This window comes from Aquimarina sp. (genome assembly GCF_977115655.1).
Genome location: NZ_CDSBKO010000027.1, coordinates 1 through 57,671, shown reverse-complemented (window position 1 = coordinate 57,671; position 57,671 = coordinate 1). Strand labels below are relative to the sequence as shown.

The 57,671-nt window shown below is 34.9% G+C and carries 29 protein-coding genes and 2 pseudogenes (1 of these 31 running past the window's edge); 16 read left to right on the top strand and 15 right to left on the bottom strand.

All coding sequences use genetic code 11. The features are described from left to right. The 12 genes and pseudogenes from ACZIYX_RS12710 to ACZIYX_RS12655 form a co-directional block, all read left to right on the top strand. A pseudogene (locus tag ACZIYX_RS12710) lies at window positions 1-4,274 on the top strand (amino acid adenylation domain-containing protein) (its annotated part extends 5,728 nt beyond the left edge of the window); the annotation flags it as partial. 66 nt (window positions 4,275-4,340) lie between these two features. Then, window positions 4,341-5,699 (top strand): annotated as a pseudogene (locus tag ACZIYX_RS12705) (amino acid adenylation domain-containing protein); the annotation flags it as partial. Continuing rightward, window positions 5,688-6,050, top strand: coding sequence for a phosphopantetheine-binding protein (locus tag ACZIYX_RS12700; protein ID WP_462682627.1), 363 nt, complete (start codon window positions 5,688-5,690; stop codon window positions 6,048-6,050). The pseudogene ACZIYX_RS12705 and the gene ACZIYX_RS12700, both read left to right, overlap by 12 nt. A gap of 14 nt (window positions 6,051-6,064) precedes the next feature. After that, entirely contained in the window at window positions 6,065-15,967 is a 9,903-nt protein-coding gene (locus ACZIYX_RS12695; protein ID WP_462682622.1) for an amino acid adenylation domain-containing protein, read from the top strand. 129 nt (window positions 15,968-16,096) lie between these two features. Beyond that, window positions 16,097-32,944, top strand: coding sequence for an amino acid adenylation domain-containing protein (locus ACZIYX_RS12690; RefSeq protein WP_462682621.1), 16,848 nt, complete (start codon window positions 16,097-16,099; stop codon window positions 32,942-32,944). A 194-nt stretch (window positions 32,945-33,138) separates the two neighbouring features. After that, on the top strand, window positions 33,139-34,458 hold the full coding sequence (locus tag ACZIYX_RS12685) for an MFS transporter (protein WP_462682620.1): 1,320 nt from the start codon (window positions 33,139-33,141) through the stop codon (window positions 34,456-34,458). A gap of 37 nt (window positions 34,459-34,495) precedes the next feature. Next, complete coding sequence (locus ACZIYX_RS12680) at window positions 34,496-35,410, top strand: cupin-like domain-containing protein (protein ID WP_462682619.1); 915 nt, start codon at window positions 34,496-34,498, stop codon at window positions 35,408-35,410. 17 nt (window positions 35,411-35,427) lie between these two features. Continuing rightward, entirely contained in the window at window positions 35,428-37,068 is a 1,641-nt protein-coding gene (locus ACZIYX_RS12675; RefSeq protein ID WP_462682618.1) for an MBL fold metallo-hydrolase, read from the top strand. A 284-nt stretch (window positions 37,069-37,352) separates the two neighbouring features. Then, window positions 37,353-38,108 (top strand): thioesterase II family protein, encoded by a 756-nt coding sequence (locus ACZIYX_RS12670; protein ID WP_462682617.1) that lies wholly within the window; start codon window positions 37,353-37,355, stop codon window positions 38,106-38,108. Window positions 38,109-38,364: 256 nt separating this feature from the next. Further along, the gene (locus tag ACZIYX_RS12665; RefSeq protein WP_462682616.1) at window positions 38,365-39,699 is read left to right on the top strand and encodes an aspartate kinase; all 1,335 of its coding nucleotides are present in this window, start codon (window positions 38,365-38,367) and stop codon (window positions 39,697-39,699) included. Window positions 39,700-39,873: 174 nt separating this feature from the next. Beyond that, entirely contained in the window at window positions 39,874-40,527 is a 654-nt protein-coding gene (locus tag ACZIYX_RS12660) for a 4'-phosphopantetheinyl transferase family protein (RefSeq protein WP_462682615.1), read from the top strand. Window positions 40,528-40,855: 328 nt separating this feature from the next. Next, window positions 40,856-41,548: a nitroreductase family protein gene (locus tag ACZIYX_RS12655; protein ID WP_462682614.1), complete on the top strand. Its 693-nt coding sequence runs from the start codon at window positions 40,856-40,858 to the stop codon at window positions 41,546-41,548. A 342-nt stretch (window positions 41,549-41,890) separates the two neighbouring features. On the opposite strand, the gene ACZIYX_RS12650 is transcribed toward ACZIYX_RS12655, so the two are convergent. From ACZIYX_RS12650 to ACZIYX_RS12640, 3 genes are all read right to left on the bottom strand, one after another. Next, entirely contained in the window at window positions 41,891-42,502 is a 612-nt protein-coding gene (locus ACZIYX_RS12650) for a DUF4230 domain-containing protein (RefSeq protein ID WP_462682613.1), read from the bottom strand. Between the two features lie 94 nt (window positions 42,503-42,596). Further along, window positions 42,597-43,127, bottom strand: a complete 531-nt coding sequence (locus tag ACZIYX_RS12645) for a DUF4136 domain-containing protein (RefSeq protein WP_462682612.1) — start codon at window positions 43,125-43,127, stop codon at window positions 42,597-42,599. An 86-nt stretch (window positions 43,128-43,213) separates the two neighbouring features. Continuing rightward, window positions 43,214-43,384: a DUF5522 domain-containing protein gene (locus tag ACZIYX_RS12640; RefSeq protein ID WP_462682611.1), complete on the bottom strand. Its 171-nt coding sequence runs from the start codon at window positions 43,382-43,384 to the stop codon at window positions 43,214-43,216. 28 nt (window positions 43,385-43,412) lie between these two features. Between ACZIYX_RS12640 and ACZIYX_RS12635 the strand changes: the two genes are divergently transcribed. Genes ACZIYX_RS12635 through hemL form a run of 4 tightly spaced genes read left to right on the top strand, consistent with a single transcriptional unit; the run spans window position 43,413 to window position 46,883 of the window. Continuing rightward, window positions 43,413-43,739 carry a hypothetical protein gene (locus tag ACZIYX_RS12635; protein ID WP_462682610.1) on the top strand — a complete coding sequence of 109 codons (327 nt, stop codon included), beginning with the start codon at window positions 43,413-43,415 and terminating at the stop codon, window positions 43,737-43,739. Further along, the gene (locus ACZIYX_RS12630; protein ID WP_462682609.1) at window positions 43,740-44,687 is read left to right on the top strand and encodes a 1-aminocyclopropane-1-carboxylate deaminase/D-cysteine desulfhydrase; all 948 of its coding nucleotides are present in this window, start codon (window positions 43,740-43,742) and stop codon (window positions 44,685-44,687) included. It begins immediately after the preceding gene. 2 nt (window positions 44,688-44,689) lie between these two features. Then, window positions 44,690-45,595 (top strand): glucosaminidase domain-containing protein, encoded by a 906-nt coding sequence (locus ACZIYX_RS12625; RefSeq protein WP_462682608.1) that lies wholly within the window; start codon window positions 44,690-44,692, stop codon window positions 45,593-45,595. A 1-nt stretch (window position 45,596) separates the two neighbouring features. Continuing rightward, window positions 45,597-46,883, top strand: coding sequence for a glutamate-1-semialdehyde 2,1-aminomutase (gene hemL, locus ACZIYX_RS12620; protein ID WP_462682607.1), 1,287 nt, complete (start codon window positions 45,597-45,599; stop codon window positions 46,881-46,883). A 189-nt stretch (window positions 46,884-47,072) separates the two neighbouring features. Here hemL and ACZIYX_RS12615 read toward each other — a convergent pair whose 3' ends face one another. From ACZIYX_RS12615 to ACZIYX_RS12560, 12 genes are all read right to left on the bottom strand, one after another. Then, a complete protein-coding gene (locus tag ACZIYX_RS12615; protein WP_462682606.1) occupies window positions 47,073-48,488 on the bottom strand; it encodes a COG3014 family protein in 1,416 nt (471 codons plus the stop codon). Window positions 48,489-48,558: 70 nt separating this feature from the next. After that, on the bottom strand, window positions 48,559-49,143 hold the full coding sequence (locus ACZIYX_RS12610) for a penicillin-binding protein activator LpoB (RefSeq protein ID WP_462682605.1): 585 nt from the start codon (window positions 49,141-49,143) through the stop codon (window positions 48,559-48,561). Window positions 49,144-49,193: 50 nt separating this feature from the next. Then, window positions 49,194-49,577 carry a hypothetical protein gene (locus tag ACZIYX_RS12605; RefSeq protein ID WP_462682604.1) on the bottom strand — a complete coding sequence of 128 codons (384 nt, stop codon included), beginning with the start codon at window positions 49,575-49,577 and terminating at the stop codon, window positions 49,194-49,196. 451 nt (window positions 49,578-50,028) lie between these two features. Then, entirely contained in the window at window positions 50,029-50,589 is a 561-nt protein-coding gene (locus ACZIYX_RS12600) for a TIR domain-containing protein (protein ID WP_462682603.1), read from the bottom strand. Between the two features lie 109 nt (window positions 50,590-50,698). Continuing rightward, window positions 50,699-51,187, bottom strand: a complete 489-nt coding sequence (locus ACZIYX_RS12595; protein WP_462682602.1) for a hypothetical protein — start codon at window positions 51,185-51,187, stop codon at window positions 50,699-50,701. A 90-nt stretch (window positions 51,188-51,277) separates the two neighbouring features. Continuing rightward, window positions 51,278-52,285 carry an SAM-dependent methyltransferase gene (locus ACZIYX_RS12590; RefSeq protein ID WP_462682601.1) on the bottom strand — a complete coding sequence of 336 codons (1,008 nt, stop codon included), beginning with the start codon at window positions 52,283-52,285 and terminating at the stop codon, window positions 51,278-51,280. Between the two features lie 106 nt (window positions 52,286-52,391). Then, complete coding sequence (locus ACZIYX_RS12585; protein WP_462682600.1) at window positions 52,392-53,270, bottom strand: hypothetical protein; 879 nt, start codon at window positions 53,268-53,270, stop codon at window positions 52,392-52,394. Between the two features lie 297 nt (window positions 53,271-53,567). Beyond that, window positions 53,568-54,365, bottom strand: coding sequence for a type 1 glutamine amidotransferase domain-containing protein (locus ACZIYX_RS12580; RefSeq protein ID WP_462682599.1), 798 nt, complete (start codon window positions 54,363-54,365; stop codon window positions 53,568-53,570). 65 nt (window positions 54,366-54,430) lie between these two features. Further along, complete coding sequence (locus ACZIYX_RS12575) at window positions 54,431-54,997, bottom strand: Crp/Fnr family transcriptional regulator (RefSeq protein WP_462682598.1); 567 nt, start codon at window positions 54,995-54,997, stop codon at window positions 54,431-54,433. A 9-nt stretch (window positions 54,998-55,006) separates the two neighbouring features. Then, on the bottom strand, window positions 55,007-55,645 hold the full coding sequence (locus tag ACZIYX_RS12570; protein ID WP_462682597.1) for an ACT domain-containing protein: 639 nt from the start codon (window positions 55,643-55,645) through the stop codon (window positions 55,007-55,009). Window positions 55,646-55,652: 7 nt separating this feature from the next. Continuing rightward, window positions 55,653-56,747: a DUF695 domain-containing protein gene (locus ACZIYX_RS12565; RefSeq protein ID WP_462682596.1), complete on the bottom strand. Its 1,095-nt coding sequence runs from the start codon at window positions 56,745-56,747 to the stop codon at window positions 55,653-55,655. A 251-nt stretch (window positions 56,748-56,998) separates the two neighbouring features. Further along, window positions 56,999-57,409 (bottom strand): DUF3052 domain-containing protein, encoded by a 411-nt coding sequence (locus ACZIYX_RS12560; protein ID WP_462682595.1) that lies wholly within the window; start codon window positions 57,407-57,409, stop codon window positions 56,999-57,001. Window positions 57,410-57,671 lie beyond the last annotated feature (262 nt).

Below are 57,671 nucleotides of genomic sequence, written 5' to 3'. Positions count from 1 at the left end.
CACCTTTTGACCTATCCAAAGATTATAAGTTTCGAGCTTGTATATATAATTTGGGAACAAAAGGATATTTATTAGCAGGGGTCTTACATCATATTGCCAGCGATGGTTGGTCAGAAGGGATATTTGTAAATGAGTTTAAAGAATTGTACAGTGCCATTTATAAAGGTCATACACCTGTTTTGACAGAGTTATCCTTACAATATTCAGATTATGCAATCTGGCAACGTGAGTATATAAAAGGAGAGGTTTTAGAAAATGAATTATCCTATTGGAACCAAAAGTTAAAAGGAGTAGCACCTTTGATATTACCTACAGATTATGCACGCCCCCCTGTACAAAGTACAAAAGGAGCTACAATAGATTTTAAACTGGATAAAAGGTTGGGAGAAGCTTTAGAAACGTTGTGCCAAAAAGAAGGTGTAACCATGTTCATGATGCTGCTATCCGCTTTTAAAGTTTTGTTGTATAAATATAGCAATCAGGAGGATATTTGTGTAGGAAGCCCTATAGCAAACAGAACCCAGGCCGAACTGGAAGGAATTATAGGTTTTTTTGTGAATACTTTGGCATTGCGAACCAATGTAAGCGGTAACCTTAGTTTTAAAGAACTATTACTTCAAGTTAAAAAAACAACGTTAGAAGGGTACGATCACCAATTAGCACCTTTTGAAAAGGTCGTGGATCGAGTGGCAGATATCAGGGATATGAGTATTACACCATTGTTTCAGGTATTATTTGTGTTACAAAATACCCCAGAGATTCATGACGAAATGCTAGAAATGGAAGACGTGTCGATAACCAATTACGGGTTTGATAATACGACCTCCAAGTTTGATTTAACCCTTAATGTATTAGAAAAGAAAACAGGGATTTTGTTAACAATGGAGTATTGTACCGCTTTGTTTGGCAGAACAACTATAGAGCAGATGTTAATACATTATCAGGAATTGCTGATTAATATCACAAAAAATATAGAAGCTCCTGTACATACTTTATCTATTATAACAAAACAAGAGCATGATAAGTTGCTATACGGATTCAATAATAGCACCTGTGGGTATCCTAAAAACAAAACCATAGTTGACCTGTTTACTGAACAAGCTCAAAAAACTCCTGAAGCAATCGCAGTAGTATGTGAAGGCAAGGAGATGACTTATAAAGATTTGGATGAACGATCCAATCAATTAGGGCATTATCTGGTTCATAAAGGAATACAGCCAGAAGAATTGACAGGGATTTGTATTCACCGGTCTTTGGATATGATTACAGGTATTTTGGGAATATTAAAGGCAGGAGGCGCTTATGTTCCTATTGATCCTGATTATCCTCAAAACCGAATCGATTACATGATAGAAGATTCCGGGATCAATTTAGTATTGAGCAGCTCTGATCTGGCTCATGTTTTTGAAGAAACAACAAATCGTAGTATTGTGCTTTTGGATGAAGAGTGGAAACATATAACTAGAGAGTCAATTCATCCCGTAAACAGAGTGTCAAACCCCAATGATTTGGCCTATGTAATTTATACTTCCGGAAGCACAGGAAAACCAAAAGGAGTTTTGATAACCAATATCAATGTAATACGATTATTTGAGCATGAATCCCTCCTGTACGATTTTAATTCTGATGATGTTTGGACATTATTTCATTCTTTTTGTTTTGACTTTTCGGTATGGGAAATGTATGGAGCATTGTTTTACGGAGGCCGTTTGGTTATCGTTCCTAAAACAGTGACCAAAGATACAATCTCTTTCAAAAAATTATTAATAGAAGAAGGAGTTACTGTATTAAATCAAACACCGGGAGCTTTTTACGTACTTCAGGAAGAATTGCTTCAAGAAGACATACAAACATCGTTGAGATATGTAATATTTGGAGGAGAGGCTCTGAATCCTAGTTATTTATATAGGTGGAAACAAACATACCCCACTTGTAAGTTAGTCAATATGTACGGGATTACTGAAACAACCGTACATGTTACTTATAAAGAGATTACAGAGGAAGATACACTTAGTTCAACAAGTACGATTGGTTCTGCAATTCCTACGTTGAGTTGCTATATACTGGACGAATACTTAAATCTGGTTCCTGTTGGAGTTGTAGGAGAACTTTGTATTGGAGGAGCAGGAGTAGCCAGAGGATATCTGAACAGGGAAGAACTAACATCAGAAAGATTCATTCCAGATCCTTTTAGTATAGAAAAAGGAGCCAGATTATACAAATCCGGAGATTTAGGAAAATGGCTGCCCAACGGAACGATTGAATATATTGGTAGAAAGGATGCCCAGGTAAAAATTAGAGGATATCGTATCGAGTTGGGAGAAATTGAAAATGTCTTGTCGCTATTAGAATCTGTAAAACAATGTTGTGTTCTGGTCAAAGAGGATATTAACAAAAATAAGCGCTTGGTTGCTTATGCTATTGTTGAAGGGGATTTTGATAAACAAAAGATACAAGACGAGTTAGGACAAAAACTACCCGATTATATGGTTCCCCAAATATGGGTTGTACTGGATGAAATGCCTTTGACAAATAACGGTAAGATTGATAAAAAAGCGTTGCCAGAACCAAATACCAATCAATTATCTGCACAACAATATGTTGCGCCAAGTACCAAAACCGAAAAACTGTTGGCTCAAATATGGAAAGAGTTGTTAGGGTTAGAAAAAGTTGGGATTTATGACAACTTCTTTGAAGTAGGTGGGGATTCTATCATTTCTATTCGATTGATTTCTAAAATAAATGAAAGTTTTAACCTGCAAACCCAAATACAGGATCTATTCAGGTATAGTACCATTAAAAGTTTTTCTGATGCAGTACTGTATGATGATCAGCATAATAAAACATTTCAATTGTTATATGAAACTGTTGAAACAGAAATATCCAAGTTGGGATCTGCCATAAAGAATGAAACCGAACCACTTTATGCAATCGAAGATGTGTATCCTATGAGTGATGTTCAACAAGGAATGGTTTTAGAATCTTTAATAGACCCTTCTCTTGCAGTTTTTCATGATCAGATGGTATTTCCTGTTAAAGACCTATCCTTTGATATTAACTTATTTAAGGATGCGATTGCCTTAATGGTAAAAAAGCACTCTATATTTAGGACCAGGTTTAATTTGTCTGATTATAGCCAGCCTGTTCAAATTGTGTATAAAATCCTTCCGGTTGAAGTATTGTTTGAAGATTTGAGCTCATTGGATCAACCAGAACAAGAAAAAACAATTGAAGACTACCTCGATTCAGAAAGAAAAATTCCTTTTGATATCAAAGAAGGTATGCTCTACCGTTTTAAAGTACTAACAATTGACAGCTCTAACCTATTATTTATATATCAATTTCATCATGCCATTATGGATGGATGGAGCGTTGCATCTTTCATTACAGAATTGTACAGAACTTATTTTGAGCTAAAAAAAGATGTGGGTTATGTTCCTTCCCCAATACTTTGTGGTCAGCGAGAATATATACTTAGAGAACTGGTTGCCAAAAAGGATATGGATGCCATTTCATTTTGGAAAGAAAAACTATCAGGATATAAATATTTAGATATTTTTTCAGATACCAACCAACCAACACAGTACTATAGTAAACAGTATGATTTACCTTACCTGAAAAGTATACAAACCCAATGTAAGAAGTATAGAATATCGTTAAAATCCTTGTTTTTTGGAGCGTATGTTTATGCTTTAAAAATGCTGACCCATGAAGAGGAGCTAACCGTTGGTTTGGTAGGTAATAACAGACCACAAATTCTGGATGGAGATAAAATGTTAGGGTGTTTTTTAAATACCTTACCCGTTAGATATAAAGCACAATCAGAAAAAAATTGGTTGTCTTATTTTGAAGGAATTACAAAAATCCTGAACGAAATAAACCTATACAGTCATTTAACTTTTTTTGAGATTAAACGCCATTTAGGATTACATAAAGAAGACCTTGTTTTTGATGCCTTGTTTAATTTTATTGATTTTCATGTATACAATGAGATTTTTGAAAAAGATGAGTCGCCAGATAGCTTACTAAGGGGTGAAGGAGATAAAAAAGCATTAAAAGTTGCTTCTTTTGAAAGGACAAATTCAAGTTTAAACCTTACCGTAAACTTAACGGGAGGTAGAGGAGCAGAATTTTCTTATGAATTGCACAATAGTTTTAAATCCGGAATTTCTTTAGAACATTTTCATACTTTTATAGACAACGTTCTGAACTGCTTTTTTAACAATGTTGAAGAACCAATAAACAATACAGCACTTTTTCCCCATTCAGAACAGCAAAAGCTGCTACAAGGCTTTAATGGCACCCAAGTAGATTACCCAAAAGATAAAACAGTAGTAGATTTGTTTAGAAAACAGGTAGAAGAAACACCTGATAATGTTGCTGTTGTTTTTGGAGAAAAAAGATTGACATATAAGGAGTTAGATGATTTTTCTAATCAATTGGCAAACTATTTGCTATCTAATCACAATCTTAATAAAGAAGATTTAATAGGAGTAATTCTGGATCGTAGTGCAGAGTTGATTATTTCGCTTTTGGCAATCCTGAAAACAGGATGCGCCTATGTGCCTGTTGATCCTGATTATCCCGAAGACAGACAAGAATACATAAAAAAAGACAGTGATTGCGCTATAGTTATTGATTTTTCATTTTTAGAGATTTTCAAAAAAAATAAAGCGAATGTTTCATGTGATTTTCCGGGAATTGATATAGAACCAAATAATTTGGCCTATGTTATTTATACTTCGGGTTCTACAGGTAAACCCAAAGGTGTTTTGGTAGAACACAATAGTTTGGTTCATTTATGTTTCTGGCATCGGGATGCATATAAAATTACCCCACAAAGTAAAAGTACACTCTTCTCAAGCGTAGGTTTTGATGCTTCAGTCTGGGAGATTTATCCATATTTACTTTTTGGAGGAAGTCTGTATCCTGTTTATGAAGAACTTAGGTATGATTTGGATCAATTGCCAAAATTTTTGAATGACCATAAAATTACCCATAGTTACATACCCACCGCATTATGTCATAGTTTTATAGATCAGGAAATGTCATTGCCATATACCACTGTTTTGACAGGCGGGGATGCCCTACATATAAGTAAACAAACAGATATTATTGTTTATAATAATTATGGACCTACAGAAACCACAGTAGTTGCAACTTATTATAAAGTATCTAATGTTGACCGAGGCAAAATTTGTATAGGATCCCCTATTGCCAATACAAATATTTACATATTAAATACTCAAAATGATCTCCTGCCAACAGGGGTTGTAGGAGAGTTATGTATTGGGGGGTCAGGTTTGACAAGAGGGTATTTAAACCAGGAAAAATTAACCAAAGAAAAATTTATAGCGCACCCGTTTATAAAAGGAGAACGCCTGTATAAAACAGGGGATTTGGCATGTTGGAAACCCAATGGTACTATAGAGTTTATTGGTAGAAAAGATAATCAGGTAAAGATTCGTGGCTATCGGATTGAGCTAGGTGAAATTGAAAATGTGTTGTCTGCTATACCCGGAGTTAAGAGCTGTTGTGTATTGGCAAGCGATAATGTAAAAGGAAACAAACGATTAGTAGGATATGTGGTTATCGAAGGCGGTTTGGATAAAGAAAAACTACAAAAAACCTTAAAATTGAGCTTGCCGGAGTATATGGTTCCTCAATTATGGATCGAGTTGGATGAGATGCCATTGACCAGTAATGGTAAAATTGATAAAAAATCCTTGCCAGAGCCAGATGATTCTCAATTGTCCACTCAGAAATATGTAGCACCCCGTAACGATATAGAAGAACAATTGGTTGTTATCTGGCAGGAATTACTGGGTATTGATAAGATAGGAGTACATGATAATTTCTTCGATCTCGGGGGACATTCTTTATTGGTAACCAGGTTAGTATCTATAATTAGGGACAGGATGAAAATAGAATTGCAGATTCGCAATGTTTTTGAGTTTCATACAATTGAAGAGTTATCCTCTTATATAGCATACAAGAAGCTTGGTCTGGATAAGGATAAAGAAAAATACAGTATAACTATCGAATTATAATTTTAATAAGAGGCATGGAGGTTTTAAGTTTTTTTCAAAGATTAAACAACAACGGAGTAAAATTGGTATTGAAAGATGGTTTGTTGAGTGTTAATTCCAATACAGAGATAGCACCTGATTTACTTAAAGAAATAAAAGACAATAAAGAGTCAATCATTCAATATCTGGAAAAATATCAGGATAAAAATTATACAGATGAGTCATTAGAAAAAATAAAGGTTTATGATAGAAACGTTATAAAAAATGTTCCATTATCTTTTAGTCAGGAGCGATTATGGTTTATAGACCAGTTAGAGGGCAGTATTGCATACCATATACCTGTTTTTTTACGATTGCAAGGAGCCGTGGATCTTGGCTTTTTAGAAAAATCATTACGTTGTATTATTTCTCGCCACGAGGTTTTACGCACAGTAATACGTTCAAATCGGGGTATAGGTTATCAGGATGTTATTTCTTCTGAAGATTGGCAATTAGATAAGGTGATCGTAAAAGAAGGTACATCTATAGAAAATTCTTTAGAAAAATATTTTAAACTTCCTTTTGATTTGTCATCCGACTATATGTTTAGGGCATGTTTGTATGATTTGGGTTCAGAAGGGTATATATTGGCAGGTGTTTTTCATCATATAGCCAGTGATGGATGGTCCCAGGGAATTTTGGTTAAAGAATTTACAGAATTGTACAATGCTCTGAAAGAAGGAAGAGAAGCAGTTTTACCTGATTTACCATTACAATATTCAGATTATTCGATTTGGCAGCGAGAGTATGTCGAAGGAGAATTTTTAGAAGGGCAGTTATCGTACTGGGAAGAAAAATTGCGAGGAGTTTCTCCACTATCATTACCAACAGATTATGCGCGTCCTTCCACTCAAAGTTATGAGGGTTCTAAAGTTTCTATTACTTTAAGTCAGGATTTGAGTGCTTCCATATCAGATCTTTGCCATAAGCAAGGAGCTACCATGTATATGGTTTTATTATCAGTATTTAAGGTTTTGTTATTTCGTTATAGTGGTCAGGAAGATATTTGCGTAGGTACTCCTATAGCCAACCGTACCCAGTCAGATTTAGAAGGTATGATTGGTTTCTTTGTTAATACCCTGGCACTTCGTAGTAATTTGAAGGGAACTTCTGGTTTTGAAGATGTATTAAGATTGGTAAAAGATACCACACTAGATGCTTATGATCATCAACTGGTCCCTTTTGAGCGGGTTGTGGATCGTATTGTATCAACTCGGGATATGAGTATGAGCTCGGTATTTCAGGTAATGTTTGTATTACAGAATACACCAGAGATAAGAGATTTCAAATGGAATGAAATGGATGTTTTTTCGTATGACTATGAGGAAACCACTTCTCAATTTGATTTAACATTAACAGCAACAGAGAGTCCTGAAGGTATCGCATTAAGTATAGGGTATTGCACAAATTTATTTGAGAGGTCTACTATTAAACGTATGCTGGGGCATTATAAGGAATTGTTAAATAGTGTGGTCAAAGATAGTACAGTACCTGTTAACCTATTGCCTATGGTAACAAATCAGGAGCAAGAAGAATTGTTGTGCAAATTTAATGATACCACCGCAGAATATCCACAAGATAAAAGCATAGTTGATTTGTTTGAAGAACAGGTTAAAAAAACGCCAGATGCTATAGCTATTGTTTTTGAAAACAACCAATTGACTTATAAAGAATTAGATGAGCGCTCAAACCAACTGGCACATTATCTTCTTCATCAAAAACCAAAATCAGAGCAATTGATAGGTATTTGTTTAGACCGTTCTCTGGAAATGATTGTAGGTATTTTGGGTATTTTAAAATCCGGAGGAGCTTATGTGCCCATAGATCCGGATTACCCATTTGATCGTATCTGCTATATTCTTGATAATGCTGCTATTGAGATTGTACTGACCAGTATTGACAGAAATTTCATTTTTACAAACACAGATGTGTCCAATACAATTTTATTAGATAAAGATTGGGATGTTATAAGCAAAGAATCCATTAAGAGTGCGGGTAAATTGGCACATTCGCAAAATCTGGCATACGTGATCTATACTTCAGGTAGCACAGGCAAACCAAAAGGAGTAATGAATGAGCACAGAGGTGTTGTTAACAGGTTGTTATGGACTCAATCTCACTATAAACTTAATGCAAAGGATTCTATTCTTCAAAAAACTTCTTTTTGTTTTGATGTATCGGTATGGGAATTATTATGGGCGATCACATGCGGAGCCAAATTAGTTTTTGCAAAACCAGAAGGACATAAAGATGCACGCTATCTAAAGGACTTAATAGAGTTACATAAAATTACTACAATTCATTTTGTTCCATCAATGTTGCGAGCCTTTTTGGGAGAAATAAATTTAGGGGATTGTAGTTGTTTAAAACGCGTTTTATGTAGTGGCGAGGCTTTGCTTGTCGATCAGGTAATGTTATTTAGAGAAAAATTCAATAATGTAAGATTAGACAATTTATACGGGCCAACAGAAGCCGCAATTGATGTAAGTTCATGGAAGGTTCCGTTACAAGAAAGTTTATCAAGGGTTTTAATAGGAAAACCAGTAGCCAATACAAATCTTTATGTGTTAGGTAAAGAGGGTCAAATATTGCCAATAGGTGTTGTAGGAGAGCTATGTATTGGGGGGATTCAGGTTGCCAGAGGGTATTTGAACCAGAAAGAATTAACAAACTCAAAGTTTATAGATAACCCTTTTGTTAAAGGAGAGCGCATGTATATGACTGGGGATTTGGCAAGATGGTTATCAGACGGTACAATAGAGTATATAGGCAGAAAAGATGACCAGGTTAAAATTAGGGGGTATCGTATAGAGCTAGGTGAGATAGAGAGTGTGTTGTCTACTATAAAAGGAATTACCGGTTGTTGTGTTTTGGCAAAAGAAGCCCCCGATGGAAACAAACGATTAGTGGGTTATATCTTAGGGGATTTTGATAAGGAAGTAGTTCAAAAAGAGTTAATGTTAAAACTGCCGGAGTATATGGTTCCCCAATTATGGGTAGAGTTGGATACGATGCCATTGACCAGTAATGGTAAGTTAGATAAGAAAGCACTTCCGGAGCCTGATACTTCTCAATTGTCAACACAACAGTATGTCGCACCTCGTAATAATATAGAAAAACAATTGGCTGGGGTTTGGCAGGAAATTTTGGGAATAGACGATATAGGGATCTATGATAATTTTTTTGAATTAGGAGGGCATTCACTATTGGTAGTCCAACTTATTTCACGCTTGCAGGATCATGATTTTCAAATAGGAGTAAAGGATATTTTTATGAACCCTACGATAGCAGGACTAGCTTCAAAGCCATCCTCTTTATCTCCTGCTTATGAAGTTCCTGTAAACAGAATTACTATTGGAGGTGATACCATTACACCCTCTATGGTGCCGTTGTTGGATTTTAATCAGGAAGATTTGGATAAGATCATCAAAGCTATTCCCAAAGGAGCTGCAGCAATTCAGGATATATATCCTTTATCACCTTTGCAGGAAGGGATGTATTTCCATCATTTAATGAGTGATCAAAATGGTGGAGATCCATACGTGACCCCAACATTACTTTCCTTTGATGATCCAGATAGGCGGTCAAAATTTATAGAAGCATTTCGTTATGTGGTTACTCGTCATGACGTACTTCGTACCTGTATTTTGAGCAAAGGATTACCTCATGCAGTTCAGGTAGTTTTAAGAAATGTTAGCGTAAGTATAAAAGAAATATCTTTTACAGCTTCACAAAACATACAGCAAGAATTAAAATCGATAATAGCTTCAGGTAAGCATTGGATAGATTTATCTCAAGCCCCATTATTGCAATTGCAAACAGCCAATGATATAAGCGGTGATTGTTACTATTTATTGTTTAAGTACCACCATGTGATAATGGATCATGTGGGCTTAGAAAAGATTATAGAAGAGATTAAGATATATTTGTCAGGCAACACAGCCAATCTTACTCCCCCTGTATTATATAGGAATTTTATTGCACATGTTCTTCATCAGCAGGCAACCAATGATAGCGAATCCTATTTCCGTTCACGTTTGGGTGTTATAGAAGAACCTACTTTTCCATTTGGTTTGACAGATACTCTGGGAGATGGTGGCGGTATACAGGAAGCAAGTAAAATGTTGCCATCAGATATATCTGCTCAACTTCGTTTGGTTTCCCGTAAACTACAAGTAAGTCCCGCAGTTCTTTTTCATGCCGCATGGGGATTGGTTATAGGCAGGTGCAGTAATAAAGAATACGCTGTTTTTGGATCCTTGTTTTCGGGGCGATTACAAGGTTCATTAGGAGCAGATCAATCTTTGGGGTTGTTTATTAATACATTACCTGTCGTATTACATATAGAAGGTAGCGTATCAGAGTACGTGAATCAGGTAAAACAAGAACTACAAGGTCTGTTGCCTTATGAGCAGACCCCTTTATCTAATATCCAGCACTGGAGTGGTGTCCCCAACGACACCCCTTTATTTAGTGCCTTATTAAATTACCGTCATTCCTCACCTTCTTCGGATACTATAGATACCGATTTAGGGATAACACTTTTGGGGGACAAAGAGCGTACAAACTACCCATTTGAAATAAGCGTAGATGATTTGGGCAAGGATTTTAGTATAACAGCTTATATAGATGGAGACGTTGCACCTTCACGTGTTATTATGTATATGGAAATGGCCTTACAGGGACTTGTAAGGGATTTTGTTAATGAAGATGCTGTTGAGGTTGGTAGTTTAAGTATTTTACCAGAAGCAGAATTAAAATTACTCAATAGTTTTAATGATACCAAAATATCCTATCCATTGGATCAAACGGTAGTTGATTTGTTTTCTGCTCAGGTTTCCCTTACACCATCGGCCACAGCTTTATTATATGAAGGTTTAGAGTTAAGTTATAAGGAGTTGGATGATCGATCCAACCAATTGGCTCGTTATCTAAAAGAAAAGGGAATTGAAAGTGAAGGATTGGTAGGTATCTGTATTACCCGTTCCTTTGAGATGGTTATCGGTGTTTTAGGGATTTTAAAATCCGGGGCAGCTTATGTTCCCATAAAACCTGATTTTCCATCCTCACGTATTTCTCATATTGTAGAAGAAACGAATTGTAGTATAGTTTTAACCGATAGCTTGAGTTTAGCCTCTCTGGATTTGTTGGATGTTACCAAGGTTATACTGGATGGGGATACCCCAGAGTATACAGAATACCCTGTTACATCCCCGGATATTACTATAGCTCCTGATTCTTTAAGCTATGTGATTTATACATCTGGTAGTACAGGGATTCCCAAAGGAGCTATGATCGAGCATCGCGGGTTGTTAAACCATCTTTTACTTATGATAGATGAGTTGGAGATGGATTCTGATAGTGTTGTTGCTTTTACAGCACCTTTTACCTTTGATATTTCGGTATGGCAATTATTGAGTGCTTTAGTATGTGGAGGTCGTGTTGCTATTTATAGCGAAGATATGATTTTAGACCCTCAACTCTTAGAGGGATCTTTATCAGAGGATGGGGTTTCGATACTTCAGTTAGTTCCATCGTATGTTTCAGAATTATTAGATGTTGAAACGCCCAAAGGTCTGTATGCTTTGAAATATTTTTTGGTTACTGGCGAGGCTGTTTCCCGGGGGGTATTATCCAAATGGTTTTCTCACTATCCTGCAATTCCTGTTGTTAATGCGTATGGTCCTGCTGAGGCGGCAGATGATGTTACCTTGCATAAAATGTACGAGGTGCCGGATAGTTCAATGATTTCTATCGGTAGACCTGTAGCCAATATGCAGGTTCATATTCTGGATGCTTCTATGGGTCTGTGCCCTATAGGGGTCATTGGTGAAATTTGTGTAAGTGGAGTAGGAGTTGGAAGAGGATATATCAATGATGCAGAAAAGACAGCCAGCAATTTTATCTCAAATCCATTTTTAGAGGGGGATCGTATGTACCTTACAGGAGATCTGGGTCGTTGGTTAGAAGATGGTAACATTGAGTTTGTTGGTCGAGCAGATGACCAGGTGAAGATCAGGGGATATCGTATAGAGCTAGGAGAAATAGAAAACGCATTATCCACTATAGAAGGGGTTGCTCAGTGTTGTGTTTTAGCTTTAGAAGATGATAAAGGCAACAAGCGTTTAGTGGGTTATGTAGTTAGTTTGGGAGTTTTTGATAAATTTAGTATTCAGGATTCCCTGTCATCACTATTACCATCTTATATGGTTCCTCAATTATGGATTGAATTGGATGAGATGCCATTAACAGGTAATGGCAAGATAGATAAAAAATCATTGCCTTCATTAGATACTTCAACATTGTCTAGGGAATCTTATGTAGCTCCCAGAACGGCTATTGAAGAGCAATTGGTTATGATTTGGCAGGATTTGCTGGGTATTGATAAAGTAGGAGTGTATGACAACTTTTTTGAGTTGGGCGGGCATTCCCTATTGGCTACCAGATTGGTATCCAGACTTCGAAAAGAGGCAGGTGTTGAGGTTTCGATCAGGGACGTATTCACGCATGCTCGATTAGAGGATTTTGGGGTTTACTTGATATCCCAAAAATCAGGAACAGTATTGCCAGCGTTAGGTGCTCAGCCACGCCCGGATCGTATTCCGTTATCGTTTAGCCAGGAACGCTTATGGTTTTTGGATCAGTTAGAAGGTAGCGTAGCCTATCATATTCCTGTAGTTTTACAGGTAAAAGGTAATTTGGATATTGATATATTGGAGACTTGCTTTAGAACTATTGTTTCCCGTCACGAGGTATTGCGCACCATGATCCATTCAGAAGATGGTATAGGTTATCAAGAAATAATTGAATCAGGCGATTGGAGGTTGGATCAGGTTACAGCTCCATCAAAAACATCACTGGAAACTTCAATAGCTTCTTATTTGTGTATTCCTTTTGATTTGGCGAAAGATTATAAATTCAGGGCATGTGTATATGATCTGGGATCAGAACACTATGTTTTGGCAGGGGTTTTTCACCATATTGCCAGCGATGCATGGTCAGAAAACATCTTGGTGGCAGAGTTTGCAGAGTTGTATAGTGCATATCAGGAAGGTCGTAAGGCGTGCTTGCCAGAGTTGTACTTACAATATTCAGATTATGCGATTTGGCAGCGTAAATATATAGAAGGGGAGGTATTAGAGCAGCAGTTGTCTTACTGGAAAGATAAGTTAGAGGGAGTCGCACCATTGGCATTACCCACAGATTATGCTCGCCCATCGGCCCAGGATTATCAAGGCGCTTGCGTTTCCCTTAATTTGGATCCGGATTTAAGCTCGGCACTAGGTTTATTATGCAAACAGGAAGGAGTTACCCTGTTTATGATGATGTTATCGGCATTCAAAGTTTTACTGTATAAATATAGTGGTCAGTCCGATATTTGTGTGGGAACTTCAATTGCCGGGAGAACCCAATCAGAACTGGAGGGAATGATCGGATTTTTTGTCAATACTCTGGCATTACGAAGTAATTTAGGGGATAACCCAAAGTTTAGTGAATTTTTATTAGAAGTCAAGGACACAACTTTACATGCCTATGATTATCAGTTAAGCCCATTCGAGAAAGTAGTGGATCGTGTTGTGGATACACGAGATATGAGCATCAATCCATTGTTTCAGGTAATGTTTGATTTGCAGAACACCTCGAATGAAAATTTAACCTTAAAAGGGATCACTCTGTCTCCTTATGAATATGAAGCAAGCACATCTCAATTTGATTTGAATTTGGTGGCAGAAGAAAGAGAATCGGGGATTTTATTAAGATTAGAATATTTTACCTCTTTGTTCAAGGAGTCAACAGTTAAACGTATGCTATTTCATTATAAAGAGTTGTTGAAAAATATCGTTAGCAATGTTTCCTCTCCTGTAGATTCGTTATCGATGCTACCAAAAGCAGAAGAGGATTTAATTTTAGGAAAAAGTGTTACCATCGAAGGGTTAAGTTTCAATCCGGGCGCAGTTGACTTGGGCAATGCAGTACCAATCAATGTTCGATTTGAATCTATAGCTGCTACAAACCCTGATGTTGAGGCATTGGTGCACAACGAAAAAAGTTGGAGCTATGGAGATCTTAACTCATATTCGAACCAGATAGCCCATAGTTTGTTGTCCTTAAACCTTTCAACCTCTTCAATAGTTGGGGTATATATGGATCGCAGTGTTGAGTTTGTAGGCTGCTTGTTGGGGATTTTAAAATCAGGTCACGTATATACGCCATTAGACACTAATAACCCACCATCCCGTATAAGTTATATGTTGTCAAATAACCCTTTTTCGGTATTGATAACCACAAGTTCTTTATTGTCTGAATTAGGGGGCGTAAAAGATATTGCCGTTTTGGTGATTGATGAGGTTCCGGTTTCATTATCGCAGGAAGAAGCTTTAAAAGACATAGTTGTTTACGATCGGGATATGATTGCAGGTAAACCTTCAAATAACCCTGAAAATCGTAACTCGATGGATAGTTGGGCTTACATTTTATATACATCAGGATCTACAGGTAACCCTAAGGGTGCTATTACCCGCCATGATGGGGCAATGAACCATATTTTGGCAGAATATGCAGTTATGGATTTACCAGAAGGTTTCCGCTTTTTACAGAGTGCGGGTATTGGTTCTGATATTTCTGTATGGCAGATTTTAGGTCCGTTACTAAAGGGAGGGGTTAGTGTTATAGTTGATAAATACGAGTTATTGGAGTATGGGAAATTGTTGAACACACTGATTCGCAGAAGAGTAACCCTTGTTGAGTTTGTTCCAACATATATGTGGGGTTTATTATCATACATAAAAGAGCAGGAAGAAGCGGTTGTTTTAGAAGATCTGTCAAGTATTATGCTGGTAGGGGAATCTATCCCGGTAGCAATGGTTAATGAGTTGAAACGATTATATCCGTCAGTTAGGTTATGGAACGCTTATGGTCCTTGCGAGGCATCAGATGATGTTGTTCAATACGAGATTAAAGATTATTTGGCAGAAACCCGTGTGAGAGTTCCAATTGGTCGTGTTATTCCCAATATGAACGCGGTTATTTTGGATAAATCAGGAGGTTTATGTCCAATAGGGGTTATTGGTGAGATTGGAGTTAGTGGAGTAGGAGTAGGAGCAGGATACTTAGGACTTCCGGATCGTACATCTCAGAGTTTTATAGAGAATCCTTTTAGAGATTTGTTAGGAGCTGTTTTGTATAAGACAGGAGATATGGGTCGTTGGTTAGAAGATGGAAATATCGAATTTATTGGTAGAGAAGACCATCAGGTCAAGATCCGAGGGCATAGGGTAGAGTTAGAAGACATTGCATCGACTTTACGTAAAGATGGGTATGTTGAGGATTGCCATGTGCTGGTTCATAGAGCAGGGGGAGAGGATTTGGTATTATGTTTTGTAGTGTTGAGTTCAAAAGGAATATTGTATGCTTGTGAATCTTCTATTACCGAAGCTTTGCATTTGCTGTGTAAAGAGGAACTACCAAGTTATATGCATCCTTCCCATTACCATATTGTAGAAGAGTTTCCATTGAATTTGAGCGATAAAGTAGATGGAAAAGCATTGTTACAGATTTTCTTATCAGATTATGATGGAGGAGCGAGTTTTTCTAAAAACGTTTATGAGGCACCAAGAAATACAATAGAAGAACATTTGGCAGATATCTGGCAAGAGTTGTTACATATAGACAACGTAGGTGTTTATGACAATTTCTTTGAGCTGGGAGGTCATTCATTGTTAGCAACACGACTGGTATCTATGATCCGTAAGCAATTACAAATAGAAGTAGCTATAAAAGATATATTCGAATTTAATACCATAGACGAATTGGCATCGCATATAGAATTTATTAATCTGGATCTGGGAGGGGATCAAAACGAAGATGCAGAACAATATAATGTATCCATCGAAATATAACTCTAGTTATAAAATGAACCGTGATAATTAATTTGATACAAATCTAATTAAAGGATTATGGGCAAATTCTATACTCGTGCTTAGCATAGCCGAAGTATGCCCCTTGAAAAACAATAAAATAAAAAACAGATGAAAAGAGAAGTTTTAAATATTTTAAAAGAAGCAAATAAAAACAACATAAAATTAACCGTAAACAAAGGAGCACTAACTGTTAAATCTCTTGAACCAATTGATACTGATTTACTTCAAAAAATTAAAGACAATAAGCAATCTATTATTCAGTATATAGAAAAGTATCAAGGGGAAAAAAAGGGAAATGCATTAAAAATTAATCCCTATGATCGAGATAGTATTAGCAAAATTCCTTTATCATTTAGTCAGGAACGTTTATGGTTTTTAGATCAGTTACAAAATAGTCAAGCCTACCATATCCCTGTAGTTTTAAAGTTACAAGGAAAATTGGATTTGGGTATTTTGGAGGATTCTTTGAAAACAATTATTTCTCGTCATGAAATATTACGAACAGTTATTTATTCTGAAGAAGGTGTAGGTTATCAAAAAGTGATTTCAGCAGATCATTGGATTTTAGAAAAAAACGTAATAGAAGAAAAAGATCTTGAAAAGGAAATAGCTTCATTTATAGAATTTCCTTTTGATCTGTCAAAGGATTACAAGTTTAGGTCTTCTGTATATAACTTGGGTGAAGGAAGTTATGTATTTGTAGGTGTTTTTCATCATATTGCCAGTGATGGTTGGTCAGAAGGAGTATTCATTAATGAATTTATAGAGCTATATAGTGCAATACAAGAAAACAGATCTCCTGTGTTGCCGGAATTATCCTTACAATATGCAGATTATGCAGTATGGCAACGCTCATCTGTTGTAAACAAGGCTATAGAAGAAGAACTATCTTATTGGGAAAAGAAGCTCAAAGATACAACCCCTTTGGCATTACCTGCCGATTATCTAAGACCATCCATTCAAAGCAACGAGGGATCAAGTATCACTACTACATTAAATGCCGATTTGTGCCGCTCTTTGCAGGTTTTTTGCAAAAAACAAGGAGTTACTTTATTCATGACCTTACTATCAGGCTTAAAAGTATTATTGTCCCGATATAGTGGTCAGGAAGATATTTGTATAGGCACTCCTATTGCAAATCGTATCCAATCTGAGCTAGAAGATATGATAGGTTTTTTTGTAAACACCTTACCATTGCGAAGCGATTTATCTGGTAACCCAGATTTTGAAGAAGTTGTTTCCAGGGTTAAGGAAACAACACTAGGTGCTTACGATCATCAATTGGTTTCTTTTGAGCGTATTGTGGACCGTGTTGTATCCACACGGGATATGAGTATAAGTCCTTTGTTTCAGGCATTATTTGTATTACAAAATACTCCCGAGCAAAAGGATTTATCATTAAAAGACGTTGCTATTTCATCGTATGAACACAAAGAAACCACTTCTCAGTATGATATTACTTTCAATGTTTTAGAAAATGATTCTGATATCTCATTGCAAGTAGAGTATTGTACAGCTTTATTCGATAAAGCTACAATAAAGCGTATGCTGATTCATTACCAGGAGTTGCTGCAAAAACTTGTCAATGACAGCAAAGTTCCTGTTCGTTCCATATCACCATTAACACCAGAAGAGCAAAAAACATTACTTTATGGTTTTAATGACACCAGGGTTGTATACCCGTCAGAGCATACATTGGTAACCCTGTTTGAAAATCAGGTAAAAAAGCAACCAGATAGTAAGGCAGTGTTTTTTGAAGGGAAATCTTTAACATATAAAGAGCTGGATGAACGGTCTAATCAATTAGCACACTATCTTTTGGATCAGGGAGTCAAACCAGAAAAAATGGTGGGGATTTGTTTATCACGCTCTCTGGATATGATAGTCGGTATTTTAGGAATAGTAAAGGCAGGTGCAGCCTATGTACCTGTTGATCCCGGATATCCGCTTAGCCGTATAGATTACATGCTGGATGATGCAGCTATTGATTTGGTAGTGACCACAAGCGATATTGCATCTGTTTTTGATAAAAATAACAAGATAAATAAGGTTTTATTGGATAAGGACCGGGATGTTATGTTGAATACTAACCCCATACCAAAAGGCCCTCATCCAAATCAATTAGCTTATGTTATTTATACTTCGGGTAGTACAGGTCTTCCTAAAGGGGTTATGATTGAGCACAAAAGCATAATAAATACTATTTGTTCACAGATTACAGCTTTTTCAATTACAAAAAAGGATCGATGCCTGCAATTTGCAAGTTCTTCTTTTGATGCCTCTGTGTGGGAAATATTTATTTCACTACTTGGAGGGGCTTCATTATACATCGTTCCTGAAGAAGATAAGACAGATGTAGCTTCTTTTGGAAATTTCATAAAAGAGCATTCCATTACAATTGCCACATTACCACCAGCATTTTTGCAAATATTGCCTGTTGATTATTTATCAGGTATACATACCCTTATTACAGCTGGTGAGTCAATATCCTTGGATTTAGCCAAAACATTTTCTGAAGGGCGTACATATATCAATGCATACGGTCCAACAGAAAGTAGTATTTGCGCTACTACATTTTCGGGAACAATAGAAAACCGTGTTCCAATAGGAGTTCCCATTGCAAATACCGAGGTTTATATTTTGAGCTCAGATAATGACCTTTTACCAGTAGGAGTAGTAGGAGAACTATGTATAAGTGGTTTAGGTTTAGCTCGTGGATATCTAAACCAAGAGGGTTTAACAAAAGAAAAATTTATTGCCCATCCGTTTAAAGAAGAGGGGCGTTTATATAAAACCGGGGATTTGGCTCGTTGGTTAGCAGACGGTACAATTGAGTTTATCGGCAGAAAAGATGACCAGGTAAAGATTAGGGGATATCGTATAGAATTGGGAGAAATAGAAAATGTTCTCTCTGGTGTTGAAGGAGTTCAGGGCTGCTGTGTGTTAGCTCAGGATGATGGTAATGGAAGTAAGCGTTTAGTAGGTTATGTTGTTGTAGAAGGAGAGTTGATCAAGGAACAGTTACAGCAAGATTTGCACTCTCGATTACCAGAGTATATGGTTCCTCAGTTATGGATTGAATTAAAGGAGATGCCATTGACCAGTAGTGGTAAGATAGACAGAAAAGGATTGCCCGTAGTTGATGCATCACAATTATCAGTAAAAGAGTATGTTGCTCCCCGTAATAATGTTGAAAAGCAACTGGTAGCTATTTGGCAAGAGTTATTAGGAGTAGATAAGATTGGGGTGTATGATAATTTCTTTGAGTTAGGGGGGCATTCGTTATTAGCAACACGATTGGTTGCTATGATCCGCAAAGAGTTATCTGTTGAGGTTTCTATTCGAGATATATTTGTATATCCTACGATATTGGGATTAGGACTTCATTTGTCAGGGACATCTGAGGGAGCGTTGCTACCAGCAATTATATCAGAGGATAAGCCAGATCATGTTCCATTATCTTTTAGTCAGGAGCGACTGTGGTTTATAGATAAACTAGAGGGTAGTATTGCGTATCATATTCCTGTAATTTTACAGTTAGAAGGTTCCTTGAATCTGGATATTTTAGAAGTATCATTAAAAAGTATTATTTCTCGTCATGAAGTATTACGAACGGTATTTTATGCCGAAGATGGAGTAGGCTACCAAAAAGTGATTCCATCAGATGATTGGATATTAAATAGAGAGCTAGTAAAAGATAAGACAATTATAGATGATAAGATCGCTGCTTTTGTAGAAGGCTCTTTTGATTTGTCATCGGATTATATGTTTAGGGCTTGTGTATATGATTTGGGGGACTCGACTTATATACTGGCAGGGGTTTTTCATCATATAGCCAGTGATGGTTGGTCACAGGGTATTTTGATAAGAGAGTTTCTTGAGACTTATAAGGCTCTTAAAGCAGGAGGTTCGACAACCTTGCCGGAATTATCTTTACAATATGCGGATTATTCGATTTGGCAACGAAAGTTTATCGAGGGTGATGTTTTGGAAGATCAACTATCCTATTGGGAAGATAAACTGGGAGGAGTTACTCCATTATCGTTACCTACAGATTATAAACGACCTTCAATACAGAGTTATGAAGGGAGCAACATTTCCCTTAGGTTGGATGCTGATTTGAGTAATTTGTTATCTGATCTTTGTTTTAAAGAGGGAGCTACCTTGTATATGGTTTTGCTATCAGCTTTCAAAGTGTTATTATCCCGTTATAGTGGTCAGAAAGATATTTGTGTAGGTACTCCTATCGCTAATCGTACACAATCTGAGTTAGAAGATATGATTGGTTTCTTTGTCAATACACTGGCACTTCGCAGTGATTTGGGAGGAAATCCTAGCTTTAAAGAAGTTTTAGACAGCGTAAAAGAAACAACATTGGATGCGTATGACCATCAATTAGCTCCTTTTGAGGAAGTGGTTGATAAAGTTATAGCTACTCGTGATATGAGTATGAGTCCTCTGTTTCAGGTAATGTTTACATTACAGAATACACCAGAGATAAGAGATTCCGACTTTGATGATATAAGAATTTCTTCTTACAACCTTAGAGAAACAACTTCTCAGTTTGATTTGATCTTGACTGCAATAGAAGAGCCGGGAGGTATTTCATTAAGTATGACGTATTGTACAGCTTTGTTTACTAAAGGGAGTATGGAGCGTATGTTGGTTCATTATAAAGAGTTACTGAATAGTCTTGTTAAAGATATTGCGCTACCAATCCATTCGTTGTCCATGATGACGAATCAGGAGAGAGAAGAGTTACTATATGGATTTAATGATACTATAGTAGAGTATTCTGAAGATAAGAGCATTATTGATTTGTTTAAGGAGCAGGTTGAAAGAACTCCGGATGCCGTTGCTATTATTGATGAAAATGTTAAGGTAACATACAAAGAACTAGACGAAAGATCTAATCAATTGGCACATTACTTACAATCAGAAGGAGTGAAGGAAAAATCCCGATTAGGACTTTTGTATGAGAGAGGAGTGGATATGGTGATAAGTATGATAGCTGTGTTAAAGTCAGGTTCTGCCTATATTCCTCTCGACACTTCTCTACCGCCAAATCGCTTGGATTTTATTTTGAAAGATGCTGAGATAAACTACATTGTTTATAGTAATTCTTCTTTATTAAAAGAATTATCCTCTGATGAATATACTTTTTTAAATATCCAAAAATCTTTAGAACATTCTATTGATACATATAATTCAAATAGAAGTATAGTATCTGATACCTATATAATGTACACCTCAGGAACAACCGGCACTCCCAAGGGTATAGTGATTAGTGACGAAAATGTGATAACACTTATCAGTGATAAAGAGAGTTCAATAGCTATCCATCCATCAGATCGGGTACTTCAATGGTCGAATTATGCTTTTGATGGTTCTACATACGAGATTTTTGGAAGTCTTTTAAATGGTGCATCATTGTATTTGATCCCTGGTTCTATAGTTTCTGATGTTGATGCTTTAACTCAGGTTATTAGTAAAAATCAATTAAGCGTAGTTTTTATAACTACCGCACTGTTTAATTCTTTTGCAGATTATGACTTGTCAAGATTATCCAGTTTAAGGATATTATTATTTGGAGGCGAAAAGGTTTCTGTTGGTCCAACAAGAAAAATAGCATCAGCTTTGGGCAAAGAAAGACTTCTTCACGTATATGGCCCGACCGAAACAACTGTATATGCAACTTGTTACCCAATTTGTGATATTCCTGATAATGCGGTAACCATTCCTATTGGAGGGCCGCTTACCAATACAAGCCTTTACGTTTTAGATACGAATATGGAATTAGCTCCAATGGGTGTAATTGGAGAGTTATGTATTGGAGGGAAAGGTTTAGCTAAAGGGTATTTGAACCGACAAGAATTAACAGCAGAGAAATTTGTTGCTCATCCTTTTATATCAGGAGAGCATTTATATAGGACAGGGGATTTAGCCCGGTGGTTACCTGGTGGGAATATAGAATTTATTGGTCGTAAGGATAATCAGGTTAAAATTAGGGGTTATCGCATAGAATTAGGAGAGATAGAAAGTGTCCTGTCTTCTGTAGAAGGGATTCAAGGTTGCTGTGTATTGGCGCAAGAAGATACTAATGGAAGCAAACGTTTAGTAGGATATGTGGTCGTAGAAGGTGAATTGGTTAAGGAAGAATTACAGCAGAAATTACGCTCTGGATTACCAGAGTATATGGTTCCTCAATTATGGGTTGAATTAGAAAAAATACCTTTAACCAGCAATGGTAAGATTGATAAGAAAAAACTACTTGTCCCTGATCTATCTTTGTTATCCTCAAAAGAATATGTTGCACCTCGTAGTGAGACAGAAGAACAATTAGCTGTGATCTGGGAAGACTTACTAGGGATTGACAAGATTGGAGTGTATGATAATTTCTTTGAGTTGGGAGGACATTCGTTACTCGTGGTAAAACTTATCTCCCGATTAAAAGATAAGGGACTTCAAGTAAGAGTTCGTGATATTTTTGCCAATCCTACAATTGGGACATTAGCGTTAAGTTTAGGAACTGTTACTTCGGATTATGAAATACCTGCCAATGGTATCACAGCAGATTGTGAGAAGATTACCCCCGATATGGTTCCGTTACTGGATTTTAGTCAGGAGGAGTTGGATACTGTTGTAGATCATATTGAAGAAGGCGTTGCTAACATTCAGGATATGTATCCGCTCTCTCCACTACAAGAAGGAATGTATTTTCATCATTTAATGAGTGATCAGAGTAATGGAGATCCTTATATATTATTTAATTTATTGTCTTTTGATAGTCTGGATAAACGTTCCCGATTTATAGAAGCACTCCGTTATGTGATTACGCGTCATGATGTACTTCGAACTTGTATTTTGAGTAATGGATTGCCTCATGCTGTTCAGGTAGTTCTAAGAGAAGTTACGCTTCAAGTATCAGAATTATCTTTTTCTTCATCACAAAACGTAAAAGAAGAGCTGGAATCCATAATTGATTCCGGGAAACATTGGATGGATTTGTCAAAAGGGCCATTATTACAGTTACAAACTGCTGATGATACAAGTAATGGTTGTTTCTTCTTACTATTTAAACAACATCATGTAATAATAGATCATGTTGGTTTGGAGAAGATAATAGAAGAGATTAAAATGTATTTGTCAGGAAACACTACTAATTATACCCAACCAGTTTTATATCGAGATTTTATAGCACATGTTTTGCATCAGCAAGCAACCAACGATAGCGAATCTTATTTCCGTTCACGTTTAGGACATATCACCGACCCTACTTTTCCTTTTGGTTTGTCTGATACGTTGGGAGATGGTAGTAGCATACAAGAAGCAAGTAAGATGCTTTCTTCAGATACATCTGCTCAGGTTCGTTTACTATCTCGTAAATTAAAGATAAGCCCAGCTGTAATTTTTCATGCTGCATGGGGTATTGTGATAGGTAGGTGTAGTAATAAAGAGTATGCCGTTTTTGGGACTTTGTTTTCAGGACGATTACAGGGATCACTGGGGGCAGATCAGTCTTTAGGATTGTTTATCAATACACTTCCGGTGATACTACATTTAGATCGTAATGTGTCAGAATATTTAGATCATGTAAAACAAGAGCTACAAGGTTTAATGCCTTACGAGCAAACACCGTTATCTAACATTCAACATTGGAGCGGTGTTTCTAATGATACTCCTCTGTTCAGCGCATTGTTAAATTACCGTCATTCAGAACCCCAATCTATATCAGATAACGTAGATATTGATTTAGGAATAACACTTCAGCTTGACAAAGAACGTACAAATTATCCATTTGATTTAAGTATTGATGATTACGGAGTTGATTTTGGTTTAACAGCTTGTATAGATGGGATTGAGCCAGATCGGGTTATCTCTTACATGGAGACAGCTTTGATAAAGCTTCTTGAGGAGATTGAATGTCCAAGTAATGTTGAGGTGAGTAGTTTGAGTATTTTGGCAGAAGAAGAACTACAGTTGTTAAATAGTTTTAATGCTACAGATATTGGTAATATTCAGAATGAAACTATTCTGGACATATTCGAAACACAAGCGCAACAGATTCCTGATGCAGTAGCAGTCGTTTACAAAAATGAAAAGATTACCTATAGAGAATTGAATGAAAAATCAAATCAATTAGCACATTATATATGTAATCAGAATGTTTCTGAAAATACTTTAATCGGAGTTTGTGTGTCTCGTTCTATAGAAATGATAGTTGGGGTATTAGGAGTTTTAAAATCAGGAAATGCCTATATCCCAATTGATCCGGAATATCCTTTGAATCGTATTTCTTATATAATTGAAGATGCTAAGCTTGATCTTATAATAAGTACTATTTCAGACATAAAACAATTAGACATTAATGAGGAGGTAAAATGCATATTGTTAGATAGAGACCATGAATTTATAACCAAAGAGGTTGCTACAATACCCGGGATAAAATTGACCCCTGAGCATTTGGCGTATGTAATTTATACATCAGGAACAACAGGTAAACCAAAAGGAGTTGCTATAACTCATTTTAGTTTGTACAATATATCTTTGAGTTGGCAAAAAGAGTACGATTTGGATGAGAATACTCGTTTATTACAAATGGCCAGCTTTTCTTTCGATGTATTTACAGGAGATCTTTGTCGTAGCTTATTGTATGGAGGACAGATGATTATTTGCCCAGGGACTATTCGCTTTGACCTTCAGGAACTGTATAAATTAATGTCTGACCATAAGATCAATATAATCGAGCTAACTCCATCGTTAGGAATCCCATTAATGGATCATATCTATGATAATAAATTAGACATCGAGTGGCTTAAACTCTTTATTTTAGGATCTGATGTCTGTACTTCTGTTGATTTTTGCCGATTAGAGAGTCGATTTGGAAAACAAGTAAGAATTATAAATAGTTATGGAGTTACAGAAGCTACCATTGATAGCTCCTATTATGAGGCCGAAGACCTAAATAGCCTGAGTAACTTGGCTAATGTTCCTATTGGTAAACCTATGAGGAATACTCATTTTTACATTTTAGATTCTTTTAAAAATGTATTACCAATAGGTGTTATCGGAGAACTATATATCGGAGGGTCAGGTCTGGCACAAGGATATTTACATAAAGAAGAACAGACAAAAGAGAAATTTGTAATTCATCCTTTTAAACCAGGAGAACGTTTATATAGAACAGGAGATTTAGCCCGATGGTTATCTGATGGAAATGTAGAATTTATTGGTAGAGGAGATACTCAGGTTAAAATTCGAGGATACCGAATCGAGTTAGGGGAGATTGAAAATGTATTAGCATCTTATGAAACTGTTATAAATTGTTGTGTTTTAGCTAAAACGGATGCGTATGGAAATAATCGCCTTGTAAGCTATGTTGTTTTAAAAGAGAGCCTGGATAAACAGGCTATAGAAGAATACTTAAAACAAAGTATACCAGAATATATGATTCCGCGTATTTGGGTGGAGTTAGATAAAATGCCTTTAACACCTAATAGTAAGATAGATAGAAAATCGCTGCCCGATCCTGATAATTTAGAATTATCAACCCAGGAATACACTGCTCCTGGTAATGAATTGGAAGAACAATTAGTTGGTATTTGGCAAGAACTTTTAGGAATAGAACGAATAGGGGTATATGACAATTTCTTTGAATTGGGAGGGCATTCTTTATTGGTAACAAGATTAGTTTCCGTAATTCGCAAGGAATTGAATGTAGAAGTTTCTATTCGTGATATTTTTAAGTATACCAATATACATGAATTAGCACTTCATTTAAAACAACAATCAATAGGTGTTTTACTACCCGAAATTGTTGTTCAACAACGTCAGGGTCGTATTCCTTTATCATTTAGTCAGGAACGTTTATGGTTTTTGGATCAGTTAGAAGGTAGTGTTGCATATCATATTCCTATAGTACTACGATTATCAGGTAGTCTGGACATTGATATATTAGAAACCTGTTTCAGAACCATTATATCTCGTCATGAGATATTACGAACAATGATTCGTTCTGAAGAGGGTATAGGCTACCAGGAGGTTGTTGATTCAAATACTTGGAAACTGGATCGGGATACGATTCAATCAGACGTTTCGTTAGAAAATTCTATAGAATCATATTTGACTATCCCATTTGATCTGTCCAAAGATTATAAATTCAGGGCTTGTGTATATGATCTGGGATCGGATCATTATGTTTTGGCAGGGGTTTTCCACCATATTGCCAGCGATGCGTGGTCAGAAGATATATTAATAGCAGAGTTTGCAGAGTTATATAGTGCATACCAAGAGAATCGTGAGGTGGTTTTACCAGAGTTGTCCTTACAATATTCAGATTATGCGATTTGGCAGCGTAAATATATAGAAGGAGAGATATTAGAGCAGCAGTTATCTTATTGGAAAGATAAATTACAAGGAGTTGCACCATTGGCATTGCCAACAGATTATGCTCGTCCCTCAGTTCAAAGTACAGAAGGAGCAACATTTAACTTTGAGCTGGATAAAACATTAAGTGATTCAATAATTGAATTATGCCAAGAAGAAGGAGTTACCTTATTTATGGTGATGTTATCGGCTTTCAAAGTTTTATTGTATAAATATAGTGGTCAGTCAGATATATGTGTAGGAACCCCTATTGCAAACAGAACCCAGTCAGAGTTGGAAAATATGATAGGGTTTTTTGTTAATACACTGGCACTGCGTAGTAATATAAAAGCTACCGCTGGCTTTAATGAATTGCTACAAGAGGTAAAGAATACAACACTAGAAGGATATGACCATCAATTAGCACCATTTGAGAAAGTGGTAGACCGGGTAATTAAAACCAGGGACATGAGTATGAATCCATTGTTTCAGGTTCTGTTTACATTAGAAAATATCCGTACTGAAGCTGATTTAGTAATGCATGGCGTAACTATGTCGCCTTTTGAGTATGAAGGAAATACTTCACAATTTGATGTAACATTTAATGTAACAGAAGAAATTACCGGTATTTCATTTAATATAGAGTATTGCACCGCTTTATTTAAAAAAGAGACTGTAGAGCGTATGCTGATACACTATCAAGAACTATTGCATAACATAGTAGTCAATCCATCAGAGAAAATAGGAAGCCTTTCTATACTAAGAAAAGAAGAGATATCTCAATTGGTAAACGTATTCAATACTACCAACGTTCCTCATGACCAGAACCAAACTATAGTAAGCCTGTTTGAAGAACAAGTTAATAAAACACCAAACGCTATAGCCCTTGTTTTTGAGGACAAACAATTAACCTATAAAGAGCTCAATGAGCGATCCAATCGTTTAGCATATCATTTAAGGAATATGTATAGCCTAAAAGCAGATGATATCGTTGGTATTTTATTAGATCGATCCGATTGGGCTGTGATTTCAATTTTAGGAGTATTAAAATCTGGAGCAGCCTATGTTCCTATTGATACCAGCTACCCAATATCTCGAAAATCATATATCGTAGAGGATAGTACTCCTAAGGTTTTGATTACCGACTCTGAACATCTTTTTGATAGTATAGAGTTTAATGTAAGCGTATTTTCGATAGATGTAGAATTAGAAGAGTTATTGGGAGATACTAATTTATTAAACAACCCGTCCTTTCTGTCCTCTCCAAAAGACTTAGCATACATTATTTATACCTCCGGAAGTACAGGCAAACCCAAAGGAGTAATGATAGAGCATTGTAACATAACTAATTATATGTTATATAGTTTATCTGCATACCAATCAGAAACAGGAAACCATAATTTTCCGTTATTTACCTCTTTGTCTTTTGATTTAACACAAACCAGTATTTTTCTTAGTTTACTAACTGGTGGTATTCTGTTTGTTTATGAAAAAGAAGCTATAGAATCTTTACCTTTAATTTTGAAGAATAAAGAAATTACTTCTATTAAATTAACACCGTCTCATTTATCCTTTTTTGAGGATACAGAACATTCTCATCTGAAACGGATAATTATAGGGGGCGAAGCATTAAAAAAATCACATCTTGATCTTCTGGGACCTCTGGATAGCTCGGTTCAGGTATTTAACGAATATGGACCAACAGAAGCTACTGTAGGTTGCGTTGTTATGGAGGTGAGTCAGTATCATACTTTATCATCAACCTCATCAATCTCTATTGGTAAACCTATAGATAATACCAATGTCTATATATTAGATGAAGCACAGCAGCTTTTGCCGATTGGAGTAGCAGGAGAATTGTGTATTGGAGGTAATGGACTGGCAAGAGGATATCTGAATAAAGAAGAGTTATCTCAGGAAAAATTCATATCCAATCCATTTAGCAAAGGAGAACGTTTGTACAAAACAGGGGATTTGGCCAAATGGTTGCCAAATGGAAACTTGGAGTATATCGGTAGAAAAGACGATCAGATCAAAATTAGGGGATACCGTGTCGAATTAGGAGAGATAGAAAATGTCTTAAGCCAGGAAATGGATATTCTTGAATGTTGTGTGTTATCAAAGCCAAATTCTGAAGGAAATCACCGTTTGGTAGGATATGTAGTTAGCGAAAATGATTTTGACAAGGACAGGTTACAAGCTTCATTGCTACAAAAATTACCGGCCTATATGATTCCGGGGCTTTGGGTAGTTCTTGAAACAATACCGCTTACAAGCAATGGTAAGATTGATAAAAAAGCATTACCCGATCCAGAGCTCATTGATATTGCCGCAGCTGGTTATATTGAACCTCGAAATGAAATGGAAATTAAGCTGGCAGAGATATGGAAAGAACTACTAGGAGTAGAACGAGTAGGAGTGCAGGATAACTTTTTCTCCTTAGGAGGACACTCCTTGTTGGCAACTCGTTTGGTATCTATGATTCGAAAAAAATTGAACATAGAGATAGCTATTATAGACGTTTTTGAGTATCCTTTATTATCAAACTTATCAGAATTTGTAGATTCCCAATCTCGTGGGGGCAGTATACTTCCCGAAATAGTTCCGAAAGACAGAAACAGAAAAATCCCATTATCATTCAGTCAGGAGCGTCTGTGGTTTTTGGATCAATTACAAGGTAGTGTAGAGTACCATATCCCATTTACCCTGCGTATTACAGGAAAATTGGATACGTTATTATTAGAAAACGCTATCAAAGAAGTAATTTCTCGTCACGAAGTTTTACACTCTGTTATTTATGCCGATAAAGGAATAGGATATCAAAAAATAGTGCCGGTGTCGGATTGGTCAATGGATATGGTTTTGGTAGAGAACGAAGACATGATCTTAAAAAATCTGGAATCTTTTATAGATACCCCGTTTGATATGGCAAAAGACTATATGTTCAAAGCCCGTCTGTACGAATTAAACAAAAATGATTATGTGTTCTGTGGAGTTCTGCATCATATAGTTAGTGATGGATGGTCTCAGGGTATTTTGATAAATGAATTTATACATATATATAGTGCTTTACAAGCAGGACGACCATTTGCCCTGCCAGAGCTGCCAATACAATATGCAGATTATGCAATCTGGCAACGGGAGTATATAGAAGGTGAAATATTAGAGCAGCAATTATCATTTTGGCAAACTAGGCTTCAGGGAGCTCCTCCTTTGTTGCTGCCTACAGACTATGATCGCCCGTCGATTCAAAGTATAGAAGGAGCCTCAGTTAACTTTGAATTAGATTCAAAAACAACCCAGGCAATAAAAAAGCTCTGTAAAGAAGAAGGAGTAACGCTATTCATGTTCTTATTAACAGTATTTAAAGTATTGCTATATAAATATAGCGGGCAAGATGATATATGTATAGGAACACCTGTTGCAAACCGAACACAAGCAGAACTAGAAGGATTGATAGGTTTCTTTATCAATACATTAGTGCTTAGAAGTGATCTAAGTGATAATCCAGAGTTTAGAGAACTATTAAAACAAGTAAAATCAACAACATTGGAAGGGTATGAGAATCAATTAGTACCTTTCGAAAAAGTTGTGGATCGAGTTGTAAAAACCCGGGACATGAGTATACCTCCGCTGTTTCAAGTAAAATTTATGCTGGAGAACACCCCCGAATCAGAAGATTTGCACCTTGAAAATTTAGAAATTAACTCATACGAGTATAATATTGAGTTTTCTCCGTTGGATATATCCTTAAATGCGGTAGAACTGGCAGATAGTATTTACTTTAATTTTGAGTACAGTATTTCTTTATTCTCCAAAGATACCGTACAAAGAATGGCATTGCATTACAAAGAGTTGATACAAAACATTCTCATATCTCCATCATCCAATATAGGAAACTTAACTATACTCACAAATGAAGAATCTTCCAAATTGTTGGATGTGTTTAGTATGTCCAATACAACTTCGGTTTCTTACGGTAAGGATAGCACACTCGTCTCCCTGTTCGAAAAACAAGCTTTTGATACCCCCGAAGCTATTGCTGTAGTGTTTGAGGACAGAAAGTTAACCTACAAAGAACTAAATGAAAAGTCAAACCGTTTGGCACGCCATTTTCGGGAACATTATGAGTTGAATCCTGGAGATTTGGCAGGAATCCAATTAAATCGTTCTGACTTGGCTATTATCTCAATGCTGGGAATTATGAAAGCAGGCGCAGCCTATGTTCCAATTGATGTAGAATACCCGGTGTCCCGAAAAACATTTATTATTGAAGACACCCGTTTGAAAGTGTTAATTGTAACTTCAGAAAAACTATTGGATAGTATAGAACTTAATGTCCCTGTTTTTTCAATAGATATAGAGTTGGATAGCCTCCCTCAGGATGCATTGTATTCGCAAAACCCGGGATACCCTGTGTTGGTTAATGATTTGGCATATTTGATTTATACTTCGGGTAGTACCGGAAAACCAAAAGGAGTGATGATCGAACACCAGGGGATTGTTAATACAATATGCTCTCAGGTTAAGGCATTCTCTATTACCACAGAGGATCGTTGTCTTCAGTTTGCAAATCCATTTTTTGATGCTTCTGTATGGGAAATATACATTTCTCTTTTGGGAGGAGCTGGTTTATATATACCATCAGAAGAAGAAAAAGCAGATATAGTTTCTTTTGTGAAATTTGTAAAAGAGCATCAGGTTACATTCGCCACTTTACCTCCTGCTTTTCTGAAATTATTACAAAGCGATAGTATTCCATCCATAAAAACCCTGGTAACAGCAGGGGAAACCATACCGTTAGAAGTCGCTAAGGATTTTTCTAAATCCCGTAAATACATAAATGCTTATGGTCCAACAGAAACCAGTATTTGCGCAACAACTTTTGAAGGAGATATTACAGGAAGTAGTGTTCCTGTTGGAAAACCTATAACAAACACTAATGTTTACATTTTAGATTCGGATATGAATTTAGTATCTATTGGTGTTCCGGGAGAGTTGTGCGTAGGAGGCCCCGGACTGGCAAGAGGATATCTTAACCGTGAAGAGCTAACAAAAGAGAAATTTGTAGACAACCCTTTTGTAGATGGAGAGCGATTGTATAAAACAGGGGATTTGGCTCGATGGTTAGCAGATGGTAATATCGAATTTATGGGAAGAAAAGATGACCAGGTAAAAATAAGAGGATACCGTATAGAGTTAAACGAAATCGAAAGAGTACTTATAGAAAAAGAAGATGTTGAGCATTGCTGCGTAGTGGTAAGAGAAGATTCAATAGGAACCCAAAGTCTGGTTGGTTATGTCGTAGTTAGCGAAAATTATGACGCTCAGCAAATACAAGGGTACTTAAAAGAAAGGTTGCCAGAATATATGATACCGGCATTATGGGTTTGTATAGATGAATTACCAATTAACCGAAATGGTAAAATTGATAAAAAAGCCCTGCCTGATCCTGAAATCTCTGATATGTCTAAAGCAGAATATGTAGCACCACGTAATGATATGGAGGTACAATTAGCAGCTATATGGGAAGAGTTATTAGGAATAAAAGGAATAAGCATACACGATAATTTCTTTGCCCTGGGGGGACACTCTATCATGGCAATTCAGTTGATATCCCGTATCAATGTAATGCTGGATATATCGTTAAATGTCTCTGTTATATTTGAAAATCCCACTATTTCGAAATTCGTTAAAAATATGTCCTCCAAAGACTTTTTTACTCATAAAACAATAATAGCCTTACAAGAAAAAGGAAATAAAAAGCCAATATTTTTTGCACCACCTGTATCAGGTACAGTAGGCTCTTATTTAGAATTGTCCAAAGCTCTGGGAGAAAATCAACCGGTATATGCATTTCAATGCTCTGGATTGGACGGGAAGTCAAAAACCTCAGAATCTGTAGAAAAAATGGCAGAAATGTTTATTAAAGCAATGCAGGAGGTAGAACCTGCAGGTCCTTATCGACTGGGAGGATATTCTTTTGGGGGAGCTGTAGCACTCGAAATGGCATTGCAATTAAAAAATAAAGGATTTGATGTAGAAGAATTATTGATGATAGATGCCAGGATTAATGAAGTAAGTGATGAGATATATGAACAAATAGATGAAGCCCAAAGATTTCGTGAATTATTATACAGTGAAATAAATGAACTAAGAGAGATTTTTGATTCAGAATTAACAAAATCAAAGTTAGCTCTCGAAGGTAAATCTATACCTGAGCAGATCCATGTAATTTGCGAATTGGCAAAAGGCTCAGAATTTTCTATGACAGACAATGAAATTAAAGGGCAACTAGAAGTTCTTTATAGTAATTCGACATATAGATATGTACCAAAAATTAGTCAAAAACTAGATACTCAAATCACGTTGTTCAGAGCAATGTACGTTCCAAAAATACTGGCAAATTCAGAAATGGAAATGATTGATAATAACGATATAGGATTTGATTATGGATTACAAAAATATACCAATAAAAAGGTAATAGTATATCCTGTCCCAGCTGTACATACTACAATACTTGAAGAAACTCATGCAAAAGAAATTTCAGAGGCGCTTAAAACAGGCAGCGTAGTAGAAATGATTAATTAACATAATCCTGATTAAAATAATAGAAAAACAGTAGTGCTCTTAATGTATTGGACAATACATTAAGAGTACTACTTTATGAGTACGAATAGCAGCAATTTTTAGGATAACTTTTTTAAAAGAAGTCATCAAAACAGAAATGATACGATCTTAAACAGCTCGTATCCCAAAAACTTTCCGATAAGAGTAGATAACTAATGAAGAAATATTTTTTATACGTAGGCCTGATAATGATCTCATTACTAGGTACCGATTTAACAGATTTTGCCCTAAGTATTTGGGTGTTGAAACAACCGGAAGGGACAATTACTTCGTACTCCATGATATGGTTTTTTGAAGCTGCTCCTGCTGTACTTTTAGCACCATTTATTGGGAGTTTTGTGGATAGATGGAGCAAAAAGAAAATAATTATTTACGGCCAGGTCATAACAGGTATAGGTAGTATTATACTGATGTCACTTTTTTATTTGGAACATTTACAACCCTGGCATATTATGATAGTGTCAGGAATAGGTTCTATAGCCAGTATGTTTGTTTTTAGTGCTTTTTATGTTGCAACAACAGCATTAGTGCCAAAAGATAAACTGATAAAAGCACAAGGGGTATCGACTGCAATTTATGCCGCTATTAGTATTGGAGTGCCTGTAGCTTCTCCCGTACTATTCAAAATGATCGGTATGGAACGTATATTTATGATTGATATTATCACTTTTTTGATATCTATTCTTGCCTTTTTGATAATACGATTTGTTGTCGTATCAAAAACAGAAGAAGAATTTAACTTTAAAAACGATTGGAAATTAGTAAAAGAATTTTTGATAGAAAAAAAAGGGCTAAGATCATTATTGGGCTTTTTCTTTATAACAGGTTTTTTAATAGGACTCATCAAAGTACTTTTTACCCCATTGATATTAGACTTTTCAAACGAATATTATTTGGGCATGGTGTTATCTGCAGTAGGAATAGGTACTGTGATAGGAGGAGTTGTAATGAGTACCATTAAAAGGATCGAGAGCCCTGTTAAAACCATTTTTAATGTTAATATCCTTGTAGGGATCGTTCTTGTTAGCTTGTGGATAGATGTTAATTTATATGTTTTGGCAATTGGAGGAATGTTGGCGGTTCTTTTGTTTACAGTATCTGATATTATGAATAATGCCTTTTTTCAAGCCGTGGTTCCAACAAAAATGCTAGGAAGGTTATCGGGTTTTGTCGGGCTGGTTATTGGAGCTTCAGAACCACTGTCTTATATGTTGTCAGGGATTTTTGTAGATTATCTTAACAATATTGTTTCTGTTATTCCCAAAGAATTTTCGAATCATTTTCCAGGAACTACAATTACGATCTCAATTATCTTAATCTTCACAATATCCGGATTGCTATTAATGATCGTTTCATTCTTTTTTCAAAGAAATAAAAAAATTAAAAACCTCGATGCTTTGTATCAAAAAAAACTCAAAAAAAAACCAATAGATACCAAAAATACAGCACATGCTAATTCTCCTATTATGAAGTAATGTGCTATTATAAAGTTTTAAAACCAGTAATAATTCAATGAACGAATTTCAAGTAACACAGGAAAAACAAATTCTTGAACATATACCTATTCAAAATGGTATAACCAGAAAAGAATTTTACCAAGATTTTGTAAACGAAGGAAAACCGGTAGTTATTCGGGGAATGACTTCGGGTTGGAATGCTTTGGAATGGGGTGCAGACTATTTTAAAGCAAAAGAAACTGGAGTCAAAATCCCTATCAAGGTAGGTAATGTAAACGAAGGCAGACGAGAAATGATGCTAATTAGTGAGTATATAGAATTGTTGGATGCCTACGAAAAAAACATAAAACTAGGGTTGAGCGCAGATCCTGTGGGATACTTGCACGATATTCCTTTTTTTTATATGTTTCCCGAGTATTTGGCAGATATTTTGCCCTTTCCAAAAGAATTATTACCCGAATGGTATCGTCCAAAATGGCAAAATTATGTTCAATTTTTTATGGGGGCTACAGGAAGTCTCACCCCATTACATTTTGACACCCTTTTAACCCATAATTTGTTTTTTCAGGTTGTGGGCAAAAAACAATTCATTTTGATTGATGGCGCCCAAAAAGATCACAGTTATATAAGGGGATGGAGATGGTCAAATTTTGATCCTAAATATCCTGATTATGAAAAATTTCCTGAAGCCAAAAAGTTGAATATAAAAGAAGCAATTTTAGAACCCGGGGACATCCTTTATATGCCTTCAGGAATGTTACATCAGGTTCATGGACTAAGCCAGTCAATTTCTTTCAATATTGATTGGCATACTGTCAAAAGTGCAAAAAAAGGGGTCGGGTCTTTATGGAAAGGAGCTCCGCTAAAAAATGTATATTATAATGCATTGATATATGCAGGTTTAGGGCTTAAAGTTCCTGAAAAATACATATTTCCACTATACAAAACTTATCTCAATTATATTAGTTAATATTTAATAAATAAAAAATGAATACTGAAGTATATCTTAAGCCTAATGTTGTTATAGAACCCTTATTTGATAACTGGTACGCATGGAGCCATTTGATCTCTCCTGCAACCGGGGCGATGAATGTGGTAGGGCGGCATTTAAAAATTATGAGTTCTTATATCCAGGCTCCTGCTGCTCACGCAGCAGCAGTTAAAAACCCCAAAATGCTGGGAGGTCCTTTTATTGATTATGAAGGGAAACGTGTCGATGAAATTAAAAAACTTAAAGAGGAAACCTTGCAAAAACAGAAAGACTTAATTGCATTTAATGATGCTGTCAAAGAATTGGATGCATTGTTAAAAAGTAAAGCCAAAGGTTTTTCGTTAGAGCCCCTATACGATGAAGTGCCAGAAATATTACAAGGATATGTGGAGCTGACTTATGATTTGAACAACCAGCCCTCTTTTAGATTTTTTGAATCCTTACTATATAAGAGTAAATTTTATAACCCGGATTCGCAAAGTATTTTACTATGGGTGACAGAGAATGATGAACGGCCTTTTGTGCTAAGCACACCCAGATTACGCGATAGCAATCAGGTACACTTAAATATTCCTTTTAGTCATGAAGGCTTGGACAAACTAAGCAAAATGAAACGAATACCAGGTTCTCTAAAAGAAATAAAAGAACTATTGGGGATATCAAAAGAACAAGAAGACGTATTTGATACCTTTTTTACAACACAACCTCCCAAAGAATATAATCAATATACCGGGGATAAGGTGCGTATGCGTTATTTTGGGCATGCAAGTATACTTGTAGAAACAAAAGATATCTCAATTATGTTGGATCCCGTAATAAGCTATTATGGATACCATCAAGACGTTTCACGTTTTTCTGATATGGATTTGCCCGAAGTGATAGACTATGTTTTGATAACCCATAACCATCAGGACCATATATTATTTGAAACACTAATCCCGTTACGTCATAAAATCAAGAATATCGTAGTTCCCAGATCATCAAACGGTAGTTTACAAGACCCAAGTTTAAAACTAATGTTACAAGCAATTGGCTTTAAAAATGTTATTGAAATTGACGAAATGGAAGCCATTAACTTTAATGACTGTACTATCACCGGGGTGCCTTTTATAGGAGAACACTCAGACTTAAACATACAATGCAAAATATGCCATCATGTTGCTGTAGGGGATTTTAAAATGCTTTTTGTTGCAGACTCTTGTAACGTGGCATCAAAACTATACGAACTCGTACAAGCAGAACTTGGAGATGTTGATGTATTGTTTTTGGGAATGGAGTGTGACGGAGCTCCTTTGTCATGGTTGTACGGACCATTGTTAACAGAAGCGATAGACAGGGATAAAGATTTTTCAAGAAGACTGGCAGGTTCAAATTTTGAAAGAGGAAAAGGACTTGTAGAAGCTTTCAGCCCCAAAGAAGTATATGTTTATGCAATGGGACAAGAACCATGGTTAGAATTTATAAGTAGTATCAAATATACAGACGAGTCCAACCCTATTATTCAATCTAATAAATTAGTTCAATATTGTATAGATAATGATATAAAGTCAGAACGACTATTTGGCGAAAAAGAGATTTTGTACAAAAAACATTCTCCATCTTTAAGTCACCAATTAGAATCCGAAGTACAATATTAATCCTTTACAAAAAGTTTTAATTCATATTAAGGAGTTTAATCCTTCGTTTTTGGATAGTTTTTAGCCGAACCACAAAAAGCATCCGTTTTTCAGTGCAGTTCGGCTATAACTATCTCAAAATAAAATATATAAAATGTACTTCGGTAAATTCAAACCATAAATGATAAATCAACTTCGGGATTTTGTTTGGCGCAACTTCTCAAAAATGAATTTAAAATTGATTAACACACATGCATATTGCTTCCTTTCGGAGAGCATGGATTTAATATTTATTTTGAAAAAATATGAGCAATAATTTATTTCAAACAAAAAATAAAATAATAGCGATTCCCTTTGCAGGAGGTAATAGATTTAGTTTCAAAAGTTTAGAGAAATATGTGCCACAAGATTTGGATTGGGTCACACTAGAATCTCCGGGGAGAGGAAGTCGGTTTTCAGAAAAACTATTAGAAACAATCGAAGAATTATCAGAAGACCTTCTGGATCAATTAATACCTCATATACAAAATAGTGATTATATGATCTATGGTCATAGCTTAGGAACCTTATTGGGCTATGAAGTAACTAAAAAGATAGTACAACAAAATTTGAAATTACCAATATGCCTTTTTTTTACAGGCAGGGGGGCACCGGGCTATAATAGATTTCAGAAAAAAAAATCATTATTGCCTAAGGATTTATTTTGGAAAGAAGTTAGTGATATAGGAGGTTTGCCAAAAGAAATTTTGGCACATGAGGATCTTTTGGATATGTATTACCCAATACTGAAATCAGATTTTAAAGCTATTGAGGACTATCAATATCATAGAATGGAAAAATTATTTCCTATTCCAATCCATATCTGTATGGGAACCGAAGAAATAGGGGATGGTGAAGAAAAAACATCTGTTGGTAATATGAAAGCCTGGGAAAATGAAACAAATGCTAATTGTACATTCGAGTTATTACAAGGAGACCATTTCTTTATTTTTAAACACCAAAAAGCAGTAGTTCAAAAAATAATAAATACAGCTATGGCAATTAGAACTTCTGTTGCATAACCGTATAAATTAGGCGATTTGTGAAATCTTAAAATAATAATAAATCCCTGTATATTATACTAATACGTCTAATTTTTAGCAAGTTGAATTTGCAGACAATTGCTTTTTTTTAGTCCGTATTAGATATTAGAAAATCTATTACAACTGAAAAGCCTTTCAAACACAGGTGTTTTACAGTTTTATAACGAAGTTCTAAGACATAATCAGGGTTTAAAATATAACGGAATATTTTAATTAATATCTTAAACCTATTCAAATGAAAATTTTAAAGTTTGGAGGAACTTCTCTGGGATCTATTGAGAATTTAAACAAAGTAAAGAATATTCTAAAAAATGATTATGATCAAAAAATAGTGGTTTGTTCGGCAATGTCTGGAGTCACAGATGAATTAGTTTCTCTTTCTGAAAATATTAAATTAAAAAACACAGAGCAAATAGCATTACAATTATATAAACTGAAAGAAAAACATATAGACGTAATTGATAACTTAGTAGAAGAGGAAGAGGAACGAAGAAAAATAAAGAAAGGGGTATCAAAAATAATAAATGAGATTTCAGAGCTTTCTACAATGAAGTATTCTGAAGTTTTACATTCAAAAATAATAACTCGCGGAGAAGCATTATTAACCCATATATTTTCTAGCTATTTGAATTTAATTGGGGTATCCAATGAACTACTTAGTGCAGAAGAATTTATGTGGGTAGATTACATCGAAAACCCTAATCTGGAAAAGGTTTCTAAGAAATTAAATTCAGTTTTAGTAAAAAAACCAAATACAAAACTATATATCACACAAGGATTTATTTGTAGAAATAATACGGGAGATATAGATAATCTTAGAAGAGGAGGTAGTGACTATTCTGCTACTATAATTGGAGCAGCATTAGGGGCTGATGAGATACAGATATGGACAGATATAGATGGAGTACATAATAATGATCCCAGATATGTTGAAGATACTTTTTCAATACCGTGTTTGTCATATAACGAAGCCTCAGAACTAGCATATTTTGGTGCCAAAGTTTTACATCCGCAAACCGTTTTTCCTGTAATTGATAAAGACATTCCTATTGTCTTAAAAAATACATTTGATACAGAAGCATTAGGTACTATAATATCGAATAAAGTAATTAGCAAAGGCATAAAAGCTATCTCGGCAAAAGATAATATAACTGCTGTTAAAATTAAATCATCCAGAGGTTTGATGAATTACGATTTTTTTAATAGGATATTCGAAGTGTTTAATAAATATCAAACTTCTATCGATATGGTTACCACCTCAGAAAAATCGATATCGTTAACGGTAGAAGACACAGATAATCTTATAGAGATCCAAAAGGAACTGGAGATATATGCAGAAGTGATTATAGAACCTCATAATAGTATAATTTGTGTCGTTGGAGAATCTATTATTACAGATAAAAAGTCACATAAATTATTTGATATTTTAAATCATATTTCAATTAAAATGATTTCTTTTGGAGGCAGCAATAATAATATTTCGATATTAGTAGATACCAAAGATAAGACTTCTGCATTAAGGATTTTGCATAGCAATCTTTTTTTGGTACAGCAAGAAGTAGTGATGTAAAACTTTTGAATCCTAATCAAGGATTTAATTACCCGGGGGTTGCCTCGAAAATAAAATACATTTTAAGAAACATACCGTATCTTATGAACCTGCTCTGGGTTGTTGATTAAGCAAGGTTTTAAAGTAAGATATTCTTATTTTTTTCAATAGGAATAAAAATTTTTTATAAAAAAAATGACTCAAATATTCTATTCGTACATAGTTAAAAAAAACCATGATAAACTAATAAAAGAAATAGCCCCACTCCTTCCAGCTGATTTTCAGAATAAAATTTTGGGATACAGGCGGTGGCAAGATGCGCAGCTTTCTTTATTAGGTAGAATTATTTTAAGTCAGGGGTTAAAAAAAATGAATAAAAATATATCTATAAATGATTTACGTTATACTATTTATAATAAACCATATTTTGAAAACAATACTGTAAAATTTAGTATTTCTCATTCAGGAAACATGGTAGTTTGTGCAATATCAGGCACTTGTGATATTGGTGTAGACCTGGAAATAATTAATAATACGGTTAAAATAGAAGATTATAAAAGCCAAATGACGGCTACAGAATGGCAACAAGTAATGTTGTCTGATAATAATCAAGTATCGTTTTATGATTATTGGACACAAAAAGAGGCGGTTATAAAAGCACAAGGCAAAGGACATTCAATCCCCATGCAATCTTTTGAAATAGCAGGGTGTAAAACAAAAATTGATAAAGAAAATTTCTTCTTAGAAAAAATCCGGATAGATCAGGATTATATCTGCCATCTGGCATTTAAAAACACAACAGATCCAATAGTTTTGAATCCTCAGGTAGTAGATTTTTCTATACAATAAAGAAGCTTGTTATACCATTTTAACTTTGAAATAGTGCGTATAGAAATAATTTATTAGTGCTATTTCAAAGTTAAAATGGTATTACTTCCGTTTTTAAGATAAAATATTTTGGATAGGGGTAGGTTCGAGAAGCATTCAGCATAATTTTTTTCTTTCGTTTTGAATCAAGCCTTGAAAAATTAAACCCTATAATTTGGGTTGAAAACAAAATATGTTTTCATAAACATACAAGATCAAATTTTTGTTCTGCAATGATAAAGATTAACAACATTTATAAAAAAAACAGTATCTTTTGTAAGAATTTTTATAACCAATAAAACCGCATACAATGGAAGCGCCTGGCAGTATTTATATTAATGGACATAAACATGTTAGCTATTGTTCGGATTTTTTTTCAGAAGAAGAACTGGTTACAAAAAGCAAATCTTTTTATGAGTGGTTGGATAAAAGAAGATCTGTTAGGGATTTCTCTGAGGCACCAGTGCCGAGAGAAGTAATAGAAAACCTTATTAAGAGTGCATCCACAGCACCATCGGGAGCGCATAAACAGCCATGGACATTTTGTGCAATTTCTAATCCGGCATTAAAAACTCAAATTAGAAAAGCAGCCGAAGTAGAAGAAAAAGAAAGTTATGAAAAAAGAATGAGCGAGCGGTGGAAAAAAGATCTCGAACCTCTTGCTACAGACATGCATAAACCGTTTCTGGAAATTGCTCCCTGGCTTATTATAGCTTTCAAAAAAGTATATGAACTAGAAGAAAACGGGGAAAAGCACAATAATTATTACGTAAACGAATCTATTGGGATAGCTTGCGGAATGTTAATATCTGCAATTCATAATGCAGGATTGGTAACTCTTACACATACTCCAAGCCCAATGAATTTTTTGGCAGATATACTTAATAGACCAGGTAATGAAAGAGCTTTTTTGTTGCTTCCTGTTGGATATCCTAAGTTTCCTGCTTATGTGCCGGATTTAAAAAGAAAAAATCTGGATGAGGTAACTGTTTTTTATGAATAGTTAAAATCTGTTTTTGGAAAAAGAAATGACTTTTATTAAAGAGTTCTATTCTGAAAAAGAGAATAGTATGGAAAGAAAATATATTTTAAAAAATATATAAGAAAAGGTAGGGTATACCTTTAATGAAACGTTTTGTATATGTAAACAAAATTATGAATCTGTAACACAATAGGGTTTAAGGGACAAAGTAAATTCTAAAATTCAGGTTTTAATAAGTAAAGAGATGGAGAGAATTTTCTTTCCATCTTTTTTATTATACCAGTTCTACTTTGAATTTACTGTTAAAATGGTATAATTTATTAATCCAGGTTCAAAGTTAAAAAGGTATTAGAAAAAAGACTGTTATTCAATTAGTTTTTCAATGCCTTTTTGAGAGTCTATTGATGTGTCTTTATACTTTAATGTCCAGCCAAGAGAGTTTGTAACAATGTATATTTTTTGTAGCTCACTAATTAATCTGTTTTTTGAATTTGTTACCAACGTAGATTTCTTTACTTTTTTATTTAATTCTTCAATAACTATTTTTCGTACAGTATTGTGATCTTCAGTACTAAATTTATTAATAATCCCTTCTTGGATATCGTGGTATGTTATCTCAGGATTGATATTAATCTCGGCTTCAGGAATTGTGGTAATTGTTACTGTTTTTGTTTCAGGGTCTATATGGTGTTCAATTTTTCTTAGATCATAAGATACTTGTACATTAGCATTAACCAATACAATTATTTTCTTTTCAGAAGTAATAAGATTAAAATAGGTTTTTCCATCTTTGTACGTAATAATATCCGAAAAATGACCTTCGGTAACGACAAGTTTCCCTGTGTTTTTTATTTGATCGAGAATAAGACCAGAAGATGCTACTTCGGTTTTGCGAGTATTGAATTGATCTATAAAATATTTAATTCCAAACGCTAAAAACGCTGTAATAAACACTCCAAGTAGAAAATTACGCATAAAATGGTTATATCAAGTTTTGCATAAATGTACATAAAAAAATAGCTCTTCTGCGCAGAAGAGCTATTTTACATACTTACGTAATTTATATTCCTTAATTTTCCTGAGGCGGATATTTTTCCAAAATCGCTGCAACGATTTCATTTATCTTCTCTTGTTTTCTGTTTACATCCTGGGTTAATGCAGATGTACCCATCCCTTGCCAAACCAATTCTTTTTTAGAAGCATCAATAAGATCTATATATAGCGTTCCTTGTGTAGTGGTTGACACGGTATTATAACCACTTCCCCAAAACCAGGGGTTCCACCCCCAACCATATCCCCAACCATAGTTGTTTTGGTAGATATTTACATTCTCTTTAGTTTTTGTAAAAATACTTACCAGCATATCCGGGGTAGATGACTTTGTAAAACCTTTTGCTGTCATATCACCTTCAATAGCTCTTAAGATACGTTTTTTGTCCAGATCGCTAATTTCTGCTTTGTCTATTCCGGGTTTATAAAAAGCAAAAGTTTTGTAGGTATTAAAATCAGCCTGCTTATCATAATCCGAAGCAACACGCACAGTAGAGCAAGAACTAACAGTTATGATAAAGATTAATGATAAAAGCGAAAAAAATCTCATAATCCTTGTGTATTAAACGTTTAACAAAAGCTTTTTGTATAAATATAAGCAATAATCATACCATTTCCAGAAATTATAGGTTTTTCTTAAGAGTAACTATTGGTGTTTTTATCATACCCATACGGGCAATGCCTGCATCCACTCTCGCAACAGTAGCCTCTTCTAAGGTGGTATTGTTCTGTAAAACACCGATACCCCTCTGGGGTGATGTAATAATCTCCTTCTTTTGGAGTTAATACTTTTTTAGGGTTATTCATATTTACAAAAATAGTATCTTGCAGTTATATGCCCATAATAGTTAACAAATATTTGATAGGTCGTCATTTTGTGGGAATTGCCCTATGGCCATTTATAGTGATTAATAATTCTTTTCTTAAAAAAGATACTGTTTTTATTAATCATGAAAAAATTCATATCAGGCAACAGGCAGAATTGTTGGTAGCACCGTTTTATATTTTTTATATTACAGAGTATATCATCAGGGTAATTAAATATCGAAACCCACAAAGAGCATATCGTAATATTTCTTTTGAAAGAGAGGCGTATTATAATGAAGAGAACCTTAATTATCTTAAAACCAGAAAACCCTGGAGTTTTATTAAATATTTGTAAATGTATATTTTTTCTTCAGAAACACTTCCTTCAAAAAATCAACCCATTACACACCCTGTTTTGGATACTGCAAAAGTTTTTCTGGATATTAAACGAGAAGATCTGATTCATAAAGAAGTCTCAGGTAATAAATTCAGAAAGTTAAAATACAATCTTTTAGAAGCAAAAAGAAAAGGATACACCACCGTTATTACTTTTGGCGGGGCATACAGTAATCATATAGCAGCAACAGCGGCAGCAGGAAAAATAACAGGGCTACAAACCATAGGGGTTATACGAGGAGAAGAGTTAGCAAAAAATATAGAAAAGACGTTGTCAGAAAATGATACTTTACGATTAGCTTCTGCCGCAGGCATGCATTTTAAGTTTATAAGCAGAGAAATGTATCGGGAAAAATCCTCTGCTATTTTTTTAGAACAGCTAAAAAATGAATTTGGCTCTTGTTTTATTATACCCGAAGGGGGAACCAATGCTCTGGCGGTACAAGGTTGTGAAGAAATACTTACTTCAACCGATGCTGTGTACGATATTATTTGTTGTGCTGCAGGAACCGGAGGAACCATTGCCGGGATTATTAATAGTGCCAATAATAGCCAGTTTGTTCTTGGGTTTCCGGCTTTAAAAGGAGATTTTCTTTCTGCAGATATTAAAAAATATACTTCAAAAACCAATTGGGAGCTGGTTAATGAATACCATTTTGGAGGCTATGGTAAAATAGATAGCAACCTTGTTGAGTTTATTAATACATTTAATAAAGAGCAACATATAGCGTTGGATCCTGTGTATACCGCAAAGATGCTTTTTGGTATTTTTGATACGATACAAAAAGGTGTTTTTAAAAAAAATACTCGTATTTTAGCCATCCATACTGGTGGTTTGCAAGGAATAGCCGGGATGAATAAAAAATTAGAAAAAAAGAAGCTACCCCTTATTACAATTGGATATTAAAAATGAGGAAATTTATTTTACTGTTATTTGTTACAGCGTTTATGATTTCTTGCGGAGGAAGTAAAAAAGTAACATCTTCGGGAACAATAAAACCCAGACCCAAAAGAACCATTATCAGTACTACAGAACGTAGTGTTGAAAAGGTAATAATTACCGATAATACTATTGAAGAATCAGAAAAAAAACCTTTACCGGTGTTGTCCTATAACGATAAGGTACAACAGTATGTTTATGAATTTTCTGAAATAGCCAAAAGCGAAATGAAAACTTATGGTATACCGGCAAGTATTACCCTGGCTCAAGGAATTTTGGAATCCGGAGCAGGATATGGAGAGCTTACACAAAAAGCAAAAAACCATTTTGGAATAAAATGCCATGAATGGGAAGGAGACAGAGTGTACCATGATGATGATCGTTCTCAAGAGTGCTTTAGAAAATACGATGAAGCAAGTGAATCTTTTAGAGATCACTCTCTGTTTTTAAGAGACAGAAAAAGATATTCCAGACTATTTACATTTAATAAAAAAGATTACAAATCGTGGGCAAGAGGTTTACGCGAAGCAGGATATGCTACAGATGAAAAATATCCTCAAAAACTTATTTCTATTATAGAACGATATCAGCTAGATAAATATGATGATGAAGTTTTGGGGGCTAGAGTTCGGGAAAAGGAAGAAGTGAATATAGACAAGAATACTAATGTAGATAAAGTAGTTGCTATAGTAACAACCATACCAAATAACAACAACCATACTGTTCAAAAAGGAGATACATTATATTCAATTTCCAGAAAATATAAGATCTCTGTACAAGACCTTAAAGCATACAATAAATTAGTAGATAATCATATAACAATCGGTCAGGTACTTAAAGTAACAACTGCCGATCAAGAAGAAGATTTTAATTAACATGATCTATAAAAGAAGCAGCGCATTATTTGCAGCAGCGCAGAAAGTGATCCCGGGTGGGGTTAACTCACCAGTACGGGCATTTAAAGCGGTAGGAGGAGACCCTGTATTTGTTAAAGAAGCAAAAGGAGCATATTTGTATGATGAAGATGGTAATCGGTTAATAGATTATATCAACTCCTGGGGGCCTATGATATTAGGTCATGCACACCAGCCAGTAGTAGATGCCATTATTGATAAAGCAAAAAAAGGAACCAGTTTTGGGATGCCTACCGAGATTGAAACACAGATTGCAGAGCTTGCTGTGGCAATGGTTCCTAATATAGATAAAATAAGATTTGTAAATTCGGGTACAGAGGCATGTATGAGTGCTATTAGACTTGCACGAGGATATACTGGTAAAGATAAAATTATCAAATTTGCAGGATGTTATCATGGGCACAGCGATTCTTTTTTAATACAGGCAGGGAGTGGCGCTGTTACTTTTGGAAGCCCTAATAGCCCCGGAGTAACTAAAGGAACAGCACAAGATACCCTGTTAGCAAAATATAATGATCTGCAAAACGTAGAAAGTATTATACAGTCTAACAAAGGAGAAATAGCTTGTATTATAATAGAGCCTGTAGCAGGAAACATGGGATGTATCCCACCGGTAAAAGGATTTTTGGAAGGATTAAGAAATTTGTGCGATGCTAATGAAATCTTATTGATTTTTGATGAGGTAATGACTGGTTTTAGATTGGCAAAAGGAGGAGCACAGGAGTTTATGGGGGTAAATGCCGATATTGTTACTTTTGGCAAGGTAATAGGTGGTGGTTTACCAGTAGGAGCATTTGCTGCCCGATCCAAAATTATGGATTATCTTGCACCATTGGGTCCCGTTTATCAGGCAGGAACATTAAGTGGTAATCCATTGGCAATGGCAGCAGGATTAGCAATGCTTACCGAGTTAAATGAAAATCCTGCAATATTTAAAAGCCTGGCAGATAAGACTGAATATCTGCATAAAGGGATTGCCAGTGTTTTAGAAGAAGAAAATGTCATACATACCATTAATAGAACAGGATCTATGATTTCTGTACATTTTGATAAAGATGCAGTAGTAGATTTTGATTCTGCGGCAAAAGGAAATAATGAAACGTTTAAAAAGTTTTTTCATGGTATGTTAGATAATGGTATCTATATAGCCCCAAGTGCTTTTGAAACATGGTTCATAACCGAAGCCCTTACCTATGCAGATTTGGACGCAACTATTGCTGCCGTAAAAAAAGTAGCTAAAACACTTTAATATTACATTGTGGAGCTTTAATCCCTCATAGAAGGATTAAAGCTCCAAGACTTGTCTCAAAAACAAAATATATTTCCACAAGCATACCCCGTAAGTTTGCTTTGGGGTGGGTATTTACTGCTTAAATTAGACGTTCTGGTTTTGAAAACCTTATATAAGGTATTCAAGTAAAAATTGATGTTATAATCTTTAAAAAGGATCAGGGGTTGATATCTCTGGTGTTGTTATTTTTTCAAATTGAATACCACCGGTTCCTTGGATATTGATTTCTATAGTATTTGAAACCTGTTGATTTGATTTTAAAGAAATATTTAATTTGTTTTCTCCTGTTTTTAAAGGTACGCGAGAGTAGAATATTTTGTTGGGCAAACTTTGCCAGTTACGAGTATCAGCACCTTCAGTTAAAGCATTAAATACGCCTAGTAAGGCACCAAGGTCACTATTTTGATTTTTAAGAATATATTCAGAAACCTTTTTTGTTCCCAATCGTAAAGCTACTTTTCCTATTTCACGAAAGGTTCGGTCTTTTAAAGTCTTGAAAGCAATTTCTTCGTAATCTTGTGTTAACTGAAAAGGGTAGGATATACTATCTGTTTGCACTTCGGCAGCATTATAAAGAGACGGTCTGCTAACATATTTGGGAAATGCAACATTAAAAATATCCAGATCCGAAAAATCAGACTTATCATTTCCTCCGGTAGGTATAGGTAATGGTAAGTTTAAAGAAAGATCTTCATTAATAATAGTTAAAAATCCAATTTCGTTACCTGGCAGGATGGTAAAAGTATAATATGTTTGGTCTTTATAAGGAGCCAGTCCGTTTTCCCAAAAAAGTATAGCTTCTCCACCTTCTGTAATCTTTTTTGGTATATATGTAGTGTTTAATAACTTTTCATATCGTTCAACTTCATCTGTAAACCCCATTACATTTGCGGTATGTAACATATCCTGGCATAGTTGATTGGGTATGGTAACTCCAATATATGTACCTTGGTTTTTTAAATATAGATCTACCGCATTTCGATATGCAATAAATGCATTGTTTATATCTCCCGAGGCTTCATATAATAAGCCTTGCAAAATATGCGCAAATGCATCATCGTTGTACCTGTTCTTTTTTTCGGGAGGGTAGTTTTCGTTTATTTTTTGTAATTGTAATGAAATACGTTTGGCTTCTACAATAGCTTCATCATATTTATTTAAAAACATATAGTTAAGTGCTTTGTAGTAGTGTATTGCTACTTTTTCAAAATCTTCTCCCTGATATGTTTCTTTTTGCGGATTTAAAAGAACACCCAGAATCTGGTTTCCTACCGCTTTTTTATTGGATTCTATAAATAGATCGGCTTCATTAAAAAGGGAATTACTTAGCGTATAATCATTAGCTAAATATGCCAATTTTCCTTTTTCTAGTAAGTATAGAAGCTGGTTTCTTGGTTTTCCTAAAAATTTATTTTTTTCGATCACTTCCAAAGCACCCTGCATATCACCTTCTTGTACTTTTGCTTGAAAAAGCGTACTCTTAGTATGATAGCTACCACAGTTACTTAATAGTGCTAAAAGGCAACAAAATAGTATGGTACGAAAGATAATTTTTATTGGCATCCTGGTCAATTATCAAAAAAGCTTTCTTTAAGAAAGCTCAGTTTTTTGTTTGAAAGTGTTGGTTTAAGAATTAGTTTTTAACAAACTTCTTTATTTTTTTATCCCCAATCCATACTTTTTCGTTAGTCTGGATATTAGTTAGTTCCAGGTCAATTTGGTAGTATACTACTTTATCTCTTTTGTGCGCATCTACTATAGAATTAATATTTCCTTGCAGCATATAATCTGCTCCTGTTTCTAAGCCAAATTTTTTAACGGTAGACATAGATGCGTTGTCTTGTTGATCAGCACGTTCTGCTCTTAATTCTTCGCGCATTTTACCGCCTTGTACAACTCTAACCTTTTGTCGTTGGATAAAAGCTTTTTCTATATCTTTAATAAAGGTTTCACTCTCGATATGCTCGTGTGATTTGTTTCGTATTAAACCAACTATAACTACAGGTTTTTTTCCTTTTTCCTGAAGATGATCTGTAATCCAGTTCCCGGTAAGTACTTCTTGAGTAAGTTCTTCTGCTGCAAAGCGTGAATCGGTATCATTCCAGCGACCGCTAATATCAATTTGTGTATCTGGAGCTACACGGGTTATTTTTCTTGCGCAAGAAGTGGTTAAAGACACTACCAGTACTACTGCTATAGCTGCGATTGATTTTCTCATTTTGTAATTTTATTTTGATATATTTTAATTAGTGTGTTTTATGTGTGGTATTACCAAAGGATACATGCTCCTAAAATCCCTAATGTTAACCAGTCATATCCAAAAGACCGGTTCCCGTAATATGATCCATAATCGTAATATGTGGTATTTTGGATACGTTGTAATCTTCGTTGATGTCTCCAGTATGCTCTTTGTGATCGGTATTGTCTTCGTATAGAGCGTAATTCTCTTTTTTCTTCTAATGGATCAATCGCTTTATAGGTTTCTTGCGCAGTTGTCCCTTGTTGCAGAGTATATTCCTGGCTATTAGATAAAAACCTGCTCATAGCCGCTTTATAATTTGGGTTTTGATCCTCTGCAAGTTCTGCTGTATCTTGCGCATAACCTGTAAACCCTGTAATGGTAAAAACGAATATTAGAAATATATTTTTCATAATGCGTATAAATTAATTCTTTATTTGTACCTCAATTATCACGCCAAAAATTAGGCGATTAATATTATTTTTTAATCCACATTGTGGAGTTTAATTCTCTCTCCATAGCTTGCTTCGAAAATGAATATATTTTCCAAAACATACCTTATAAGCCTGCTCTAAGGTTGTTAATTATATAGACAATATAAAAAACAAATGGTTGCATCTTTTTGTAAAGATAAGATAGTATATTTAAAAAATATATATACTATAGGTTATATTAAATGGTTAGCATTAATACAAAAATGGGATGGAAAACGAATTTCTGAAAGTTATGTCTCAACGGACTGACGAAGAATTAATAAAAATAATAACTGTAGACATTAGAAAGTATAATCCGATAGCGATCGAAGCGGCTTAAGAATTTTTTCCTTACCAAAAAAAGATACTAAACTCATCAATTAAATAAATGCTAAGATGCTAACCATGCACCTAGCTCCATAACATCTCCATTGGGGAATTTAATATCGTAAGTGTCTGGTGTGATTGCATTTTTTTGAATGTAAGGATATTTTTGTAAATATTCTGCCCCACCATAGTCCGTATAATCTTCTCGTACAGGAAGAATAGCAATTTGATCTAAAGGTTTTTGTGTGCTGGCATATCGTATTTCCCATTTACATTGTTTGGATTGTATAGCATTTTCTGTAGCAAGAAAAACAAACTTTTTATTGCCTTTGATTTTATTTTCTGTTTCTTGCCGTAAATGTTCTGTAGGGGACAAAGTGTTGTTTGCTTCATCTTTTGGCATATTAAAGATATAATCTGTGTAGATAAGCACGCCAAATCCTTTTAAAAAATTAATGGCACTATCCAGCTCTTCGAGCTCCTCTTGTTTATAAGAAACAAAAATAGATACTTTTAAAAATTTGGATTCTTCTTTAAAAAGCTGCAAACTTTCTGTAACCGGTTTTTTGTATATTCTGGCAGCATTTCTATATTGTAACAACCCATATTTAGGTAATATATCCATGAGTTTTATAATAGCATTTTATGGGTATAGATAACGTGTAGATACTATGTTTTGTTGTGGTTTTTAATGTTATCTTTAAGGAAGTTGTGTGATAATCCTTTTTTTAGAACTATAATTTATGAAAAACAATATACGCATGTAACGAGTGTATAATTACAAAAAACACCGAGAGGAAGATGTATAGTGCCGGTAGATATTTAATTTTAAAAAAAGATTGATTACCTATCAGCCCGATTCCAACAAACCAAATAATAGTAGTATATGCGGGAGCCATAAAACCTATAAGACTCTGAGACCAATTACAATTGGGACATACTATCATTACTATCCACGAAAGAAAATACAATACCAAACCAATGCAGTAGATTATAAATCCAATTTTTTGCAGTTTTGTTTTTAAAGAAAGCACCATTATTGTGGGTAATGCCAGTACAATAACTCTGGATATGTTTTCACTATACTTTATTAGCATAGGAATATCTTCCCAGAATATATTTTTGCTGTATCCTATTGGAAGATAATCTATAAAAACAAGATTCCATATAAAGATTGGGATGAGTAGTAAAAAACATGTGGACAAGTATTTGTTTACTCGCATACATTTGTATTTTTTAGTATTTATACGTTCCGTTTACTATACCTTCTTTAGGAAATGCGACAGTATAAAGCTTAGTTTCTTCATTTTTTATTAATTTAATTGATATTCGATCCCAGGATTATCATCTACCTTATATTTTATCGTAACCTTGTTTTTTTGAGTGGGAACAGAAAAATCTTCTAAGATCAAAGGGGTGGTTAATCCACTTTGTTGGATACTGATTTTATCTTTTCCAAATACTTGTATTTCTGTAAGAACTGCAAGTTGATTAAAGTCTTTTAGGTGCTCTAATGGTATGGATATTTGCTTTTCAGGAAAACTAAGTTTTCCATTATGTAGTGTTGATGTTTGGTTGTAATCGACTATTTTTTTTCTGTTTAAAGTAAAGAAATCTCCCAGACGTATACAATAGTCCTCTTCATTAGTGTTTTCTTGTTTTTCAGATAACTTTATTATGTTTAAAAGGCAAAGATCTAATGTGATATCTTCAGGAATCAAAATAGCTTCTTCTTTAATTTGATTCATAATATTTATTATTATAGGGACTTGCTGTTCCTTTTCTAGTGCTCGTTGCATGGTTTCACTTATTACAATGTCTATATCTTCTTTTGGATCTATACAATATGTAGTAGCATCCTCATTTAGACTTGCTTTAATATACTCTGAAAACCCTAATGTATCGATTACATGATTTACGCTATTAAAACTTACTTCGTTTATTTCTAGCAGGGTGCATTGCACTTCTTCTTTACTATACGTAGCTAATACTGGTAGTACTAAAGTCGCAAAAGGACCAGTGCCTGCATAAAAAATATGCACAGGGCTTTTTTTAGTTTTTTTTACATGTTCTATAGCATTAAAAAGCCCTTTGATAAAGGTTTTTGTGCGAACAAGATCCTTTATGCATAGTGCTGCCCAAGTAGTTCCTAAAGCTTTTCCGTTTTCGAAATGAATGTCATTTTTATTCAAATCATCTTCCAGATGTATATTAGATATTTCAAAAACTAAAGAGGTGTAATCCTGTATGGTTTCAGATAGTTCTAAATAATCGGTTTGCTCTTTGCGTAGTACTGCAGCAATTTTTTTAAGTCTTTCCATGTTTTTATTTAGATATTCTACGGGGATAAAGGCCGGGGGTACTATCTATTATTTTTTTAGTAGTAATACGTATTAACTAATATTATTAACAGACGTTTTTGTGTTCTTATACAGGTATTGGGTTAGGAACACAATTAGCAACCAAAGGGGAATCTAAATTTCCTGTAGCAAGATAATTGCAATACGCTTGTGTAACATATATATCACATCCACCAGGCGGGTTTGTATCGTTACCAGGAGGCGCAGAGTTTGCTGCAGCTTGTGCCTGAGCTAATGTATAAGGGGGCGATCCTTGTGGATTAGGTGCTAAAGAAAGTTGCGATACATTCGATCCATAGCACATTAGATATCCTGCTACTGCCGCTCCGGTTCTGTTTACTCCAGAATCACAATGTATATAAATGATTGCATTTGTAATAGAACTAATGGTGGCAGGAAAGGTTGCTGGTAGGCTCTTTATGGTATTGGTAAGTGCGTTTCGAATTGCAGGTACTAATCCAGAATAGTTAAATTGGGTACTGCCAGATCCAATAGAATTGGCTGGGGATACAGGCCATGTGCCATTAGCAGTGGTTGGCGGTGTGCCACCTATAGCTTGTATTGGCCAGTACACCATTACCCCGGGATTAGTGGTTATGGCAGAAGGAATGTATGTTGGATAAGGGCCAGATTCTCCATTAAGGGTAGGAGGGGTATCGGTAAACCAAGTCATCTCGGAGGTTACTATACGATCATCTTTATGACCGGGAGCAAAACCAATTAAACAAAAATCTACTACAAGAGGATTTTTTGCAAGTTGTATCTCTGTGCCCGTAAAGTTAGGGTCTGCTTTAATAGCTGTTGTTAGGTCTGAGATAGTGAAGCCAGAAGCTCCAAAAGCAGAGCTGCCACGAACCAGTATATTGTTATTGGTAGTGTCATAATCAACTACCCGAACAGATTCTGAAATAAAATTTCCGTGACCGTGTTTTTTTTTAATATCCATGATTTAAAATAAGAGGTTAAAAGAGAATGCTATCTTTTTTAAAATTAGGGATTATTTTTAACATAGAAATAAAAAAAACCTCATTCTATAAATTACTTTTATAGAATGAGGTTGCGTAAATAATCAGGTATTTAATCCTGCATTAAAGAGGGACTCCCTAAAGCGAGCTCTACGTTTTTTGATTAGCATTTCCCTCATCGAGGGTTTAATTCCACAAGCCTTGCTTTAAAAATAAAACATATTTTCAGAAGCATATTTAGGGAACTTGCCCTGAGGTTGTTGATTTCAGAAATGGTACTAGTTTAATTTTTTTAATAACATCTCTGCGACTAATTCTGACGAGGCTGGGTTTTGACCAGTAATTAACAATCCATCTTCTAGTGCGTATGGTGCCCAGTCCTGACCTTTAGAATAGATTCCTCCGTTATTTTTTAACATATCTTCTACCAAAAAAGGAACTATCGATGTAAGCTGTACTGCTTCTTCTTCACTATTCGTAAAACCTGTAACTTTTTTGCCATTCACTAATGGTTTTCCGTCTGCTCCTTTTGTGTTTTTAAATACGGCAGGTGCGTGACATACTGCTGCTACTGGTTTATTGTTTGTATAAAAAGATTCAATCAAAGCGATAGAGTTTTTGTCTTCTGCCAAATCCCATAATGGGCCGTGCCCTCCCGGATAAAAAATAGCATCATAATCTGCTTGTTGTATATCTTCTAGTTTTACAGTATTTGCTAAGATAGCTTGGGTTTCTTTATCAGTATCAAATCTTTTGGTAGCCGGGGTAGCAAAATCATCAGATGCACTTTTAGGATCTATTGGGGGTTGTCCCCCTTTTGGAGAAGCCAACGTGATCTCTACTCCTTTATCTTTTAGGGTATAATATGGTGCTGCAAATTCCTCGATCCAAAATCCTGTTTTTTCTCCGGTGTTACCTAAGTCTTCATGACTGGTTAATACAAATACTACTTTTTTCATGTCTTTTGGTTTTTCAATTTTAAGATGTTCTTTTTCTGCTGTTTTTGTATCCTCTTTATATTTGTTGCAAGAGGCAAATACTATAGATAGTACTAATACGCTAAGTATTTTTTTCATGGTCTGTATTTTCTTATCAAAAGTAACCGATAGATTTCTCTAAAAAATTGATGTAGGATAAGAAACTATTTTTTTGCAATTTCTTTGCGTATTCTGCTTAGGCTTTCTGTAGTGATACCAAGATACGAGGCAATATGGTAGTTTTTTACTTGTTGTTCTATATTTGGATAGGCTTTGGTAAAGTTAATATACCGTTCTTTGGCAGATTGGGATAGGTTGGCAAGGATTCTTTTTTGAAAACTCACAAAAGAGCGTTCCATTTTTTTTCTGAAAAAACGTTCTATTTTTGGAATTTGGTCATAGGTTTCTTCGACATCTTTTTTTGCGATTTTAAGTAAGGTAGCATCTTCAATACAGGCTATGGTTAATACTGATTTTGTTTCAGAAAAATATCCAATGTAGTCACTGATCCACCAATCTTTAATAGCAAATTGTATAGTGTGCTCTTTTCCTTGCGGATCTATAAAATAGGTTCGTAAACACCCGCTATATACATAGTATTGATGCGTAACGGTTTCATTAGTATGCAATATAATATCTCCTTTTTTAAAGTGCACTTTTTTAAACGTACCCTCGATACGATCTGTTTCTTGTTTTGTAAGTGTGATCCCTTTAAAAATTTCGAGTATCATTTTTTAGTTTTACTGGTAGTTTTTGGATAGTTCTGTTAAAGCCAGAATTGCCTTATCGGCATCTTGTTTGTCTATAAAGATATGATCGTGATAATATCCTGCTATAACATTGCAACTTATGTTGTGTCTGGCTAGTTCTGTAGCAAATATTGCAGTTAGTCCTACAGCTTCTAACGAAGAATGAATTTTTAAAGTAATCCAGGAGGCTATATATTGGTAAGGGATATCTAATTGATCTGCTTTGCTTTGCTCTATTACGACTGTTGTGCCTTCTTCTTCTTTAAACTCACAAATAGTGTCTTTTCTATCTATATTATCTAAATCGGTTATGGTTGCAAATATATAGTTACCAGAGTGTAACTTGGGGGTCATGCCTTTAATTAATTTAGATAAATTGGTTTCACCGGTCATTGTTTTTTTTTTATAGTTTATAAGAGATAGTAATGATACTATAGCCCAAGCGCCTTCTAATAGTATAAAAGGAATATATTTTAGTAAAACAGATGCAAGACAAGCTAGTGTTGCTCCAATAAAATTAAGAAGTATATAGGATAGATCTTTATTTGTTATTTTTTCGGTTACGTTAAGAAAATAAGCCAATAGGATTATAAAAACTCCTGTAAAACCAATCCAGTCGATAGTATTCATGGTTTGTCTATTTAGGCAAAAATCGATTAAAAGATTGCCAGTATTTATCTTTATAGATATCTGCTTGAATCTCTATTTGATTTGCGTATTTGGATTGAATATCGTTTATTATTTTTGAAGGTTTTCTAAAATCCATACAAGCAAAATAAACTTCTCTTAGGTTATCTGCCGATTGTCTGCCAACATTTAAGTAGCCATCAAAGTCTTTAAGTTTGTTCATCATATCGTCTTCTATTTCGTTGAGAAGAGAATAGGTTTTTTTATCGGGTAGGCCGTTATTTTCTGTGCCATCATATTTTATTTCCAGAACTACTATCCATGGGTGGGATGCTTTTGCGTCCCAGTTTAATAAATCCATATTGATAACAGCAAATAATGGAAGCCCGTTGTTTAAAGTTGCTTCTAGCCCAGAGTAATTATCGTTTTCGGTGTTGTATCGAATACCTTCGTATTTTTCGACAAATTCTTTTTCTCTCCAGATTAAAAAATCTTTTAATTTCTGTAGCGGAATTAATTCTTTTTCGGCATTTGCAGTAGCAATAACTTTTAAATTATCGATGGTAACTGCAGATTTTAATTCTCCTAGGGAGTTATCCAAAAAAATATAAACACCGTTTGTAATGGCATCTTTATTGTCGTTATTAAAATCTTCATGCACTATAGTGATGTCGATTTCGTCTGGAAATTCTTTATAATCATTAGAGTAAAACTGCATCTTTTGTGCATTAAACTGATATCCATCCATTTCGATAGTGTTATTGAAATCTGATGGGGGTTTTAATGCGGTAAATCTCCATCTATCTATTTTTGGGGCAGCAGCAACCAGTTCTTCCACAAAAACAATATTTTTTATAACTCCGTCTGCAGTAATAATAAGCTCTGCAGTATGGTCGTCATACATTCCTGCAAGAAACCAAAAACCATCTTTTAGTTCATCTAGCTTAGGTGCCATTACATCAAAAAAATGTTTCGGAATATCTCCACGTTCTTTGATAACTTTAAAAAAAGCACTCTCGTTTTTCTGAAACCAATTCCAGAAATCAGAGTACGAATTAATTGGGGTATGTTTTTTTGTAAATAAGGATTTTAAAAAACTTGCCATTAGTCTTTATCGTTATATATACCAGTTTTACAGTGAAATTGGTATTAGTTTATTTGTTATGTTTTACTAAAATAATATTTGTTTTTGACTTTACCTTGTAAGTTTGCTTTTATGCAGCCTAAGTTGGTATTGTTTTAAAGCAGAACTTGATTTGCCAGCAAAACAGATTGCTAAAGTACTTATTTTTCTAGTGTTTTTTAGAAGGTCGTCTTACCAAATGAGAAGTATATCCTGGTTAAATAACAAAGTTTTTATTTTCTGTCTTTTACAGGTATTACCAGTTTTAAACCCGACCAGATGATGTCTACCGCACATACTTTAATATCTACCAAGCCGTTTTCGAGAGCAATTTTTCGCACCACATCCTCTGTGATATCTGTAGCTACTTTTGATGCTTTTTTAGGCCAGCTTATCCATATCATCCCATTTTGGTGTATTTCGTTTTTTAGATTAAGGATTTCCTTGTTTAGTTCGGCAGCATCTTTGGTAAAAAAATGTATAAAATCTTTGAGCAGATTTTTATCATTGGTGTTTTCTATTTTTTGAGGAAAACTTTTAAAAAGATCAAAATAATGATCGGGGGGATTGATAAGCCGTATCGTAAACCCTTCTTTTAATCCTAATTTTTTTTCGAGCGGTGTTCCTGAGTATCCAACAGACATATTTTTTTGATTTATAAATTAAGTTTTACCAATAGTAAAGCAGTTTCATTTAACCCAGATTATCAATGTCATTAAGTTGCCCTGTATCTTTTTGAGGATTAAATATCTGTAAAAGCAAAATACCCCTCTACTTCCATAATGGATTCCAGATCAAATGTAGGATAACAAGCAGAAAGCATTGTGTTTTGGTTATTTTGTCATCCCGGAAATTTGTCATCCTATGTTTGTATAGGGTTTAAATTTCAATAATGATTTACTTTGT

Coding starts and splice junctions, on each gene's coding strand:
- ACZIYX_RS12675 (WP_462682618.1), top strand. CDS start 35,428: ATGAATACTGAAGTATATCTTAAGCCTAATGTTGTTATAGAACCCTTA.
- ACZIYX_RS12610 (WP_462682605.1), bottom strand. CDS start 49,143: ATGAGAAAATCAATCGCAGCTATAGCAGTAGTACTGGTAGTGTCTTTA.
- ACZIYX_RS12575 (WP_462682598.1), bottom strand. CDS start 54,997: ATGATACTCGAAATTTTTAAAGGGATCACACTTACAAAACAAGAAACA.
- ACZIYX_RS12570 (WP_462682597.1), bottom strand. CDS start 55,645: ATGAATACTATCGACTGGATTGGTTTTACAGGAGTTTTTATAATCCTA.
- ACZIYX_RS12590 (WP_462682601.1), bottom strand. CDS start 52,285: ATGGAAAGACTTAAAAAAATTGCTGCAGTACTACGCAAAGAGCAAACC.
- ACZIYX_RS12580 (WP_462682599.1), bottom strand. CDS start 54,365: ATGAAAAAAATACTTAGCGTATTAGTACTATCTATAGTATTTGCCTCT.
- ACZIYX_RS12600 (WP_462682603.1), bottom strand. CDS start 50,589: ATGGATATATTACCTAAATATGGGTTGTTACAATATAGAAATGCTGCC.
- ACZIYX_RS12645 (WP_462682612.1), bottom strand. CDS start 43,127: ATGAGATTTTTTTCGCTTTTATCATTAATCTTTATCATAACTGTTAGT.
- ACZIYX_RS12585 (WP_462682600.1), bottom strand. CDS start 53,270: ATGGATATTAAAAAAAAACACGGTCACGGAAATTTTATTTCAGAATCT.
- ACZIYX_RS12695 (WP_462682622.1), top strand. CDS start 6,065: ATGGAGGTTTTAAGTTTTTTTCAAAGATTAAACAACAACGGAGTAAAA.
- hemL (WP_462682607.1), top strand. CDS start 45,597: ATGATCTATAAAAGAAGCAGCGCATTATTTGCAGCAGCGCAGAAAGTG.
- ACZIYX_RS12635 (WP_462682610.1), top strand. CDS start 43,413: ATGCCCATAATAGTTAACAAATATTTGATAGGTCGTCATTTTGTGGGA.
- ACZIYX_RS12640 (WP_462682611.1), bottom strand. CDS start 43,384: ATGAATAACCCTAAAAAAGTATTAACTCCAAAAGAAGGAGATTATTAC.
- ACZIYX_RS12700 (WP_462682627.1), top strand. CDS start 5,688: ATGCCATTGACCAGTAATGGTAAAATTGATAAAAAATCCTTGCCAGAG.
- ACZIYX_RS12565 (WP_462682596.1), bottom strand. CDS start 56,747: ATGGCAAGTTTTTTAAAATCCTTATTTACAAAAAAACATACCCCAATT.
- ACZIYX_RS12630 (WP_462682609.1), top strand. CDS start 43,740: ATGTATATTTTTTCTTCAGAAACACTTCCTTCAAAAAATCAACCCATT.
- ACZIYX_RS12670 (WP_462682617.1), top strand. CDS start 37,353: ATGAGCAATAATTTATTTCAAACAAAAAATAAAATAATAGCGATTCCC.
- ACZIYX_RS12615 (WP_462682606.1), bottom strand. CDS start 48,488: ATGCCAATAAAAATTATCTTTCGTACCATACTATTTTGTTGCCTTTTA.
- ACZIYX_RS12595 (WP_462682602.1), bottom strand. CDS start 51,187: ATGCGAGTAAACAAATACTTGTCCACATGTTTTTTACTACTCATCCCA.
- ACZIYX_RS12625 (WP_462682608.1), top strand. CDS start 44,690: ATGAGGAAATTTATTTTACTGTTATTTGTTACAGCGTTTATGATTTCT.
- ACZIYX_RS12665 (WP_462682616.1), top strand. CDS start 38,365: ATGAAAATTTTAAAGTTTGGAGGAACTTCTCTGGGATCTATTGAGAAT.
- ACZIYX_RS12605 (WP_462682604.1), bottom strand. CDS start 49,577: ATGAAAAATATATTTCTAATATTCGTTTTTACCATTACAGGGTTTACA.
- ACZIYX_RS12660 (WP_462682615.1), top strand. CDS start 39,874: ATGACTCAAATATTCTATTCGTACATAGTTAAAAAAAACCATGATAAA.
- ACZIYX_RS12650 (WP_462682613.1), bottom strand. CDS start 42,502: ATGCGTAATTTTCTACTTGGAGTGTTTATTACAGCGTTTTTAGCGTTT.
- ACZIYX_RS12680 (WP_462682619.1), top strand. CDS start 34,496: ATGAACGAATTTCAAGTAACACAGGAAAAACAAATTCTTGAACATATA.
- ACZIYX_RS12560 (WP_462682595.1), bottom strand. CDS start 57,409: ATGTCTGTTGGATACTCAGGAACACCGCTCGAAAAAAAATTAGGATTA.
- ACZIYX_RS12690 (WP_462682621.1), top strand. CDS start 16,097: ATGAAAAGAGAAGTTTTAAATATTTTAAAAGAAGCAAATAAAAACAAC.
- ACZIYX_RS12685 (WP_462682620.1), top strand. CDS start 33,139: ATGAAGAAATATTTTTTATACGTAGGCCTGATAATGATCTCATTACTA.
- ACZIYX_RS12655 (WP_462682614.1), top strand. CDS start 40,856: ATGGAAGCGCCTGGCAGTATTTATATTAATGGACATAAACATGTTAGC.